Here is a 54,574-nt window from a genome sequence, read left to right as displayed (position 1 = left end):
AAAACCAGCTTTGGATTTTTATACTCTTTCCCTTCTTCCTCAAACTCTTTTTCCCAGACATCTTCTGTGTCGGCAAGAACCACCGACACAAATGAAGCCAATTCCTTTTCCTGATCAGATTCTTCATAGGGGGCAGAAGTGTTTTCTGTACTGGTCGTGCTTACGCTGTTCAGCACATCACTTGGGTTTCCACCAAGCAGCAGGACAACAAGCACAAGAACAATCCCGCCAATTCCGCCGCCAACCAGTGTTTTTCCTCCCATTCCTCGTCTGTCTTCAACATTTGTACTTTGTCTTCTATCTTTCCATTTCATACGCATCCTCCCAGCAGCAAGTTCAGTTACTAGTGAATATACCCCATAAGGAGGGAGTTATCGCCCCAAATTTAAGTTCCTTTCAAATCCCTTCTTCTTAAAAGTTTGTTTTTTTTATCATTTTTTGTAAAATTAGAAACATTTTTGTGGTAATGTAGGTAATAAGTGGTTTAATATACATAATTAACCTATTACTGTTATAAAAAGGGGGTGTGAGAAATCAGAGGAGAAAAAATTAAATATTTTAGAGAAATCAAACAGCTTACTCAAAGAGAGCTCACAGATGGTATATGTTCTATAACCTATTTAAGTAAAGTAGAAAACAACATCATTGACCCTTCTGAACAGATTCTACAATTATTGTGTGCACGCTTGGGTATTGAATACTCAATGTTTGTACAGTCCTCTTCCGATTTGACCTTCAAACAAGAGCTGAAAATGTGGTACGAAGCCATAAAACTTCGAGATCATTCATTATCCGAAAGGTACTACCAAAATATCAAAGACGAGGTTACAGGTATCGATGATATTGATATTTTAGCCTCTTTCCATCTTGTCAGCAGCCGGCATTTCCTGTTATCACATCTGTATAATGATGCAAAATATCATTTAAGCAGAGTCAAACATTACATTAGCTGTCTCTCCAATGAATTATCAGCCTATTATTACTACTTTAACGGCCTTTACGAATACTTGAACGGAAATATACAGCAGGCTTTAAACGATTTTTTCAGAGCAAAACAGACGGTTAAGGAACCTGAATTTTACTATCAGCTTGGCTTGATCTACGGAAAACTTGGCAGAATGACCTTATCTATTGTTAACACAGAAAAAGCATTGGAATCTTTCAATCAACACATGTTGATCTACAAAATGGTTGACTGTTATATCTTATTGGGCATCAACTATAACCGTATCAAAGAACATGAAACAGCAAAATCATATTTTGAAAAAGCCTTAAATGGTGTAAATAGCTTACAAAATTCCCGCCACCTTTTAAGCAAAATCTATCATAATCTTGGGTGTGTCTATCAAAGACAAAAGAATTCAGAAGAAGCCATTCTTTACTTCTTAAAGTCCCTGCAAGAGTGCACCGAGTTAACAGAGAGAAGGCATACGCTATATTTATTAGCAAGAGAACTTTACACATGCAGCAGAATAGATGAAAGCCGCAAATGGCTAAAAAAAGGGCTGGGATTATCTCCATGCGAAAACGATGATACCTATTACCTGTTAAAGACACTTGAATTTCAACTTGAAGAAAAGCATAATGAGCCTGGCTATTTAGAATTTCTCGAGAAAAAGGCGGTCCCTTTCTTTCAATATAAAAATGATGTATTTAATATTGGAAGATGCTATGAACTCTTAGCTCAAAGCTACTATCGTAATAAAAGGTATAAAAAGGCTAGCGATTATTATAGTAAAGCCTATGAATTAAAAATAGAATACAACTAAAGGAGCGAATAAAAAATGAACAAATTTATTAGTTTATTGTATTTTTCGTTTATGCTTATAACTTTTGCGGTCAACCTTGATCTTACTACGTTGGAACCACCACTTTTTGATGAAGAATTTCCTGATATTTAATCTCCAGGATGATGCTAAAAAGACCATTAGGTCTTTTTTTTTGCCTTGATGGGTTGATAAAAAAATTTGTCGAAAGCACAACTGAGTCAGCATAAAGGGGCCTAATTTTTTCAATACCAAAATATTCAATATAATGGTATTTTTTATGTAATAAATATTTCGTTACGGAGGGATCGAGTGATTAAAAAAACGGCCATTGTTTTCATTCTATTTTCTGTGCTATGGGGAGGCCTCTTCACTTCCTCTATTTTATCTGGTTTAGGAACAACTCCCCTTCCCATTAGTAAGGATACAAAAATCCTGTTTGCCTCTATTCTCCCGCAAGGATGGGGATTCTTCAGTAAGAGTCCAAGAGATTCATTGTTGGGAATGCATACTGCCAATGCCGAAAGCCTTGATGTCCTCTTTCCCACCATGCGGATTGAAAACGCATTGGGCCTGTATCGAAAAGGAAGGTCACAAGGTGTTGAGATGGGGGCACTTTCAATGCAAATCTCAAAAAAAGACTGGAAGAAGTGCAAGAATAACAGCCTGGGGGATTGCGAAAATCTTGCAAAGAAGGTCACCTTAACCAATAAGGCCCCAAGCCCCCTGTTGTGTGGCGAATACTTCTTTACAAAAGAAGAGATTGTTCCATGGAGCTATTTTAAATACAGTAATTCCGGAACAGAAATAAAAGAAATCGTAAGGGCGGATGTCAAATGTATCAAAAAATAGAACATCTTATTGCCTCTTGGAAAACTTCCACGCCATGGACAAATGTCTATGGGCTGGCTCGGAGCATTATAGCACTTTCCAGTATGCTTACGTTAATCGTCAATAAACCTGAAATTCTCTTTAAACCCTCTTCTGCTTCCAATGACTTTCCAATATGTGAAACAGGATATAGTGCATTCTGCTTTGCGCAAAATGATTATGGTTCTCTCAATATTATTCGATGGATATTCATCATTCTTCTTTTTATTGTCGCCATTGGCTGGAGACCGCGTATTACCGGGATTCTTCATTGGTATGTGGCCTACAGTATGCAAGCCTCCATGGTCGTAATCGATGGCGGTGAACAAGCTGCAGCTGTCATTTCATTTTTGCTGCTTCCCATTACCCTTACCGACCCAAGAAAATGGCATTGGAGCATCAACGAAAATCGATTCAATCCAGGAATTTATTCAAAAATTATTGCTTATGTATCCTACTTTTTTATCCGGTTGCAAGTTGCAGTTATTTATTTTCATTCAACGGTTGCAAAGCTTAAAAATTCCGAATGGATCGATGGAACTGCTGTTTATTATTACTCTCGAGAAAAGACAGTGGGATTTAATACTTTTTTTGACCAGATCACCCATGGAATCATTGGAAGTCCTTTGGTCGTTATTCCCACATGGGGCACCCTCCTGGTACAAATTGTTATTTTCTGTTCTCTCTTTGCACCAAGAAAACAGTGGAAGACCATTTTTATCATTGCTGTATCAATGCATGAAATATTCGCCCTTATGCTAGGTCTTATCAGTTTCTCCATGGTCATGACCGGTATATTAATCCTGTATTTGGTACCTATTGACTCGGTTTTTGGCAAATTATTTGCTGGAAATAGCAAGACCAAATTTAAAAAGATGGAGGAGGAAGTAGTTTGAAGAAAATCGTTTTATCTCTGCTCACATTGGCCTTGGTTTTTGGGGTCGCATTCTCTCAGGGGTCAGGCAAGACTGTTCAGGCACAAAATCTAAAGTATTCGGGTGAAGAACTTTTCAAAGGTTTTGTATTTGCACAAGGGGATTTAGGTCAAAAGATGGATGAAGTATTTAATAAATCAACCGTTGAGAAGCTAAATTCTAAGGAGTCCAAGAAATTCGCCAATAAAATCATGAAAGAAATTAAAAAAGAGGATCCATCCTACTTTAACAAACTGCAAAAAGCCGTTTACTCCAAAAACCCTGCAAAAGTGGATAAACTGCTAAAAGATGGCGGTAAGATCATCGAGGCCGACATAACTGAACAGCAAAAAAAGATGGCAAAAAGTGATGGTGTCGTAGGCGCGGCTGCCACGGTTTCCGTTGAATGGTACTACTACTATTACTATGCAGCCGCTGCAGCAGCGGGTATCATATTGGTTCTCTTCGCCATTGATATCACTCCAATTGCCAAGAAAGACGATACAAACAGAGAGATGGCAATCCGCTCATTGCTGGAAGAAGTCAACTAATCATAGGATTGAGAACAGGTGCAGAGAGCTTCATCCACTCTTTGCACCTTTCTTGTTTTTGGAAATAATCGGTTTTACCTACAATAATTTCTTTTTTCCTACCTAAGTATCATTGATACATACCTATGAATCATATATAGTAAACGTATGATGACAAGTAAAAATATGGATAAGTGGATCATCCAGTTAAGAAAAGGAACGTTTGAATTAGCTATTCTTTCACTTGTTTCCAGTAGATCCATGTATGGCTATGAGATTTCATCAGCTTTAAAAAAATCACCTATATTTTTCATATCTGAGGGAGCCATTTATCCCATCTTAAAACGAATGACAGAAAAAAATTGGATTGAATTTTACTGGGTGGACTCAATGGAAGGACCAAGAAGAAAGTATTATCAGATCACGGAGGAAGGGAGATTGCTTTTAACGGAGCGCATGGCAAAGTATAAAGAGATATACGATGCACTTACACTTTTGGGAGAGGGTGTGACTGATGAATAAGGTTGAAGAAACCATTGAAACATTTATTGATGAATTAAATGTTCATTTAACTGAGATTCAAAATGTTCACCGTGAAAACTATGTAGCTGAAATAAAAGACCATCTCTATTCCTATGCCAATGATTTAAGTAAGCAAGGTTTATCAGAGAAGGAAATTGAACACAAAATCCGCGAAGAATTTGTATCAATGGGTGAGCTGGCAGAGGGTTTTATTAATAGTACGCCATCCTCTGCTCCTGCTAACCGTCTAAAAAATAATTCCATGATGCTCCCCCCTCTTCTGGTAGGAGCACTGGGGATTTATATTTTTCCCAATCACCAGGAACTACTGGTTGCACTTATGTTATTTATCTATGCTTACCTAGTTCTTGTTAAAAAAGCCATCTGGGGATTTGCCGTGGTCAGGAAAAACCCCAGGGGCATTAAAAACAGAGAAAAGGTAAGTCAATCAGGAAGTGTATATCTTTTCGTTTTAGGATTGTCATTTTTGATTGGGGAATTTGTGAGTGTTCCCAATAAAAACATTATCTTTGCATCTTTCATCGCTCTTTTATCGATTGGCTTCTTCTTTTATGTACAAAAAAAATTAGTTCGTTAGCTAATTCATTATTATTCGGGAGGAAAAAAATGAACATAAATTTATTGATTATCAGCTTGATTTTTTTCGTCGTGGCTTTCCTTGTAGGAGTCAAAAAACAAACCTGGATTCTTTCAGGTTTTAATGAAAAAAGAGTGAGAAATAAGGAAAAACTTGCTAAAATCACAGGTTTTTATTTGTTTTTGCCATTAGGGCTTCTTATTTTGCTCAGTGCATTTATTGACTATCCTCATCAAGCAAAAATATTGCCTGGCGTAAGTATTGCATATGGTGTGCTCATGATTATATATGTCAATGAAAAAATGGTGGAATAGCATGGCTATAAACTTAAAACTTATTGTTTTTTATGATAATTGGTGCCCCATGTGCACGAATATTAAACGAAGGATCAATCGTCTGGATTGGTGCAATCTTATTCAAATGGAAGGAATCCGTGAAAATGGAATTGAGAACAAGATCACTGTTCCTCTTGAAGAGTTAGAGAAAAAAATGTATGCGGTTATAAAGTCAACAGGTAAACAAGTGTCGGGAATTGATGCCCTTACAGCCATTGCAATAAGAATACCTGTGCTTTTTCCGCTTTGGCCATTTTTAAAACTTTCCTCTTCGCTCGGCCTTGGTCAAAAAATTTATCAGTATATTGCTGATAATCGTTCAATAGTACCCATTAATAAGTGTGACAGTTCTTGCCAAATAAAATAGTGCAGGAGGGTTTTTGATGGTCAGCCAAACATCCATTATATTTATGATACTTGCGATCATTGTTTCTATTGCCGTTCCAGTCATCACCCTTATCTATTTTAGAAGGAAGCAGGCTCCATGGAAGCCTGTCTTGATCGGAATATTGATTTTTATTCTATTCAGCCAGGTGCTAGAAAAATTTTTACATGTCTATGTATTAAATACAAATACCCAAGCGGCTGAACTGATGAAAAACTCATACCTGTACGCCTTTTATGGCGGTTTAGCCGCTGGAATTTTCGAGGAATTCGGCCGCTACGTCGGATTCTGCTTCTTACTGAAAAAGTACCGCGAATGGAAAGATGGCATTGCATACGGCATTGGCCATGGCGGTATTGAAGCGATCTTAATCGGAGCCTTTGCCGCCTTCCAAAACATTCTTATGGCGAATTTAATCAATTCAGGTGGTTTTGAAAGACTGGCAGGTGCCCCCGGGCAAGATCCCAATATTCTTATGGGAATAAAAGACCAGTTGGTTAATACCTCGTCCTATATGTTTCTACTGGGTGGGTTTGAACGCATCGCCGCATTCGTGTTACAAATTGCCCTATCGATAATTGTCCTTTACGCGGTAAAATCAAAAAAACCCCTTTACCTCTTATATGCCATACTTATTCATGCTGCTATAGACTTTGTGGCAGTCCTGTCTAAAAGCTTGGAATGGAGTGTTTGGATTCCAGAAGGTATGCTATTGGTGATTGCCCTACTTTCCATTGTCTTTATTAAAAAATCCAAATCCTGGTTTGATCAGAGAGTGGATTACAGACAAGAGTCACCAGAAATGGGTAACTTGATAAATTAGTTCATCTCCTAGTTTCCCTTCCTGCCGAAACCGAGCATGGAACAAAAAAACAAGAAGAGTACGCAGGTACAAAGGAACGCTGTCATCACTTCCATTCAACATGATCCTTCCGTCCTGTTATCCTCTTACCCTTTTATATTCCCTTCTTGTAGGTAATTCCCTTTTTATCTATGATTAGCTCACCAAATTTAAGGGTATTGAGTAACAAAACCATTAAAGGAGGAAGCACTCATGAAACTTGAAGTTCTATGCAATGTGGAAAACTGTAAGTATTGGGCAGAAGGTGACCAGTGTGTTGCAGACTCTATTTATGTCATTGGAATGCACGGGGAAGAAGCCGACAACGTGGCGGAAACAGCTTGTAAAACCTTTGAACACCGTGAATAGTTGAACATAAAAAAACGGCACTCCCCTTGAGTGCCGTTTTTTTATGTTTATCTTGATTTCATTTTTTCGTCCAGTTTAGCAAAAACTTCTTTCAGCCTGTTCTTGGGCACTCTGCTGTACAGATCACCGAGACTTACTTCAAACCGGCTGCCGTTGTCACCATTTTCTCTGACATGCCCGGTGAGGCCGATCCCCGTTTCCTTATAAAGCTGTGCAAATATGGCTTCCATATCTTCCTTACGGGCCTCCATGTGGACATGAAACATATTGGAAACTGGCACCTTCGGAAGGGTGGTAATTCCAGCACACCTGTTGTACAGCTCAGCAAGTTCTTTTGCTTCTTCATAATATTGATCCATTTTATGTACATGCTGATCGAAGTAGTAATCCGCACTCAAAATGTAGGGGTAAAGACTGATCAAATCCCCGCCGTGCCGGCGTTTCCATACCTTTGATTTCTCAGTAAACTCCACACTTCCCGCCAAAACCGCCCCGGCAATTCCACCAATCCCTTTATATACCGAGATATATACGGAATCAAATAAAGCGCAAACTTCCTGTGCTGATTTTTTATAATAGGGAAGCACTTCAAACAGCCGAGCTCCATCAAGATGCAGCAGGATTCCCTTTTCCCTGCAATACTCCGAGATTTCCTCCAGCATACGGTAGTCCGGCAGCTGACCACCGATTTCACGCTGCGGCAACTCAATCAGTATACAGGCAACCTCTTCTTTTATATTTACCACATCATCCAGGGTGATTACCCTGTTCTCATCTGCCAGCAAAATAGGCTTGATATGATGCAATTCCTTCAGCCCGTCTTCTTCATGAATCTCCAGGTGACATAACGGATGATAAGCTACTGTCTTCAGCCCTTTTTCATCACACCAAATCCTCAGAGCAATCTGCTGAGCCATCGTCCCGCTCGGAAAAAACACCGCCGCTTCCTTCCCCAGCACGCCCGCCATCTTTTCCTGAAAATCTTCAATTACTCTTCCCTTGCCATACATATCGCTTTCCGTTTCACCAACCAAATCCTCAATGGCATCCTTCAGCACTTGAAGGTGTCTTGGCCCATGGCCGTTCACATGATAGTCTGCCTGCTTAAAAGCTTTTATAAAAAGATCTTCCACTGAATGAATCCTCCCCTTGACCGGTTAGATTTTCTTCCCTTCTTTCATTTTACTTAAGAAGGTTTTCATTGTACATATGGCGAAATTTTAACGAAGTTTGAAACTATTTGCGGAAAGGGGAGATTCAGGACTGCACGCTGCGTTTTTTTAAACGAAGGTTTATGCAGTTGATTTGGTTCGCCATAAAAAGGGAGGTACGCTATGAAAACTCAAATTGAGCAAAATGGTATTGTAACCCTGTCTGATGATGCAACCAAGAGTGTAAGTGACAGTGAATTATGGAATGATGACCTGCGCCCCACAACGGAAAAGGAACATACCTGGACTGGGTTAAACTTTGCAACGCTGTGGATTGGGATGTGCCTTTGTATTCCCGCCTACACCATGGCCAGCGGAATGATTTCGCTCGGTATGAACTGGTGGCAGGCGATTGGAACCATTTTTCTTGGTAACGTGATCGTACTTATTCCGATTCTATTAAACTCTCATGCCGGCACCAAATTCGGCATTCCGTATCCAGTATTCGCCCGGTTGTGGTTTGGATCAAAGGGGGCTCATATTCCTTCCATGGCCCGAGCTGTTGTTGCCGCTGGCTGGTTTGGAATCAACACATGGATCGGTACGACTGCTATTGATGTTCTGTTATCTGCTTCCTTCCCTGCCTGGAAAAGCCTGGCCGGGCACACGGCTATTATCTTTGCTTTATTTTGGGCTTTAAACGTGGGTGTCGCCTATAAAGGACCTCAGGCGATTAAGGTTCTGAGTTTAATAGCGGCACCCGTGGTCGGGATATCGGCTTTAATTCTTATGATCTGGGCATTTACCAACGCCGGCTGGGGACCTATTTTGTCCACACCGTCCAAGTTCACAACAACCGGTGAGTTCCTTAAAGTATTTTTCCCTACATTGACCGGAGTCATCGCCTTCTGGGCTACATTGGCCTTAAATATTCCTGACTTTTGCCGCTATGCGAAAAGCCAGAGGTCACAAATGATCGCCCAAAGCTTCTCTCTTCCCCTCACCATGAGCATTTTCTCCTTTATCGGCATCGCCGTTACTTCAGCAACTGTTGTTATTTTTGGTACAGCCATTTGGGATCCTGTTCAATTGCTTGCCAAGTTCCCGCCGTTCATCATCTTTTTAGGAACTATCATAATCGCCATGGCTTCTCTTACCATCAATGTTGGTGCAAACATAGTTGCGCCCGCCCGTGCCATTGAGAACTTGTATCCGAAACGCATTACCTTTGGCATCGGTGCTCTGATAACCGGAGTGTTCGCCATTCTCATGCAGCCGTGGTTCATCATGTCCAATTTCGGAAATTACATTTTTGGCTGGCTGGGTACATATGCCGCCCTGCTCGGCCCCATTGATGGAATCGCCATTGCCGACTATTGGCTCGTCCGACGGAGAAAAATGGCCCTGAAAGAACTGTATGAACCAGCCGGAAGGTACAATTATTCCTCTGGATTTAATAAAAATGGCGTATATGCGCTCATTATTGGGGTAGCCGTGCCTGTTCTCGGACTTCTCGTTCCGGGTCTTCGATTCCTATGGGATAACGCCTGGACATTTGGCCTTTTTATTTCCATGTTCGCTTACGCCTATTTAATGAAGAACGATCAAAGCGTACTGAGCCCCGGAGAATACGAAGCCATTACCCAAATTCAGGCTCCCGACCCCATGGAGCGCCTTGCAAAGTAAAAGAAAAAACAGGACGTGTCCACCTGGACAGGTCCTGTTTTCATTTTAATCTGTAGATCAAGAACTTCTCGTACGGATTGCTGTCATAAAGCTCTGGCAACCTTACTTCCTCCTTCAATTCAAAGGCCGTCTGGTCGTCCAAAAAATAAGTATACTCTTCTGTCGCATAATATAAGATTAGTTCCACCTCACGCGGAAAGCATTCCACTGACAGCAAAATATTGTTGATAACCTTCATGAAGATCGGCATCGTAAACGGGTTAAAGAAGTAGAAGCGGTTATCCTTCGGGTGGATGGGATATTCTTGTGCCAGACCGCAATGGAATTGGACACGATCTCTGCTCTTTTGGTGTTTTTTCAAATAAGCATCCAGATTCCTCAGCGCATCCTTATAGAATTCTTCATTTATCTCTACACCAGTCACCGCATTCTGATAGAAATGGTTGATGTAAAAACTGATTCTTCCCTTTCCGCAGCCAAAGTCCACCACCTGGTCCCCCTGCTTCAAGTGGTATTCTAAAAATAAACCTTCCAGCGCTTCATAAGGGGTAGGCTCGTATCGGTGATAGTGAGAAGTGACGCTATACACTTTTTGCTCACCGGTGGTCATAATATTCAGCAATTGATCATAATCGTGTTCGTTCATCTGATGCTCCTATCTGTTTCTGTACATAGAAAAACCTCCGGCTCCTGTTGAAGAGGGAGAATTGACTTCTCAAAAAAAGCGGAACAAAGTCACTTACTGTGCCACTGAATTGCCAAACGTCTTAAACAGGATAAGGTCTCCCAGTATATATTAGCTGCAATGGCAAGGATCAGGCTGATTAGAAAGGGGTCTCCGATGAAAACTTCCATGGCGGCTCCAAGAACAATATAAACCATCACTTCAACCATGACAAACTTTATGAAGGTGCTTTCCCATGATCGACATGTCGGCTCTTTCACGTTTCACCATTTCCTGTTCAAAACGAGTATACTATTAAATAATAATGACATCTCTTGTCATATTTATTATAAGTGAAAAGAGGATAACCAATGCGCGCTGACCGTCTGATTTCCATACTATTATTGCTGCAAAACAGGGGAAAACTGACCACAAAGGAACTCGCATATGAACTTGAAGTCAACCCGCGGACGATTCATCGTGACATGGATGCACTAAGTTCTGCCGGTTTTCCGGTGATCGCTGATCGAGGAACATCGGGCGGCTGGCGGCTGCTCGAATCTTATAAAACCAATCTGACAGGGTTAAAGGGAGAAGAAATCAAATCGTTATTTCTTCTTCCTTCCGTCCAACTGTTGAAAGATTTGGGAATCAGTGAAGACTGGTTTGCAGCCCGTGAGAAACTGCTCGCTTCGCTTCCCGCCTCTTCTCACGGAAAAGCCCAGGATGTCTGGGACCGGATCCATATCGACACAAGTTCATGGCGGCAATCACCTGAGAAGGTTACCGCCTTTACCATTTTGAAAGAATCGCTTTGGCAGAATAAAAAGCTTCACATCCACTATGAACGGGCGGATGGTGAACGGCGGGAACGGACGGTATCTCCTCTCGGTTTGGTTGCCAAAAGCAGTACGTGGTATTTCATCGCAGGCGTCGACCAGGATATTCGAACCTACCGTGCGTCCAGGATCCTTTCTGCCCAACTCACGGAACAAACATTTGAACGGCCGGCAGACTTTAACCTCGCCGCGGTTTGGGAACAATCATCACAGCAATTCATTCAATCCCTGCCTGCTTACCAAGTAGAGGCAGAGCTTTCCTCCTCCATTCTTTCACGGATCAGGTTTACCGGTCGCTTCGTTCAACAAATACAAATAGAGGACCCGCTTCCAAACGGATGGATTCCCGCTTCCTTTTGCTTTGATACCGAAGAAGAAGCCGCTCAGTATATTTTGGGTTTTGGCCGTCAAATCAGAATCGTATCACCAAAACGTCTAAAGGACATTATTTATACAAGCGCAAAGTCTTTGGTCGAAATGCTGGAAAATGATTCATAAAATATGAAAAAATGCTTGGAATCTGCTTCCAAGCGTTTTTCATTCCTATTCCACCGTGACATTGGTAACTAGCTGATCCTCACTCGTTACCTTTATGCCTTGGGGAACCTTCAAAAGGATAAAATCATCACCAAACACTGGATCATCGCCTTCCCATACCGACTCTCTTTTTCCTCCATTAAACTGATGAAACACAAAACCTTCGGAGTACGCTGCCAGATGCAATTTGGTTTTATTAAAGGTAACATCTAGTACCGAATTTTTTAATGCTATCGAAGCCTCCTTTCTTTTCTCTGTCACATCCATATTGCCGATAAAGGTTCTGCTCATGTAATGAGTCACGACCACTTCACCTTGGAATCCAGGATCCCTGTCAACAAAAAGATTGTATGAATCCGGGATAGAGACCGTCAGCTGTTTTCCTTTAAACGGAAACGACTTTTCACTTTTTTTGAAAAGAATGTCATTATTAATTTGGAGTACCCCTTTTTCCCGCGCCCGGTCAAAGAGCCTTATTTGGGCTTTATCCTGTTTTTTCACTTCATGCCTGCTCACTGTTTTTCCGATAACCTGCTTTGTGGATGCCTCGCTATATGAATAAACAGTACCGGCCACCAAAATAACCGCATAGCCAACAATCAGCCATTTAGCCAGTTTCCTGCCGGGATTTTTAAAAGATAATGCCCGATATCCCCAAATGATGAATGCAAATATGCCTGCGAGAATGAGCAGCGGAAGGAGAGACAGCAAAATCATGGCCTCACCTCAACCCGGCGTGAAACAAGTATGGACACACCATACAAAGCACCAGTTGTAAGCAATGTTTTAAATACAAATACTATAAACGACGTTTCCAATCCATAAAAACTTCCCAATGAAATCAGCAGTCTCGGTTCATCCGAAAGATTACCGTCAATGATAAGCGCACCTATGAACAGGGCAGGAAGGACAAACACAAAGAATTTCTGCACCTGTACCAACATTCCCGTTAAGTAACCCAAACTGGTAAAAAGAAAAATATAGAGAACCGATGCTGTAATCCCTTGAGCAAGCTGAATGGGTGTCAGCGTATCTGCCTGCACAACCCTTACCTTCATAAACAGGCTGACGACGCTCAGGAAAAGATGGTACGAAAAGTAGACTGTTATTCCTGCTATAATACTCGCAGAAAACAAGAAAAGAATGTTGGAAAAGTGGCTGGCCGTCCGGTTGGACACAAACGAAGAATCATCGTAGCGATAGGCTTTCGTTGTTATCAGTGTGGCAACCAAAAAAGCCCATCCCATCATAAACGCCAAAATTAAAGTACCTGAATAGATATTCATATTATATTCAAAGGTATCCGAGCTGCCTCCGCTTGAACCTGTGCCATTCAGTGAAAATAGGATTGAAAGTATTTGAATAATGACTAAAGAGGTGAAAACGCCAAAATAGGAATTCAGCTTATAGCGGTACAGTTTTTTCACCATGTCCCACGTGGATACCTCAGTTAAATACACTGTCTATTCCCCCTTGTGACTTACTCGTTACATGCATGCAAAGGTCATCAACAGCTACTGGAGTAAGCTCCAGCCCGAGTTTCCTGGTCTGGTCCAGTGCCTGTTTTGCAGCACCTTCTGTTTTCATGACGGCGTACATCCGGCCGCTTCCCATGTCTTTTTGATGAATGAGGGAATGCTGCTGAGCCAGTTCCTTAATCGCTGATGCGTTTCCGCTCACTCCCACTGCATATTCTCTCAATTCCTCAACAGAAAGATGGAGGTACTTTTCCCCGTCGTTGATCAGCAGAATATCTTCCAGCAAATCTTCAATCTCGGAGACAAGGTGACTGGAAAGAATAATGGTTCGCGGATGATTAAGGTAGTCTTTCAATAGTGCACGGTAAAAGTCTTTCCGAACAGCAGCGTCCATTCCTGAGGTCGGTTCATCAAAGATCGTCAATGGACAGTGTGCGGCAAGACCGATAATCATGTTGAACGTGCTTTTCATTCCTTTGGACAACTGAGCATGATTTTGATCCGGATTTAATGAAAAGTAGTCAAACAAACGCCATGCCAGCTCTGAGTCCCAATTTGCGTAAAAACGGCCGGCGGTTATAAGCAGTTCCTTTAAGGTAAGCAGAGGTGAAAAGCTCATTTGATGGTCGATAAATATCCGGTTCGCCGATACTTGTAAATTATCAAAAGGATCTTTTGAAAAAACCGTGATGTTCCCTGAACTTGGCTTCACATACCCTGCCATCATTTTCAAAAGAGTGGTTTTTCCCGCCCCGTTTCTGCCGATTAAGCCGGTAATCTTGTTTTCAGCCAGAGTAAAAGAGAGTTTTGAAACGGCATTGCTTTTGCCATATTTCTTTGAAACATTCGTAAACTCCACAACATTCATTGGTTTCCCCCCTTTGCCTCGCTGTGCATCTTCCGGATCATAACGATGAGCTCCTCGACCCCTACCCCAAGCTGTACCGCTTCTTTTGTTACATCCTTCACCATGGATTGAAGCTTTTCGTTTTTTCGTTTATTCAGGATTATATGCCGTGCGTCTTTTGAAACAAACATCCCCAACCCCCGTTTTTTGTAAAGAACATTTTGATCAGCCAAAAGGTTCAAGCCCTTAGCTGCGGTTGCCGGATTAATATTGTACATCTCCGCCAGCTGGTACTGAGAATAGATCTTTTCATCGCTATGAATGGCTTCGTTCAGGATTTGGGTTTCCAGCCACTCAGCAATCTGAATATAGATGGGTGTCATACTGTTTGGGTTTACTATCAAAAATCATTACCTCCACCATGCAACCTTAGTGCATTACTCCTGTAATGTACTATGAAATACCAAATCATGTCAATTGCTTTTTCTATAAAAAAACAGCCTCGGAAATCGGCTGCATATTATTTCACATCGACTTCTGTTATTTTTTAAATCATATAATAAAGGTTTTCCATCGTTTTTGTGGAAAGGGATACTGACAAAGTGACAGAAAGTGAGTGACCACAGATGACAGAAAAAACGGCAGTACAGGATGTGTATCCCGATGATTATTCGTGGTGTTATGGGTGCGGAAAACTAAATGATAAGGGCCATCAATTGAAAACAAGATGGCATGGGAATAAGACCGAGACGATCTATAAACCACAGCCGGAACATACCGCTGTTCCCGGGTTTGTGTATGGGGGACTGATTGCTTCATTAATTGATTGCCATGGAACAGGATCTGCTTCGCTCGCCCTGCACCGGAAAAATGGCCATGAACCTGGTGATGGCCATGAACCGCCACGGTTTGTGACAGCCTCGCTGAAGGTAGACTTTATGAAACCAACTCCTCATGGCATTCCTTTGAAAGCTGTGGGGACACTTGAAGAAGTTCATCCAAAAAAGTGGAAGGTCCATACTGAGGTATTTGCCGGCGATACTCTTTGTGTAAAAGGAGAAGTGATGGCAGTCGTAATGCCCGACTCCTTCCTGAAACAAACGAAAACCACCAACCCTTCATAAGGGTGGTGGTTTTATTTATCGGGTTCGGACGTTGGCAACAATGCCTTTCTCGTCATCCAGCACCAATTCCAGTCCGGCTGAAATCGGATCAATATTCATCTGTGTATCCAGATAAAAGCGAAGTGCTTCAATCATGTTGGCTTCAATCAGCACTTGTTTTCTGCCTCCGACATACGCTTCCGCTGAAAACCCATAATCATCATCAAAAAGCAGTTCTACCTCAACGTCCTCTGGCGCTACTTCCTTTTTATTGGCCATGTGCAGACAAAGGGCGTTGATGATGTCCTGCTCAGAGAGCATTATCGTTTCCATCCATTAGACTCCTCACGCTTTCGACGGCTGTTTTTTATGTTTGAGAAGATGCGGGTGATCAGAGAAATAATGACCAGAATGGCAATCACGTTAATAAAGAGGCCAAGCAACGAACCAAGTCCACCCATATTGCCAAGTAATCCTCCAAACAGCATACCGGCAATACCACCGAACATCATGCCTTTTAAGAATCCGCCTTTTTGGGATTTTGCAGCTGTGCTTTTATTTTTGCTGAAAATGCTGTTTTGCTGTTTGTTTTGGGTACTTTTGTTTTGGAAAATTGAATTTCCGCTTCCTTTATTCGAATTGAACGATTTTACCCCCGAACGATAACCTTTCGCACTTACAGTCTGGGCATGATCATGAAAAACAATGTCTTTTACAGGCATAAATACAAACGTCATGACCAAGGTAGCCGCGATAATCTTTTTTAACATGTTCTATATTCCCTCTTCCATTTTATAGTTTAAAAACTTGTCCTCTATCATATACGGTAAGGATAACAAAAAGTTTCATTTTAATCCAAAATTTTAAAATTTCTTTTCTACAAGGATAAAGCCAGGTTATCAGTTATGGATAACCTGGCCTTTAATTTTTTTACGACATATCCACTCCGCCGTTCACCGGGATATAGGCACCGTTGACATGGGTGTTCCAGTTTGCCGCTATGCTCAGGATGGCTCCCGCTACATCCTCAGGGCGGCCAAGCCGCTGAAGCGGAGTGATACTGCGGAGCATCTCATGCATGGCCTCCGGCTGATCTTTTGTTGCATCTGTCAGGATTAAGCCTGGCGAAACTACATTGGTGGTGATGTTTTTCGGACCTAATTCCTGAGCCAAATATTTTGCAAAAGTGGAGATGGCGGCTTTTGCCGAGCCATGTGCAATGAAGCCTTCTGACGGGGTGCGAGACAGACCGCTTGAGACCAGTATGATTTTCCCTCCGCCCTGTTTCTCCATATGCGGCACCACCTGCTGACAAATATGAAAAGCAGAGCTCAATTCATTGTTTAACTTGTAGGAGAACTCCTCCCATGATATTTCCGTAAACCGCTTCATGGCAAACGAAATATTGGCATTGTTGACCAATACATCGACCTTTCCAAATGTTTCAACGGTTTCTTCTACCAACCGTCTCACCTCTTCCGGATTTCTGACATCCGCCTGGATGATCTTTCCTTTTCGCCCCAGCGCCTCTACCTTAGCCAGGACCTCCTGCGCCTCTTTTTCCGAGCTGTAGTAGTTAATCACTACATCGGCGCCTGCTTCCGCAAGCATGACGGCAGTTGCTGCACCTATCCCCCGGCTGCTTCCCGTAACAATGGCTACCTTATCCTTTAATGGTTCCATGGTATGTCCTCCATTCTAAAATGTGATCCATTTAACTATACTATCTAGAAGAGGTTTTTTTCATGGTTTTAAACCTCGGGTTTGAGCCTTTTTTCAAGTGTTTCTAGACCACTCATTTTTTTAATCCTTGGATTATGTATAATGGAGATGAGTTCAACTAACAATGATATTCTGACAACGGGAGAGTTTTTTAATGATTGAAGTTGATGACGCCGGAAACGGGTGTCCGATTCTGGGAGAAGTATTTGCGGCAAGACGGATGGAAACAGGTGAGCATGCAGCCGTTTATATTCCGCTTCCACAGGAAACGACAGACAGAACGTCCAAAGAAGAGCAGATCATGTCTCTATTAGAAAAATTAAACATGCAAAAAGATGAAGAACTTCTCCTGTGCCGCGGAAATACGCTGGACGGATTCAGCCACTTTCTAAAGAAGCGAGGGTACCACGTCCAACGGGGAAAAATCTCTGAAGAAACCGATCAAATTGCTGAAGCCTTTTTTATGGAGTGCCTGTATGAAATCGGCTTTCCAAGGGACCTGTCGCTGTCTGACAGAGCCTACTATGAGTTTTATCAAATGGTAAAAATTTGGTACATCTGTTTTTACACCGGAAAACGAAACCTGTTTAAATCCGAGCGGAAGGGCAATGTTAAACGGCGCGGGTTTATGCATAATCCGGTATACCATTTTCCCCAGGTACTCGGCATGCTGTTTTATCACGACCAATAAAAAAAGAGACACGTTAAAAGAAATTCGTGTCTCTTTTTTTATTCAATATTCAGTTTCTGCTTTACAGGTCGAACATCATTATCGGTCATAAATGTCTTTGAGGTCGTCGGAAACACGATCAGCATTGTAAGCACATACCGTAATGACCTTTACATTTTTGAGCATTTGTTCCACTTCGATTTCAAATTTTTCAAGCGTCTCTTCAAACTCCTCTTGTGAACCCCATTCCACATGGCCCCATGTCCGGACTGACTTATTTTTTTCGACCAATGGGGTTACGATATCAGAGAAATTAGATAAAATGGTTTCCGGATAAAAGTTGCCATTCCAAAAATAAAAATCAAAGTTATTGATGAAATGCACGCTCTCCATCTGTTCTTGGGTAAAGGTTTTTTCCAGCTCTTTTTGAATCAAGGGGAAAATGCGTTCATTTTCCAGAAATAATATGTACTCCTCCTGCTCCATACCCGCCATAATGTACGATACCGCATTTTGAACATAATCCTCCACTTTTTCAGAATAATAAAAGACATGAATGCCTTGACCTTTCACAGGTTCTGGTTGACTGAACTGCGTAAGTTTTTTGTTCAATTATGTATCCCCTTTTCCACTTGACGTAAATGTTAATACGTAATTCTTCACAAATGGAAAAAATATCCTTTATTTTATAAAAAAACAGGAACCGATTTGGCTCCTGTTTTATCTTATTCAAAATCGCACTCTTTAAGAGGAACGACTTTTGTTTTGTGCTTAAACTTATAACCGAGCCACACAGCCAGGAAAATGGGTATACCAATATAGGAAACGAGCGCGCCTTGCCAATCGATCGAATCGCCGGTAAATGCCGAATAATTTTGCCCGAGAATAACGACGAAACAAAGCAGAAAGGCGAAGATCGGTCCAATCGGAAACCATTTTGCCCGGTACGGAAGATCACGAAGATCCCGTCCTTGTGCCACATAGGCTTTTCGGAAACGGTAATGGCTGATCGCAATTCCAAGCCAGGCGATAAAGCCTGACATGCCTGATGCGTTCAGCAGCCAAGTATAAATGGCTCCGTCACCAAATAAGGAAGCAAGAAATGCTACAGCTCCTACGGCGGCCGTTACAATCAGCGCCGGAACGGGAACACCACGTGAATCCAGCTTCGCCAGAAACTTAGGCGCTTTTCCATCACGTGCCAGGTCCCACAGCATACGGGTGGATGCATACATACCGGAGTTACCGGCAGAAAGGACAGCCGTTAAAATGATCGCATTCATGACAGATGCGGCAAAGGCAATTCCCGCTTTATCAAATACCAGGGTAAACGGACTCACGGTGATATCACTTCTTGCCAGCCTGCTATCCGTATAAGGAATGAGTAAGCTGATCACTAGAATCGCAAGGATATAGAACAAAAGAATGCGCCAGAACACACTCTTGACCGCTTTTGGAATGTTCTTCTTCGGGTCTTCAGTCTCCCCTGCTGCCACACCAAGCAACTCCGTTCCCTGAAAGGAAAAGCCTGCTGCCATAAAGACGCCAAGCGTCGTAAAGAATCCGCCATTGAACGGGGCATCACCAATGGTAAAGTTTTTAAAACCAATCGCTTCCCCGCCGAGAATTCCAAAAATCATAAGCGTACCGAGAATTAAAAAGATAATAACCGTAACCACTTTAATAAGAGAAAACCAATATTCTGACTCTCCAAACCCTTTAACGGATAAGTAGTTCAATAAGAACATAATCGCTAAAAACAACGCGCTCCAAATGTAGGAAGGCGTATCAGGAAACCAGAATTTCATGATAAGCGTAACCGCTGCAAGCTCTGCCGCAATGGTGATCGCCCAGTTGTACCAATAATTCCAGCCCAGAGCAAATCCCAAGGAAGGATCCACAAATTTTGTGGCGTAGGTACTGAACGATCCTGCCACTGGCATGTAAGAAGCCATCTCCGCCAGGCTTGTCATCAAGAAGAAAACCATAATGCCGATGACCACGAAGGATAATAGCGTGCCCCCGGGTCCGGCCGTATGAATTGAGCCACCGCTGGCCAAAAACAGTCCGGTTCCGATGGTTCCACCGAGCGAGATCATCGTTAAATGACGGGACTTCAGTTTACGGTGTAACTCCCCTGAAGCCGCTGGTGCTGAATTCTTTGCTGTGTTTTGCATAAAAAAAACTCCTTTTCATTTTGGAAGGAGTGGGAAATAAAAAAAGCCGCCAAAACGCAGTTTGACGGCAGTTCTATTCTACCCGCATCATGCCTTCCGTAAGATAGCGCATCCCACTCACCGGTAATGTGAGCGTGACAGTGCTGTTCCTTTTCGAAAACAGCCCCAATTCATATTTCCAGAGATAAACATGAATTTCGGCAGCTTTTCCTTTCACACGGAGTCTATGATGTCTTTCTGCATCTCGTACGTCCTACTAATAAAAGCCGCGACCTCTACCTCATCGGATTGATGAGGATTTTTTGAAATATCCAGTTAGTTGACGCTAGTTGCTATTATAAAACACGAACATTAACTGTTCAACTGTTTTTTGTTTCCAATGTCTCTTTTGCAGCATTAATGTACGTTTGAACCTTTTCTATAAACGCCTTGGCCGTAAAGCCCAAGAACTTATCCTTTCTATAGATTAGGCAAATCTTCTGACTGGGAACCGGGGCTGTCAATGCCACTGTTTTAATCCTGGAATGCTTAAGGTTCTCCAATAGAAGGGTAGGGAGAATAGCGGCCCCAACTTCTTTTTCCACCATGGCAATCAAAGACGAGAGCGTCGTTGTCTCCATTGACGGTTTTATTTTAAATCCCGCCTCCAGACAGTATCGGTCAATCAGCTTGCGGCATTGATGATAACTTGGAAACATGACCATCTTCATTTTTTGTACATCTTTAAAATAAAGAGACTTCTTATGGGCATAAAGTGAATCCGCATGAACCGCCAGGGAAAACGTCTCTTCAAACAGTGGGATTTCAACAAGCCGCTGATCAGGATCAGGACGAATCGTTATGCCAATATCAATTCCCCCACTAAGGACTTGCTCGGTAACATCCATCGTTTCAATTAGTGAAACCGATGTATCCGGATGAGTTCTGTGAAAATCGAGAAGAAGCGCATCAAATACAAGATCAGCATCCCCAGGCAAAACACCGATTGTCAGAGAACCGCCTTTCCCTACTTTCAACTCTGCAATGCTGTCCTGAGCTTGTTTAATATGAGAAAAAATATGCAGGCACTGCTCATGGAGAATTCCGCCTGCCTCAGTGAGTGAAATCTTTTTGCCTGTTCGATGAAACAAAGGCGTTCCCAGTTCATTCTCAAGCAATTTGATTTGCTGACTAAGATTCGGTTGCGATACCAGGATTTTTTCTGCTGCCCGTGAAAAATGAAGTTCCTCACAAATCACCATAAAATACTCCAGCTGCCTTAATTCCATGTGATGCCCCTCCCTGTTTACATCATAACTGAAACCAATCATGATCATAAGAAACGCGATATTGATAGGACTTTAATGCCTCCCTATACTGAAACTGTAGAAGTTAAGTTTTTCTTAATAAAAAGAAAACGGAGGAATGATACTATGTCTCACACGTTGCTGAAATCGGCAAAATCAGTTAGAAGCATGGTCCTTCAACAAGTCAAAGCGGTCCCCGAAGAATTGTTCGACATTAAACCCGCACCCTTTCATAATACTATCCGCTGGAACGTTGGTCACATCATTTTTGTCCATGATTATTTACTTTCTTTTGCTTTTTCAAAAAGCCCAGCACTTCCCACTCACTATGAGCAATTATTTAACACAGGAACCAATCCGGATCAATGGTCCGTAAATCCTCCCTCCAATGAAGAGCTGCTCTCAAAATTATCCGATCAATTAATTCACCTGGATCACATTTCATCGGATATCTTTGAAAATAGACTAACACCTGCAATGGAATTGGGACCTTTAACGTTTGAAACATCAGGTGAGCTGTTCAATTTTGTAACCATCCATGAGGCTATGCACTTCTCTGCGATTTCCTCGTTATTACAATCCGTCACCAATTCCAGGAAAGCCTGACGAAAGGAAAAAATAGAAGGCTTGGGCATACGTCTTCCCTAAAGAAGGCTTATGCCTCTTTTTGGTAAATACATGCATGGTTGAATAGGACCTCTCCTTCCATAAAGAGGATTTTCAGAGCGCTTGTCAAATAGATAAATGGAGAATCATCGAAAAGGAGCGATTGAAATTGAATCGAATTCTTTCCCCTGTTTCATGTAAAGTAAATAACGTATTCATTCACGTTAAAGATTTAAAAAGGGCTGCAGAATGGTACAGCAGACTGCTTGGGCTGCCAGCGCCGGAGCACGTTGAATCTCCGGTATACAACCTCCCGGTCAGAGGCGACACAGGCTTAACCCTCGACGACCACGCGTTTGATCCGGACTTTACTTTCAGCCCTTCAAAGAACCCGCTGTTTAACTTTTTGGTAACCGATGTAGATGAAGCTTACCGGTTCATGAAAGAGAACGGCATTACCATTGTCAGAGAAATCGAACGTATCGGGGATGTTGCTTTTTTCAATTTTGCAGATGAATACGGCAATGTTCTCATGATCTGTAACTGTTAAAATATAAGGGGGAATTTCCACATGAACCATATCGCTGTATTTTGCGGATCCAGAAGCGGCAAATCAGAAGTATACATAAAGGAAGCCGCAAGACTGGGAAAAGAACTCGCTGAACGCGGCATTGGCCTCGTTTATGGCGGATCAAGTACAGGTGTAATGGGGGCGGTCGCTGATGCCGTTATGGCACACGATGGCCAGGTTACAGGCATTATGCCGGAATTTCTTGAAAAACGTGAAATTGCTCATAAAAACCTGACCGAATTGGTTGTGGTGGATTCCATGCATGAACGCAAGGCCAAAATGGCCGAATTGGCAGATGGCTTTATGGTTCTTCCTGGCGGGGCAGGAACGCTTGAGGAATTTTTTGAGATTTTCACCTGGGCCCAACTGGGACTTCACCAAAAGCCGGTCGGTTTACTTAACACCAGCGGCTATTATGATCCGCTCCTTTCACTGTTCAATCATATGACCAGCGAAAACTTTATGGAGGATAAGCACCGTAAAATGGTGCTTTCATCCGCTGAACCGAAAGATCTTCTCGATCAATTCAGTGCTTATATCCCTCCACGTGTTAAAAACTACCTGACAGAGAATCGTACATAGATTGGTTTGAAGAGACCCGGCGTGTCCGGCCTCTTTTTGGTTTATGGTTGGATGAAAAGGTCGGGAGATGCAACTAAAGGGTAAAAAAGGCAGCTGATCGGTTCAGCTGCCCTCATTTTCAGGCTGATTTCTTTTCAATTGCAGCTTGTTTTCTTCCAAAACCATTGACGACAAGCACTCCCGCAATCGCAACCAATCCCCCTATTAGAGATAAGGTGCTTGGCCACTCGCCTAACCAAATCCAGGCGGTCAGGATAGCCACCCCTGGTTCCAAATAGATCATGCTGGCCACTGCGCTCGCTTTTCCTGCCGATAAAGCAATTGCCCAAGTAACATAAGCAATCGCAGCCGGAAAAATGCCCACATACAGGGTGGAAATATGGGCTTCCCGTGTTGCATGTCCGATGGAATCTAAAAGCCCTGGAGCAAACCAGAAAAACGGCAGTGTTCCCGCCCATGTCACATAGGCGGTAAGCTCAACAGGAGAGTAGCGTCTTAAAAAAGGCTTCTGAAAAACAAAAAAGACGGATGTCGCTACTGCAGCCATTAACACGAGGAGGGCACCGCGTGAAACCGTCAATGACGAGCCGGAGCTTCCCAATGTGATCAGCACGATTCCAGTTAGACCAATAGCTAAACCCGTCCAGCCTGGTATTCCAAGGTGTTCTTTCAATACAATAACAGCAAAAAGGGCTGTAAATATGGGGGCAGCTCCGATCAGCATGCCAGCGGTTCCCGCTGAAATGGTTTGTTCACCAAATGTGACGCCAATATGGTACATGCTGATCCCTATCCATCCAAGCAGAAGCAGCCGCAAAATGTCTTGTTTCTTCGGCACACGAAATCTGACACCCGGCATAATTGCATACAGAATAAATGCAAATGAGGCAATTAAATACCGGACAAGCACCAGATGCCCTGCAGAATAGCCGCCGTGCAGGCTGTATCGGATTGCAGCAAAGGTGGATCCCCAAATAATAATGGTTATAAGTGCCATGCTTAAAGCTTTTGCGTTCATCATTTCACCTTCATTTTTTCAAATCTAAACCTTCTTTCCACTCTATCTATTTCCTTTTCTACGATTACAACTCCTTTTTTCATACGCAAAAAAGCTTCTGAACATTACCTGTATCCCTCGGCATTCGCAGGCTTCCCAGCCGCCTCTACCTCCACCAAATATCTCCAGCAGTCCGGCCGAGAACCATCGACATCCGTAAAATGATAGACTTTCGCCAGTTGGCCACTTGATAGAGACTGACCATTCCAGCAATCGCGCTTGGCATCTCCAGCAAGTGCAGAAACAGCCCTTCCGATGTAACGAGGTGACTCTGAGATGACAAAATGAGGTTCTGTCTTAACGGCATCCCTCCAATTCTCTTCTGTAACCCCAAACACCTCCAACATCAATTCCGAGCGGAGCCAGCCAGGGGTAAGTGCTACAGCCGTACCACCATACGGAGAAAGTTCATGTGCCAGTGCTTTTGCCAATGTGATGACTCCGTTTTTTGCAAAATCATAAAACAAAGAAAGACGGTAATTGTTTTTGTTATAGTCTTCTGTTCCATCCGTCACTTCGACCACCAGGCCCCCCTTGTTTTTAATGAGCAGCGGCAACGCATAATGGTTGGTGATAATATGGGTATCAATCGCCAGCCGAAGCATCCGGAACCCTTTTTCCAAAGAATGTTTCCATACCGGTGTATTCCACTCTGCCAGATGCTCGCTTCCCCATATATCATTAACCAAAATATCCAATCTTCCCTGTTCTTTTTCGATCCGATGAATTAAGGATTCCACCTGATCAGGAACAAGATGGTCGGTTTGCACAGCAATACCCCTTCCTCCTGCTTCATTTACCAGTTCTGCCGTATCTTCGATGGTTTCAGGACGTCCGTACTCAGAAGTTTCGGTTCGTGTGGTACGCCCCGTCACATAGACGGTCGCGCCAGCTGCCCCCAGTTCCACCGCTATTCCCCGTCCTGCTCCCCTCGTACCTCCTGCCACCAGGGCCACTTTTCCCTCTAAAGGTTTCATAGTATCTGCCTCCTTGCGTTTTCCTTCACTCTATCACTTGAGGATGACATCCTCTGTCATATATAAACTGTTTTTCTTTTCACCTTTTTTCCATGTTCGTGTTTTTAAGGCTTGGCCGCTTGAAAATACTTTGTGCATAAAATCGAGGCGGATAAGTGAAACGTTTTTATTCCTTTTGAATATTCGCAAAATATGGTAAAGTTTAAATAACATTTCCTGACAAAGGAGCATGCCAATTGATCGTTGAATGTGATAAATATTATATGCCCCGCAAAAACCGTGTATTGCTGTTGCCTATACAATGGCGAGAAGAATTTAACATCTCAGAAAATGACCTTCTGTCAGTACATAAAGAAAACAACAGGATCATCATTACAAAGAAAAAACCCACTACTGGCTTTGAGCCAAAATTCATCAAGATCAATAAAAAAGGCGTCATCACCATTCCCAAAGCCATCGATGATGAACTGGAATGCCGCTTGCACCAGCTTTACATCAACCAGGACGAGAATTCCTTTTTGGTTGTCCCTGTAACGACAGAAAAGAGCAGCTGATTTAATTAGAGCTGCTCTTTTCTTCATGTTATTTTGACTTGCTACTCAACCTTTGCTCGCCAAACCCCTCCGGCACCATGAGTAAATCCGCAAGCTTCATAAAATGCCCGGTGTTCATTGGCGTAAGTGACGGTGACGATTTCCAGGCCAAAGCGCTCTGATTCATGCAGCAATTCTTTTACGACAGCTGCCCCAAGACCTTGCCCTTGATAGTTTGGATGAATCATAATGTCTTCCATATATCCATGCTCCAAGCCCATTCCGCAAACATAGCCAAAGGCAATAAGCCGGTTTGCCTCATTTCTGGCACCTGCCCAAAAGTTACAGCGTTTTAGCAACACGGGATAGTCTTTATCCCGTCTTGGCCACCCGATGAGCTCCCTCAGATCAGGAACTTCATGGTGATATAAAGGCATGTTAATTACAACATTCATCGTATCCCTCGCTTACGTCAAAGAACTTCCGGACATCCTCCCTAAAGATTTTCAAAGAGAGTCTCTTTCTTCTTCCCTTGCAAAAGGCGAAACGATCAAAACGTCCCAGCTGCCATCCCATTGTATTGTGAACCCTGGATCACTTTATAACTTCGTTGCCTTTGAACCAATTCCTTCATCCATTTAACGCGCTAATTTTACTGGAAAAATTCCTCCCAGAATTAAAGCCTATATAAACCGTTTAAACAGAAAGAGCTTTATAATAAGTAAAGAAAGAATCACGTCATGAAAGGCGGCTAACAAACATGCAGCATCAAAAACGGATACGCGACTATGGAGTTCAAATCGGACGGTTGAAAACAGGACAGCACAATGCGATTTCTGATGTGAAAGGAGTAACAGTGGGTCATGTAACGCTCAGCAAAGGAAGCATGCAGACCGGGGTGACAGCCATTCTTCCGCATCCCGGCAATCTTTTTAGAGAGAAGCTCATTGCATCCTGCCATGTGATCAACGGCTTTGGAAAAACGATGGGCACGATTCAAATGCAGGAATTGGGAGTGATTGAAACTCCGATTGTTTTAACCAATACCCTTAGTATTGGAACGGCTGCTGATGCAGTGATTCAATATACAATGGAGCGTAACCCCGAAATTGGGCGCTCAACGGGCACGGTTAACCCGGTCATTGGGGAATGCAACGATATGCTGTTGAATGACATACGCGCTCAATATGTTACGAAGGAGCACGTGTTTCAAGCGATACATAACGCCTCAACAGAGTTTGAGGAAGGCAGTGTCGGCGCAGGAACCGGTATGCTGTGTTATTCCTTGAAAGGAGGCATCGGCACCTCCTCGCGCACATTTCAGCTGGATCATGGTACGTACACCATTGGTGCACTCGTGTTATCCAACTTTGGGATATTAAGTGATCTTATGATCAACGGACGCATGATTGGCCGGGAATTAAAAGAAGCCTTACTGCAATCATGGGAAGAAAAAGACAAGGGTTCCATCATGATCATTATTGCCACGGATTTGCCTGTTTCAGAGCGTCAGCTTAACCGGATCATTAAGCGATCGGTTGCAGCGCTTTCTAGAACTGGGTCCATTATTACGCATGGCAGCGGGGAAATTGTCATTGGGTTTTCAACCGCTACAAGAATTCCACACACTAAGCCAGATGATTGTTTATCCATTCCCGTGATTCATGAGGAGGATATGGATACCGCCTTCCGTGCAGTTGTGGAGGCAGTGGAAGAAGCGGTGCTGAATTCACTGGTAACGGCTACCCATGTCATGGGCAGAGACGACAACAACCGGCCGGCTTTTAAAGATTTATTGGATCAATTTCATATCGAATTATAATAATCATTTAACTTCCTCATCCCATAAAAAATGAGGAAGTTAAATGGTTTTAGTCCAAATCATATGGTGGTTCCCTTCTCCCCAATAATCCTCCATAAAGTAGCTTGGCTCTCCAAGTTTGTTTCTCCATACGTTTTGAGCCTGTTTGTAGCCGCTATCCAGGCAGTATCGGATAATTCCTTTTTCCCTCATGTCACGAATAAGATGGCTCAGCAAAGCCGACCCCACTCCCTGTTTTTGATAAGCCGGATGAACGAACACCGTTCCAATCTCCAGACAATCTTTTAAAACTCCATTTGTGCCGCTGAGGATCAGTTCATTGGCTGGCCCGCAAGCGATCGTTCCAATAATTTTATTCTTGTCAGCATCAACGGCAATCAAGAAATAATGCGCTATCCCGTTACTGACCAAATCAGTCTCCAGGAACTGTTTCTTCTGTTCTATTTCCTCCTCCATCTCTTCTGTCATATGAGACAATCCTTCCTTTTTAAACGTATGTTTAATGACCGCTATAAAAAGCTCATTCAATTCCTCTTGGTCTGTTTTTGCCGGTCTTCTGATGGTCATTTCATTCACGCTGCATTTTCGCATAGCAAAGGTTGCTCTCCTCTCCATATGAAGTTTTTAGTCCACCGAATTAGGGAAAATGTTAAATAGTAACAGTACGACAAGGAGGCCAAACAGATGACGATTTTTTCAAAAGACGCGCTAAAGGATCAGCACATCATCATAACAGGCGCGACAGGCGGCATCGGCTGGGAAACGGCCATAGCATGTGCAGCAGCGGGCGCCAATATAACCATTACCGGACGTAACGAAGATAAACTCGTTACACTCAAAGGGAAGTGTGAGGAACTGAGTTCTAATATTTCCGTTCATTTGTACAGTGCCGACCTTGATGCAGAAGAAGAACGGGAAAGCTTACTGTCAGGAGCCATTGACGAAATCGGGCCGGTAACAGGGCTCGTAAATGCGGCAGGGATCACCGGTGGAGGAGTCCTGGAAGACCTAAAGGAAGACGATTTAAGAAAAGTTATAGAGCTGAACTTTATTTCAACGGTCCTTTTCACACAACAGGTCTATCGGCACATGCTGGTGACGAAGCCAGAAAAAGGAGCCATCGTAAATGTTTCTTCCCTGTCAGGCCTAAGAGGAACACCCGGCAGCAGTGCATATGCCGGATCCAAGTTTGCTCTCATCGGATTTACCCAGTCATTGGCGGTCGAAGCGGCCGAGCGAGGCATTCAGGTCAATGCCGTATGCCCGGGATACGTCGATACGAAAATGGGCCGTGACAGCATCGCCCGAAAAGGTAAGAAATTCGGCCGAAGCTATGAGGAGCAACTAAAGAAAGCCCAAGCCGGTATTCCTTCCGGACGGATCAGCACCCCTGAAGAGGTGGCGAATACGATTGTCTTTCTGCTCACAGGAGCAGCCGAAAACATTGTCGGGGAATCCGTCAAGATTTCCGGGGGGAACGTGTTATAGGAACAAATTAGAAGGCATGAGCGCTTTTGGGCTCTGCCTTTTTTACCAGAGTCTCCTGCCGCTTGAACGGCCGTTTAACTTGCCTGCTCTGACCATCACGATAAATTTCACTTTTTCCCTATGAAACGCCATGATCTCACGAAAACCGAACTTCTGATACAAACGAATGGCCCGCTGATTGAAGGAAGCCATGGTTAAACGATATGCCCTGTTGCTCAATTGGCCCTCAAGGTATCCCAGAATAAAAGGCAAAAATATAGAACCGTTGCCCTGACCGGTTAATTCTGGGTTCATCCCCAGTCCGATATCAAGCTCATCTTCTTTTTCATAAGCACCAACCCTCTTTCCAGCCGGTACCTGAGCCGACTTGCCGGTACAAAAAAAGCCAACCAGCTTATCTTTTTCATCCAGCACAACCGAATAGTGATTTTCGAGCAGCTCATTCATGGACTCCCTGCGTCCGTCCATATTGTAAAAGTCATAAGGTGCTTCATAACTCCAGTGTGAAATTTCTCGTGCATGTCCCTCATTGGATGGTTTCACTGTTAACTGCATGGCTCGTCTCTTTCAACTCCTATAAAGACCTGTTATTTCACATGCGCATCAGGAGCCTTATCCTCAACCAGATGCAAGGTGACACTATACTCAAGAAATGCCTTTAGTCCGCAAAGCACCATAGTATATCCCCCCATGGAATCCAACGCTGTATTCACCATTTCATCACCGTTCCCTGTAAACCCGGAATGTTGGATAGAGACCATGGTTTCACTTTCCTTCCTGGCTTGAAAGGTCCACTCAATTTCAGTACCATCAGACGATTCAACAAGAATATACTCATTTTCAACTACCCTTTTCACCTGAATTTCATCTGATACACCATACATCTCCCAATCCCAACGAATCGTTCTGCCTTCCACCACAGTATCACTGCTTTTTGTAAACCAAAACTTTGTAGTGATTTCTGGATCGACGAATGCCTGAAATACTTCATTCACCGGTTTTCGAATAAGCATTTCTGTTTTCACAACAGGTGGATGGTTAAGCGTAATGGACATGCTAACATCTCCCTTCCTTTTTCATGGTTTTTCTAATAATTTCGTTGAACCACTCCCAATTTCCTGTTTCAGCAGGAAACACAAGCTAATTTAAGGAATATAGCTATGAGGTTGTATCTATTGTTAAAAGGAGGATAACGATGACTGAACGCCCAAGACCCGATGAATATGCCGAGGACTTTGAATCTTATATCCAGCTGGTGCCAGAAGGAGACATTTCTGAAATGCTACAGCAGCAAATCAAGGAAACTGCTTCTCTGCTAAATTCGTTATCTGAAGAAGATGGTGAATATCGCTATGCGCCGAATAAGTGGAGTATTAAAGAAGTCGTCGGGCACATGGCAGATACCGAATGGATTATGAATTACAGGATGCTCAGTATTGCCAGAGGGGAAACGGCACCCTTGCCGGGGTACAATGATGAGGAGTATGTAAAAGCCGCAGCATTCAACGATCACTCATTAACGGACCTGACCCGGCATTTCACAAGCGTCCGCCAGGCTACTCTCTCTCTATTGAACGGTCTGAGTGACGAAGCGTTAAAACGAAGGGGTGCGGCAAATAATGAGGAAGTGACAGCAAGGGCCCTCGCTTTTATCATTGCCGGCCATGAGCTTCACCACCGTAATCTCATTAAAGAACGTTATCTAAAATGACCAAGGGGAAATTTTCCCTTGGCCATTTTTTTATGCTTTCAATCCCATCATCGCCCCGAAATATTGGGAGGCTGTGGTAAATGCGATAAATGCACACAGTTCACTGATTTCCTCGTCAGAAAAGGTTTCTTTCAACACCTTGAAAATAGAATCAGGAATATCTCCCTTCAATTTTAAAAAGACGTCCGCAAAGCCAACGGCGATTGAGGTTTTTTCATCAAACAGATGGGGTTCAGGCTTTCCTTTCGCCTTGCAGTATTCACAGCCGTTCCCCTGGGCCAGCGTTCTCCGCACCTGCTCTTTAAGACGGGATGAAAGTCTTCCTTCGTCCCCCAGTGTAGTGCCAAGGTCATTCCATCTGTTCATGACCTCCTGATTATGTCCAAGCAGATGCTGAAACGGTGTGGCTCCACGTTCTGATTCTTTTATTCTTGCCATTAAGCATTCCTCCTTGTACCCTTTAATGGTACTAGGGAAGAATAACTTCTGCCATTTATGATTAAACCAATTCTTTCAATTTTCTTTTTAAATTTAATAAGTTAAGGAGAATAACATTAAATATGAAAATCGACAATATCGACAGAAAAATTATTGATGAGCTTCGGGAAAACAGCCGGCTGTCCATGAGCGAACTGGGGAGAAAAATCAATCTTTCGTCTCCCTCTGTCACCGAACGTGTGCGAAGAATGGAATCGTTTGGCGTGATCCGAAAATATACATTGGAAGTGGATTATGAAAAGTTGGGACAGCCGATCCAGTGTATTGTGGAGGCTACGGTAAAGAATGGAGATTACCAAGCTTTCAAGCGTTACATCGAGCGACTGGCCAACGTAGAGTTTTGCTACCGGATTGCGGGCAACGCCTGCTTTATGCTGAAGCTGCAGTTTGCCACCTTTTCTGAAGCGGAAACATTCATTGAGGAAGCAAGTCCCTATGCGCACACTGTAACCCATTTTATTTTTTCACAGGTGAATACAGCGCCGAAACTTAGCCGGTAAAAAAGCAGGAGCTACAACACGGCTCCTGCTTCATGATTATTCCACTCCAAATGTATACGTCGTATGGGCTTGATATTCCTCACCTGCATCCAGAACCACCGATGGAAACTGTGAATGGTGGATGGCATCGGGCACACCTTGTGTTTCCAGGCAGATGCCGAGATGCTTTTTCGATGGCACATCACGGAACTCTCCATCAGAATCCAGCATGTTCCCTGAATAAACGACCACGCATTTTTGATCGGTCTCAACCGTTAAGGTTCTTCCGCTTGTTTCCTCTTTCAGCACGATCTCATTGTTTTGATTCGTGTTCAGCAAGAACGGATGGTCATATCCTCCTCCGGCCAGCATGTTCTGCTCGTAATCTGCCGTTGTTCCTGTTTTCACCTTTTGCCCTTCTCGTAAATCAAACGGTGTACCCTGAACATGCAGCGCCCTGCCGGTGGGGATCAGTTCTTGGTTAAGCTCCAAGAATTGGTCGCTCTTTAGCTGAAGAATGTGATCCTGAATATCATGCTTCAGGTTTCCGCTTAAGTTAAAGTACGAATGATTGGTAAGATTCAGCAGTGTCTTTTTGTCGCTTTGGGCGGAATATGAAATGCTTAACGTGTTTTCATCATTTATAAGATAGGTAACATCAACCTCCACCCTGCCGGGGTATCCTTCTTCTCCATCAGGGCTGACATAGGAAAATTTCACCCCGCATTGCTCTTCCTCTTCAATCACTTCTGCATTCCATACCACCGCGTTAAACCCTTTGTTTCCTCCATGCAGGTGGTTGTTTCCATCATTTTTGGCAAGGGTATATTCCTGTCCGTCCAGTTCAAAGGAGCCGCCCTGAATCCTGCCGGCGACCCGTCCGGCGATGGCTCCAAGGTAATTGGTGTCCTTCAAATAATCCTCCAGAGTATCGTGGCCAAGCACGACATTCTCCAGGTTTCCCTCTTTGTCGGGTGCCATGATGCAGGTAATAATTGCGCCGTAATTAATCGCGGAAACTTCCATTCCTTTGCTGTTGATCATCGTATAGGCCAAAATATCCTGATCTTGTGCGGTGCCAAAGTTCTCTTGAATGACTTTCATCGTCCATCACCTTTCTGTCTGCTAAAGCCTATTGTCATCCCAAAAATTCATGGTAAAGTGCTGTTCTGGATCATAGGCACGAAATTGTACACCATCCTTATTGATCCTATCAATCAGTCTCGACAAAACGGACGCTGTTCCTTTTTTCACGTGAAAAAGAATGACAATCGGTCCTTCTGGAACCGCATCAATGCCTTTGATGGCGTTTTCAATAATCCGTTCCGGAGCGGTTTCGTGATGTTTCCAGTCTACTGTATCCACGTTCCAGTCCCACATCTTCATCATGTACTGAACCAGCCCATGGCGCAAGTTCTCTTTCATATAAGGATGGCTGCCAAAAGGGGGCTCTCGTCAAGTGAGAAGTCACACCTGTTAACTCATACAACGTTTTTTGGGTATGTCTCATTTCTTCTGCAACATTCAGCGGATTCCCTTCATAAAGCATCCTTTTATCATGAGTAACACTATGGAGTGCGGGGTAATGTCCTTCTTCTATTAAACGAAGAACAGCCTGCGGATATTCTCTCATATTAGGTTCTACCAAAAAGAACGTGCTCTTTACTTTTTTGGTTTTTAGGATATCCAGAATGTTGTCCATTTCGTCATTCGGCCCATCATGAGGTCAAATAAATGTCTTGTACCACCTGGATCCCTCAATTCCCTTCTCCATATAATTATTGGGCTACATACCGCGCTTTTTCTGTTTTATGGCTGATCTGCGTTTCATTATCCCTCTCCACGTATGAAAAGTAATCAAAATCCGCATAAAAGTCCCGTCCGCTTAAATCCTGACTGCATAGGCCAATAAAAGCGCCTGTGAATCCTTGATCCAGCAAGGTGCCGCCTTTTTTCAATTCGGCATGGTCATCTGAGATTTTCCCGGCATCCAGAACAGGGCCCACAGCTGTCCAATTTTCCCCGTCGGGAGAATAATAGAATTGGAGAGCATGATACTCAATTTCCGCCTTTAAATACACCTTTTCCCATCCTTCAATAGAGATAGGGGCAGCCAATGGTTCATCATAATCACCCCGGTCATTGCTCATGATATACAGGCACTTTCCTGCTTCCTCATCCTTGCTGATGCAGAGATAATAATAGTTTCGGTTGTTGTAATAATAGATCAGTCCCGCCATGTGCTGAAAGGTCTGTGGACGGCACTCCACCTCTGTTTCTGCCACGATCGAAAACGCCTGCTGTCTTCTGGCGATCAAACTTTGCCTGTGGTTGGAATTCATGGATTCCCTTCCCCTTAGCCTGAGATAACCGGGTCGTTCCTTTACCGATACCCATTCCTCGCTCATCGGTTCGCGCAGGGAATTAAAATGGATGCTAAGCCCTTCTCCATCAAAATCCTCAGTTTCAGGCACGGGTTTAATTGTAAACTCAGGGAGGGATGGTGCTTCCACTCTTTCATGGGGACGGTTACCTCCGTCTTCAAGTCTCAGCCATTGATCATCGGTCCATACCGCTTTCTGGATGGAGGTTTCGCGCCCAAGGTTGCAATTTTCCGAGCCAGGCAGCGGACGACCGGTCAGGTGCACCATATACACCTCATTGTCCTGAGTTTCAACAATGCTCGCATGTCCGGCCTTTTGCAGCGCCAACTCTGGTTTTCCTTTTGAAGTCAGCACCGGTCCTTTGGGATCCACTTCATACGGACCAAAAAGACTCTGTGACCTGGCTACGGTTACTGCATGGTTATACCGCGTTCCTCCCTCGGCAGTGACAAGATAATAATAGCCGTTCTTTTTATAAAGATGAGGCGCCTCAGTAAGCCCTAAGCTTGTTCCCTTAAAAATATTACGGATGGACCCGACAAGCTTTTCTTCCTGGGCGGAGTACTCCTGAAGCAATATACCGCCAAACGAATTTTTATTTTTGCGGTGATCCCAAACTATATTCACCAGCCATTTATTTCCATTATCATCGTGGAACAGGGAAGGATCAAAGCCGCTGCTGTTCAAATAGATCGGTTCAGACCAGGGCCCCCGGATATCTGTCGCCGTTACCAGGTAGTTGTGCGTATCCTTGAACGGGCCTATATGGCTTTTTACATCCGTATAAATGAGATAGAAGGTACCCTCGTGATAACTGAGACAAGGCGCCCAAACACCGCCAGAGCTTGGGTTACCGAGCATATCAAGCTGGCTATGGCGAGTTAATGGATGCGGCAGCAGCTCCCAGTTCCTCAGATCCTTTGAATGATGAATCTGTACTCCCGGAAACCATTCGAAGGTGGACGTTGCGATATAATAATCGTCTTCTACCCTTATTATGGACGGATCAGGATTAAAGCCCCGCAAAATGGGATTGATGATTTCAGACATACTAGGTCCTCCGTTCTTAATAGATTTTTCTGTTTTGTTCATCCTTGATTTCCAATTGTAATCATTTCCGATATTTGAATGCGCCGTGATTCCAGAATGGGTCGTCTGATACAGTGATCCATCTACCACCCGTTTTACCTGGCAATCTCGCAAGTTAGACTAGTTTCTTAATTCCATCAGCTGTTGGTTCATTTCTTTCGTTTGCGAATACACTTGCTGATAGATTCCGAATATTTTTTTATAGCGTTCCACATTTTCGCTGTTTGGCTGATAGGTTTTGGCTGACTCGATAAAGGATTCTGCACATTCCTTTAAAGAGGAGAACCAGCCCGTGCCATACGCTGCGAGCATGGCCGCACCCATCCCCGGTCCTTGTTCACTGGAAAGCTTGACGATCGTGGCATTGAAAATATCCGCCTGCATCTGCAGCCAGGTCTTATTCTTGGCTCCACCGCCAATGGAAATGATCGTATCAATCGTTTTTCCATGGTCCCTGAAAATCTCGATCGATTCATTTAACGAGAAGGTAATTCCTTCAAGCACTGCCCGGATAAAATGCTTTCGCTCATGAGAGGCGTCCACGCCAATAAAGCTTGAACGGATGCTAGAATCGGCGTGCGGGGTACGCTCACCAACCAAATAAGGTGTGAACAGCAGACCGTTGGATCCTGCTGGCACCGTTTCTATGTCCTGTAGAAACGATTCAAACGGTTCATCCGCAGCAAAGCATTCTCTAAACCAGCTCAGGCTGTAACCTGCTGCCAATGTTACTCCCATCGTATAGAAGGCATTTTCCTCGCCATGATTAAAATAGTGGACCTTGCCGTCAAAGTCCTGATCATTTCTTTCTTCATACGACAGCACCACACCGGATGTGCCGATGCTGCACAGCGTTTTGCCTTCAGACAGGATTCCAGCGCCTATTGCACCGCATGCATTGTCAGCACCGCCGGCGTGAACGCCTGTCGAAGGAGCAAGGCCTGTCTCATGAGCGAATTCTTGGGTGATTTTTCCAACGCAATCATGTGATGCCACAAGCGGAGGGCAAAGACTCGCATCAATGCCAAATGTTCTGCACATTTCCTCGCTCCACTTTTTCCCGCTGACATCGAGGAGCAGAGTGCCCGCCGCATCGGAATACTCACTGTTCAAACTGCCGGTCATCCGGTATCTCAAATAATCCTTTGGCAGAAGAAAAACAGCTGCTTTTTCAAAAATTTCTGGCTCGTTCTCCTTCACCCACAGAATTTTTGGCAAGGTAAAGCCCTCCAGCGCCGGGTTTTTCGTTATCATAAGCAACTGCTGTTCGCCAATCGTTTCAACGATTTCCCGGCATTGCGGAGTGGTGCGTGTGTCGTTCCAAAGAATCGCGTTCCGAAGCACCTGATTGGTTTCACCGAGTAAAACGAGCCCGTGCATCTGACCCGAGAAACTGATTCCTTCAATATCTTCAGGATTTCCTTTAAATTCGGCAACCAGTTCCTTCAGGCCTTCGGTCGTTTGCTTTACCCACTGCTCTGGTTCCTGTTCACTGTATCCAAACTTCTCCTGAATCAGAGGATAGGATTTGGAAACCTCCTGGCATACCTCCCCCTTCTGGTTCACGAGCAAAATTTTTACCGCGCTTGTACCTAAATCTACACCGATGACATACTTCATGTTTGATCATTCCTTTTTCTAGTGATAAAAAAGTGCTGGGCAATTTTTGATGTCCAGCACTTTTGGATGGTTAATGATTGGTATTCTTTTCTTACACAGTCACACTGGACAATGTTTCAATGATATAGCGGTTTACCGCTGCTTTCAGGCGCTCCTGGCGGCCAGATTGGTTCTTGATATCACCCAATTGATACGCATAAGCTTCCAGAGCATGGAAGTCTGTTTTCCCTTCAACAATGTCAAGGCCGATTCCTCTTGTATAGCTGCTGTAGCGGTCTTCAATGAAGGCATCCAAAACACGATCTTCAATCAGTTTGCTCGCTACCTTCAAACCGATGGCAAAGCAATCCATACCAGCAATGTGGGCATGGAACAGATCCTCCGGTTCGAATGATCCTCTTCGAACCTTCGCATCAAAGTTCAAGCCGCCGCTGCCCAGGCCATCATTTTTAAGAATTTCATACATGGCCAGTGTAGCAGAATACAGATCTGTCGGGAATTCGTCAGTATCCCAGCCAAGAAGCGTATCTCCCTGGTTCGCATCGACAGATCCAAGCATGCCGTTAATTCGAGCCACTCTCAGTTCATGTTCAAATGTATGGCCCGCAAGCGTCGCATGGTTGGCTTCCACGTTGAATTTGAACGTATCCTCTAGGTCGTACTTTTGCAGGAACGCAAGACCCGTTGCCACGTCAAAGTCATATTGATGCTTCGTTGGCTCCTTCGGCTTCGGCTCAATAAGGAATTGCCCGCTAAATCCGATTTCTTTTGCGTAATCCTTAGCCATATGGAAGAAACGAGCGAGGTTATCCTGCTCCAGCTTCATATCTGTGTTTAAGAGGGTTTCATATCCTTCGCGTCCTCCCCAGAACACATAGTTTTCAGCGCCAAGCCGCTTGGCCACTTCCAGCGCTTTTTTCACTTTCGCCGCAGAATAGGCGAACACATCGGCATTATTAGTGGTGGCAGCTCCATGCACATAACGTGGATGGGTAAACATGTTCGCTGTGTTCCAAAGCAATTTTACTTTGCTTGTTTTCATGTACTCCTGAATCATATTTACGATAACGTCCTGATTTTCATTGGTTTCTTTTAAATTGCTTCCTTCTGGTGCAATGTCCACATCGTGGAAGCAGAAAAACGGAACATCGAGCTTTTCAAACAGTTCAAAGGCAGCGTCCACACGTGCTTTGGCAAGGTCCATCCCTTTAAATTGATCCCATGGACGAATGGCAGTTCCTACTCCGAACGGGTCAGTTCCATCTGCTGTAAAAGTATGCCAGTAAGCGACTGAAAAACGGAGCCATTCTTCCGCTGTTTTTCCATTGATCACTTCAGCGGGATTGTAATAACGAAACGCGAGAGGATTGTTGGAATCCGCTCCTTCAAATTGAACTTGTTTCACGCCTTCAAAATATGCCATGGTATGTACTTCCCCCTTGATTGCTGTTCAGAACCAAAAATGTAGCCGCTTACATTATCGGCTGTATCGGCCAGCAGCTGATTTGTTAAACCGATTATAGCACCTTACAACTTAGTTTGTCTATCAAACAAACTAAATAAATGAAACTATGTTTATAATCGACTAGATTAACGACGTAGGCTAAATTCCTTTTCCTCAGCCTTACGGATAGAAGCCGATGTTTTCTTGAAATTAATGAAAAATAATCACGCCATACACTACGACCAGGCCTATGAGAACACGAGGCGAGTTTCTCTCGCACCATAGTATCCAAAACCTAACTCAGCTCTTATATTTAGTAATTATAATTTTACTAAATACCATTAAAATAATTGAATCAAAGCGAATTTAGTAATAATATATTTACAATAAGCACTTAAAAAGGAGAAGCCTGATGAAGAAAGAACTCGCACAAGAATATATCGCACTAATCCCCAACCTGTTTGGCAGCTTTAGTGAATTAAATAAAAATGCTACAGAACTAAGCCATATGCAGAACCATGTCATTGAGTATCTGTTCATGAACAAGCGGGCGTTTAACCTTAAAGAAATCAGTACCGGCCTGGATATCGCCAAGCAGCAGCTGACCAATGTCGTCAGCGCTCTTGAAGTTCAAGGCTATGTGGTAAAAAAACCTGATCCCAAGGACAAACGGGCTGTGTTGATTGCACTCACTCCAAAAGGTAAAGAGGTTCAAGAAAAGAAATGGGCGGAAATCTACAACCGTTTCAGCCAAAACCTCACGAAATTAAACGAGGAAGAACAACGGGATTTGCAGTTCGCGCTTCATAAAGTAAATGTTTTATTAACCAAAATGGAGGGATAAACATGAATCAAAGGGAACGGGTTACCATCATTACCGCCGGTGTAATAACAGGAGTGGTCATGGGTCTGTTGTTTAAAGATATGTATAAATGCCTGATCACCGGAGTCATCGCAGCCACTGTGATTACCATCTTAATGAGCCGACGTGCGAAGAAGGTATAGAGTAATTACGAATATTTGGATTTATTGACAATTCGGGAGAATGAACCAGAGAAACAGCAGATATGACACTATTTTAGTGGTTAGATATTACTCGGGCTGGGTGTTTAATTTAAGCAATAATTCTAATTTCTGGAGTTGTTATATAACTATGAGTACTACTCTTATTATATTGATTATCACAGTAGTTTTTATTGGGGCGTTGATGAGGGCAACTTTTGGCTTTGGAGAAGCCATAGTGAGTATGCCTTTACTAGCACTATTACCCGTTGACTTGCATACTTCAATTTCATTAATTGGCCTGGCAGGACTTACAGTGGCTTGTCTTAGTGTGGCTGCTGGATGGCGGCACATTGACCGCTCGTCTCTTGTTCTGCTCGCCACATCGGCTTTTCTTGGAATTCCAGTTGGCTTGATTTTGGTCTCTTTTGCCCCGGCAGTTATCATAACTGTTTCGCTTGGAATTTTTCTTATTGTTTATGGCGTTTATTCACTAGTCAAAGCGACGTTAGTTAATCAGGCAAGAAAAACGGTATTACAACGGTCTGTTTGGGCCCTGCCTTTCGGATTCGCTTCCGGTTTACTTGGCAGTGCTTATAACTTTAATGGTGTACCCGTTGTGGTTTACGGAACGATGAAGGGTTGGCAAAGAGATCAGTTTCAAGCAACCTTGCAAGCTCATTTCCTTATTTCTGGTGTACTGGTTGTTTTTGGCCAGGCAATTGGCGGATTATGGACAAAGGATCTGTTTTTCCTTTTTATGCTTTCCCTTCCTATTATAGTTATTGCTACTTTACTTGGCACCTATTTACATAAGCGAATCCCTCCTCATAAATTTGAGCGTTACGTATTTACTCTTATCGTGTTGCTCGGTATTTTATTGTTGATCAAACCCTGAATAAATCAGAAAAAATGGCGTGTAAACTGATATCAGTTCACACGCCATTTTAATCCAATTAGGATTAGGCAGTTTACTTTTTATACTGTTGCAGTTTCCGCTTGATTCAAAGCCGTTCTTCTCGTTTCCTCTAGTCAATTTTGTTTATCCCTTGCTTCACTACCTTATTGAAAATGCCTCCTCCATTGCCATGATATCCAAGGGTAAAGCTTGAAAAAGCTCCCATTGGTGAATGGTGTGCATTAAAAAAGATATTTTTACCCATTTTTGTTTCCCTGCTTTCTTTTTTACTATGTAGTTAAAGATTTACGAGCTGGCGTTTTTGGATCGATTGGTAGCAGGCATCAATGGCCAGCATATTTTTATAGGTTTCTTCAAGCGTATATGACGGCTCTTTCCCATCAAGAATACAGGCGGAAAAGTGTTCGATCTGGCTGCGATACTGGTCACCTGCCACTCTTTCTTCCCGTTGCCCCTCCTTTGTCCGAATCAGGATCAGACCCTCTCCGCCATACACATCGGGGCGGAAAGCCCGATTCACTGTAATCGTTCCTTTTGTCCCGACCACCTCGTACTCTTCCCGGTTGGCCATATCAAAACTGCAATCAAACACGACAGGGCTGCCGTTTTCCAGTTTCATATGAACAACAGAAGAGAGATCCACACCGGTAGAAGGATCAAGATCCGAGAACGCCTGTATCTCGACCGGTTCGGATTGTAAGATCGACCGGGCGGCATGGATGGAATAACAGCCAACATCATAAATGCTTCCACCGCCCTTTTCCTTGCTCAACCGGATATTTTCTTCACGGTTACTGATATAAAAAGAAAAACTTGAGCGCATGAGCTTCACCTCGCCGATCTCCCCGGAGGCGATAATTTCTTTCACACGTTCGTGCTGAGGATGAAACTGATACATAAAGGCTTCCATAAAATAAACACCCTGTTCGCGGCACACCTCCGCCATTCCCTTCGTATCTTCTGCATGAAGAAATGCCGGCTTTTCACACAGAACATGCTTGCCATTGCGGGCTGCTTTTACCGCCCATTCCAGATGCAGGTGATTGGGCAGCGGAATGTAAACGGATTCAATTTCCGGGTCATCCAGCAGCTTTTCATAGCTATCATAGTACCTTGGAATCGACAGTTCTTCAGCCTTTGCCTTCCCTCTGTCTCCCCTGCTAGCCAAGCCAACGAGTTCTGCATTTTCCGATCGCTGTATGGCCGGTATGCCCTGAGTCAAACCAATGGTTGCAGTACTTAATACACCCCAGCGGACTTTTTTCATGTTTTGTCCTCCATTTTAAAAGTGTGATCGTCTGGTTTTACAGCATGGTTAGCTGTTCTGTATTGTTTTATAATTGTAAGTAAATGGATTCACTGTTCTTTCTATTTCTTATCTTAGCATGAATAACTAAGTTTGTATATTGACCAAACTAAGTTTATACTAATATAAACGCTCAAATGTTAGGAGAATTTTATGCAGACCATTACCTGGAACCAGCAAGTTGTAAAAAGAAACAATAAATCGCTCGTATTGCAGACGATCATCGAAAAAGAACCCGTTTCACGCGCCGACATCGCCCAAATTACCGGGCTGAACAAAGCGACCGTCTCCTCTCTTGTGAACGATATTCTGGAAGAGAATTTGATCTTTGAATCCGGCCCGGGGGAATCCAGCGGGGGGCGGCGGCCAGTACTCCTTCACTTCAACAAGACCGCCGGATATGCAATCGGTATTGATATCGGGGTCAATTACGTCTTGAGCATTCTGACGGATTTAAAAGGAAACATCCTTATTGAAAAAAATCAGCCGATAAAGAATGTGGCGTTTGAAGCAGTGACAGACGTGGTCAGTGAAATGATCCGCTCTTTGATCCTTGAAATGCCTGAAAGCTCCTACGGTGCAGTCGGAATTGGAATCGGCGTACCAGGCATTGTGGACAAGCAAGGAACTGTTCTTTTTGCCCCAAACCTGAACTGGAGCAACATTTCGTTAAAACAGCATATTGAAGAAGAGTTCAAGCTGCCGGTCCTTATTGAAAATGAAGCCAATGCAGGCGCATATGGCGAAAAGCAGCTGGGAGCCGGCCAAAGCTTTCAGGACATCATTTATGTCAGTGCCGGAATCGGAATTGGTGCCGGAATTATTCTGAACGGAGAATTATACCAAGGCAAAAACGGATACTCCGGAGAACTCGGACATGTCATCATTCAGGCCAACGGCAAAAAATGCAGCTGCGGGAGCCAGGGCTGCTGGGAGGTTTATGCTTCTGAAAACGCACTGCTCGAAATGGCACCCCAACAAGATGCCACACTCGAATCACTGGTTGCGCTGGCAGAAGAGAACGACTCGGAAGCCATTGCGTTGTTTGAAAAAATTGGAGCCTCCATCGGAATCGGCGTGAACAACATCATTAACGCCTTTAACCCCGAGCAGGTCATTATTGGGAATCGGCTGGTGGTCGCCAAACAATGGCTCGAAAAACCGATACTGGAAACCATCCAAACCCATACCCTTCCGTTTCATCAAAAAGAAGTGCAGCTGCAGTTCTCTCGGCTTTCGGTTCATTCAGCAGCACTTGGCGTTTCCGCTTTTGTTGTTGAAAACTTTATCCGCGATGGCGTCACTGTCCTCTAAACAGCAAAACACCGGTTCAGGGTATTCCTGAAACCGGTGTTTTTTTAACTGATCAGCGCGTTAATAATCAATACACCTGCCAAACCAACAAGCGATGCAATGGTAACCATCACGGACCAGGTTTTGATCGTTTTCCCAATGGAAAGATTAAAGAATTCCTTGTAAATCCAGAACCCTGCATCATTTACATGGGAGAAGGTCATGCTTCCTGCTCCGGTAGCCAGAACCATGAGCTCCGGACTGACATGTGTCGCCGCCACTAATGGGGCGGCAATCCCCGCGGCTGTCATCCCGGCTACTGTTGCTGATCCGAGAACGACCCTAAGGATGGCTGCGATCAGCCAGGCAAGCAGCAAGGGTGACATTGATGAACCTTCCATTAGGTTTGCCACATATTTGTCCACATGGCTGTCGATCAGTACTTGCTTGAAGGCACCCCCACCACCAATGATCAACAGGATCATGGCAATGCTTGCGATGGATTCTGAGACCGAGTTCATCAGTTCAGGCATTTTCTTTCCGCGGTTCAAGCCAAATGTGAAAATGGCGACGATGACCGCGATTAATAGGGCAACTCCCGGATTTCCAAGGAACTGAGCCGTCGGAACCAGTGAAGAATCCGGCGTGGCAATTTCCACAACTGCCTGGAAGGCGATCAAAATAACAGGAATAAGAGCCGTAAAGACACTGATGCCAAAGCCAGGCATCTCATGTTCTTCAAAATGCTTTGGTGTAAACAATCCTTTTGGAATTTCAACTTCCAGATCTTCTTTCTTAAAGAGCCTGGTGTACATCGGCCCGCTCAGAATAACGGCGGGAACTGCGATAATCACTCCGTACAGCAAGGTCAGACCCAGATTGGCATGAAAGATTCCGGCAACCGCCGTTGGCCCCGGATGCGGCGGAACAAATCCGTGCATCGTAATGAGCGCCGCAATGACCGGCATCCCGATATAGAGAATAGGCACACTCGCTTCCGCTGCAATAACAAAGACGAGCGGAATAAGGACAACCACGCCTGTTTCAAAAAATAAAGCGATTCCAACAATGATAGCAGTAAGAACAGCAGCAAACTGAACCCGGTTTCTGCCAAATACCCGGATCAATGTGGTAGCGATTCGCTGTGCACCGCCCGAGTCTGCCATCAATTTACCGAGCATGCCTCCAAACCCGATGACCAGAGCCAGGCTTCCAAGCGTTCCGCCCAAACCGTTCGTTACTGACGTCATAGCTTCCGCCGGGGTCATGCCTTCCATAATCCCGACAAGCACTCCAACAATAATCAATGAGATGAAAGCGTTTAACTTAAAGACCACCATGAGCAGCAACAACAGGGCAATCCCTATGCAAATATATACGATTGGCATGATTTCTACCTCTTTTCTTCTGTAGTCCGGAATGCACCACTCTTCTGCCGTGCATCCCCTCAATTCTTAAGGATGAATAAGCATTTCAGTTACTTCTTTTAAGTCGCTTTTCGTGCCAACATTGCCCGGAAAAATCACATAGGACATTCCAGGATACTTGCTTTCGTCTCCTGTTCGCCAAACCGGGATTCCCGGCCGGACCTGCCCGGCCACCGTTGCCCGTTTAACGCTCAAGCCTTTTGTCCCGACATCACTTGAAGTGATTCCGCCTTTGGCGATAAGGAAATTCGGCTTGACCTGAAGCCTTGTTACAATGCTTGTAACGGCATCGGAAATGGCGACGGATAGTTTCAGTTCCTCTTCTTTTTTGTTCTCGCCGAGATCGAGACGCTCCCTGCTCGTATAGACCGCCACCGTTTTACCCGAACGTACGAGTGATTCTGTGGTTTCAATGACACGGTCGGTTTCCTGCAAAAAGCGTTCCGGCTCCAAAACGAGATGGCTGTTGAATTCAATAAATTCGATTTCCTTTATTTCTTTTAACCGCTCCAGTTGTTCTGTGGTTTTCTTTACGTGGGAGCCGATGATGATGAGTCCGCCATGTCCAGTTTCTTCCTGGATCATTTCGTTTCTTGTAAGCAATGCCTTATCCTGTACACCGCCTATGACTTTTGGCAGCGCTGCTGCACTCCGGAACAAAAAGTTCTTTCCTGCATTGATCGCTTGAATGAGCGCGGCTGTAAAGATTTTTACATCCCCCTCATCCACAGCATTCACGACGACTTTGTTGAAACCTTTAACCTCCATCAACTGGCTGGCAATCCCGTCAACGTCCATGGAACGCAACGTTTCAATCGGAAGATAGAGAGTGTCGGCTGCTTTATATTCTCCGCGGGATTTTTCCTCGATCCATTCACCCAGGTCCGACTTGGTATAGCCAAAGGTACGATCCTTCGCGAACTCGGTTTCGCCTGCCGGCACAAGCTCACTGCCATCCTGAACGTAGTGGATATTATTTACAGTGAAACGTCCACCTTCTTTAAAGAACGGCAGAATCACTTCTCCATCAATCTTTTTTTCGGAAGCGGATTCGATCGTTTCCTTAAGCACAGTCGTTTCCAGCGGATAATGCCCTCTGAGCGTGGAATCGCCACGGCTGATGATCAGGTAATCACGGTTCAGTTTCTTGGATACCGCAAGAATATTTTCAGCGATTTTGATATGCTCCCTCGCTGTTTCTTCTTCGGTGAATCCTCTGGAGTTCGTCAGGATAAAGAACATGGACTGCTCTTCCAAAAAGCCTTTTGTAATGCTCTCAACAGACCAGTCGGTGAATACCGAAATGTCATGCACCGTTTGAACGCCTGTTGGATCATCATCCAGCACGATAACTTTTTTATTGAATGTCCCAAGAGCTTCCTGTATAAGCGCATCTGCTTTATCATTAAGAAGCGTTGGAAGATTTTCGAGAAGATCAGCGGAGACTCTCTGATTTTTCGTCATGGTTAATCCCCCTCTTTACTTCGATCTGTGCAAGTTTTTCATAATACCTCACAATGCTTCCATGGTCGTCATTGATTTTTCCATCCACTTTTAAGGTATGGAAGATTTCAAGAAGCTGGCTGGACAGCGGGAGTGGAACCCCGATATCGTGAGCCGTATCCATCACATTGCCAATATCCTTCATGTTGATGGCAATGCTGCCTCCGGCAACGAAGTTTCGATCAAGAATCATCGGCACTTTCGCATCAAGCACCGCACTTCCCGCAAGTCCTCCCCGGATCGCCTTGTACATTTTCTCCACATCAATTCCTGCTTTAGCAGCCAGCACCAGCGCTTCCGACATAGCCGCAATGTTAAGGTTTACAATAATTTGATTGGCCAGTTTTGCAGTAACCCCGCAGCCATTTCCGCCCACCAGCGTGACGTCTTTACCCATTCCGTATAAAACAGAAAGAACGCTTTCAAAAACGTCCTCTTTCCCGCCAACCATAATGGCAAGCGTTCCGTCGATTGCTTTTGGCTCCCCACCGCTTACAGGCGCATCAAGCATCTCAACGCCTTGCTTTGCTGCCTGCTCTGCCAGCTCGCGGGATACGTCAGGTGTTATGGAACTCATATCGATAATGACGGAGCCTTCTTTGGCCCCCTCCAAAATTCCGTTCTCTCCCAATACGACTTGCTGTACGTGCTTGGATGCCGGAAGCATCGTAATGATGACATCGCTTTGTTCCGCTACTTCCTTTGGAGAGCCGGCAGATGTTGCTCCTGCATCTGCGACAGCGTTTACACTTTCCTGATTCAAATCAAAAACCGTTATTGAAAATCCTGCGTTTATCAAATTTAATGACATGGGCTTACCCATGATTCCCAGTCCAATAAAACCAACCTTGTGTTCCATCGATATTCCTCCTTGAGTTTGGTGAAATCGATCTGCAATCGCTTTCAGTGATGCTTACAGTTGACATTGTACACGGTTTTTTAATTTTTGTATACATTTTTAATAAATTTGTATACGAATATTCGTCTGAACAAGGAACGGTTATATTTTTTTCTCCATGGTTTTGGTAAGATGTAGATAGACTGTTGAAGGAACTTGAGGTGAAAATTGTGTTGGAAAATGATCGTTCACGCTCGGCCACCCATCAATCCTACGCTGTCCTTCGGGACAGGATTTTAAATGGCCAACTCCCAGGGGGCACTAAGATCGTGGAAGAAAAAATAGCCTCCGAACTGGGCTTCAGCCGGACACCTATCAGAGAATCCATTCGGAAGCTGGAATACGAAGGGCTCATTATCAATAAACGGGTCGTCAAACCGACGGAAAAGGATCTGCGGAATAACTTTCAAATGCGGATCCTGCTCGAAGGGTATGCTGCTCAATGTGCAGCCTCCTTTCTCCCTGAACAGGATTTACAGGCACTGTATGAATGTGTGGAGATCGGAAGAAAAGGAACGAATGAAGAAATCATGGACGCCAATGAGCGGTTTCATGAAATTATCGTACGGGCCAGCAATAATGCTGTCATGATTGATACGATTGACCGTATGCAGTCGCTGATTTATCTGTTTCGCAAAACCGTTGTTCTTAATCAGCGCCCTCATCTCATCGATGAACACGAACAAATTTACGAAGCCATTAAAGCACGAAACGGGGAAAAAGCCGCAGATCTGATGAAAAGCCACCTGCAAGCGGACTTGGATTTTTGCCTCCATATCATCGGCTGACGATACTTTAACATCCTTCAGTTATTGAGGGATGTTTTTTTTGGCACAAAAAAAGCACCTGAATCCTCAGATGCTTCACTAAATAACTAAGATTGTTGTACGAGCGGCGGCACGTCCCACTTCAGTGTTGATAGAGAGGCTTCCTGCTCAAAGGCCGCTCCAACTTGATACAGCCGGGCCTCACTAAACGGTTTGCCGATTAACTGCAAGCCGATTGGAAGTGCCCTTTCAGAGAATCCGCAAGGGACAGACAAGCTGGGCAGACCTGTTACACAAGCTGGTTCCGTCAATCGCAAAAGCGCCGAACGGACCTGCTCTGTTTTCCCGCCAACGAAGATTTCCGTTTGTCCGATATCCGGCGGCAAAATGCCAACGGTCGGCGCAGCAATCACATCAACCCGGTCAAACACCGTGTTGAAGGCTTCTCTTGCTTCCTGGCGGATATCCTGAGCTTTTACATATTCAAACCCGAGAGCTTCTGCACTTTGTTTCAGTCGTTCCAGAACCGGTGCCTGGTAATCCTGCGGACGAGAGAGGACAAGTTCTTCATGAAGTGCATAGGCTTCACTTTGCAGGGTTTTGAGTTGAGCATAGGAAACCTTTGATAATACAGGAATCTCCACATCCTGTATGACAGCACCTAAGTCTTCCAACACCTTAATCGCTTTCTTTACCTTGCCCTTCACCTCTTCATCCACCCGGTCAAAATAAAAGCTGGTTGGAATACCAATGACTTTTCCGGATATGGACTCACCGATACAGCGCGTAAAATCTTCGTTCCCAAGATTATGGGAGAATGGATCCTCATGATCAAAACCGGCCAGCACGGAAAGCAGCATAGCATTATCACGGATGCTGCGCGTCATTGGCCCCACATGGTCGAGTGTCCTGCCAAGCGGGTGAACCCCAGCCTTGCTTACCCGTCCGAAGGTTGGTTTCATCCCCACAATCCCTGTAGCTGCAGCGGGAATCCGGATGGATCCCCCCGTATCTGTTCCCAGTGCTCCAAAACACAGGCCAGAAGCCACTGCCGCTCCCGATCCGCTGCTCGAGCCTCCAGTCATTTTTGAAGGATTGTACGGATTTCGTGCCGGGCCAAAGTACGAAGCATCGCCTGTCGGCCCATATGCGAACTCCTGTGTGTTGCATTTGCCGATTAGGACCGCTCCGGCTTTTTTTAGCTTCTGTACAACGGTTGCATCCCGGTCCGGGATATAGTTTTGATAAATTTTAGAGCCCATTGTTGTCCGGATTCCCTTTGTATAAATCAGATCCTTCAGTCCGACCGGGATACCATGAAGCGGTCCCCGGCAGTGTCCCGCCATGATTTCCTCTTCTGCCTGCTTCGCTTCTTTCACCGCCTGCTCTTCAAGGACCGTGATAAAGGCGTTAACCACAGGGTTGATCTCTTGAATTCTCGCCAATAACTCAAGGACGACCTCTACAGGCGAAATCTCTTTCGATTTGATTTCTTCAGAGAGTGCCGAAAGACTTAAATGTAAAACCTTATTGTTATTCATCGATTCCCTCTCCTTCAAACAGACGGCCGGCTGGCTGTTGATGATGGATTAATCTTGCGTTTGGAGGTTCCCGGTTTAACAAAGATCATCGCGACCATACCCACTGCAGAAGCGATGGCAGCCGCGACAAACATGGCTCCGTAGCCGCTCATGGCCACCAAAGCCCCGGTTAAAGTCGGTGCCACAATGGTGGCAATATTGGTGAAGAAATGAGTGACTCCGCCAAACGTACCCGCCTTGGACGGCTCCGTATCAATGATGACGGTCCAATACACAGAGTTAGGCAAAAAGTTAAACGCATTTCCAATTGTCATAAGCGTAAGAACCGCGGTCACACTATTTACAGTTGGAATAAGAATAAAACAGATTGCCGTTAACAGCAGGGACACAACCGCCAGACCTGAGCGCGCAATGCGAAGACTTCCTGTTTTTTTTCGGAGAAAATCGGAAATTCTTCCGCCCAGCAGCACGGTCACACACGCACCTGCCCATGGAATCATTCCCAAATACCAGAGGGAGGCAAGTTTAAAGTCAAACGTATCCTGCAAGTATTTCGGTGTCCAGGTTAAGATCAGGAAATTAACATACTGAAACGCGAAGTATCCGATCGCATTCATAATCAACGTCGGATTACGGAAAAAGTGATGCCATGGTACCTGCTCTTCCTCTTTTTCGTCCACCAGTTTTTCTGAACTTAACAGCTCCTTTTCATTCCGGATTTCAGCCAGTTCCTCCTTGGATACCTTCGGGTTGTCCTCCGGCTGATCGGTAAACACCTTCATCCAAGCAATGATCCAAATCAATCCGATGACACCAAGAATAATAAACATCACTTTCCAGCTGGTAAACGATAATAGCGCAACAGCAATGGGTGCTGTCAGAAGAGCACCAAGTGGCGTTCCCAACAATCCGAGTGAAGCAGCAAATCCTCTTTCTTTCGGTGCTGCCCAGTTCGCCATCGTCCGGTTAATGGTTGAAAAGGTTGGTCCTTCCGCAAAGCCAAAAAGAATCCGGAAAACGGCAAAACCGGCAATGGCCGATCCGCCAAACAAGGCAAGACCGATTTCTCCGGCAAAAGCTGTGCCCATTTCAAAAAGAGACCAGGCAATCCCGACTACGATCCAAACAAACTTCGGTCCTTTTTTGTCCGCCAACATGCCTCCGAACAAGGCACCAAACATGTAACCGTAGCCAAAATACCCTAGAATTTGCCCCCACGTCTTTGGGTTCAATCCGAATTCCCCGATGATCGCCTCTTGGGCATAGGAGATGGCACCCCGGTCGATGTAGTTCACAACGGTCATAAATACAATCATGCCGATGATAAAATACCGGTATTTCCCCTTCACGCTAATTCTCTCCCTTCGTTATGTAAAACACTTAATCTATTCCCTTTCTGTAACAATTCAACCTGTAACAATACACATAATGATAAATTCACAAAGTGAAATAAACACTGAAAAATAGTCCTTTAAAAATAATTTTTTGTGACGGTTTTAAACTGTTCTGAATCGTGCGAATCTTATGATACATCGTTTATTTTTAAATTAAATACAAATGTTGCAAATTGCCACTCATATTTCGGTTTACAAATGAATTACTATTTAGTTAGATAAGGAGTGTGTATAATGTACAAAACATTTAAGATTTTGAAAGTACCACATCAAGAAATGAATAACGTCTCCATTCCAGCTAAAGACGAGCTAACAGATCCTGAATGGCTGAAACTTGTAAAAGAAGCCATGGATTCCAGCATAACAAAAGAGCAATTTACACAGTTTTTAAGTGAGAAAAAGTCGCAGTAATAGTCTAAGCACCCGTTCCTCTATGGTACTTAAACGTACTACTAACAATCACAGCACATACACACCTCTATATACGAAAAAAGGCAGCGGCTCTGGTCCAAACAGAAATGCTGCCTTTTTCCCTTGCTCCCTTACCTGCCGAGCCAGCCTCCATCTACCGCCAGCAAATGGCCATGAATATAGTTTGATGCATCCGATGCAAGAAACACAACAGTCCCCTTAAAATCTTCAGCGGATCCCCATCGTCCTGCCGGTATCCGTTCAAGAATCTGACGGTTTCGCGTTTCATCCGCAATTAACGCAGAGTTCATATCCGTAGCGATGTATCCCGGAACAATGGCATTCACGTTGACATTTTCCTTCGCCCATTCATTGGACAGGGCTTTTGTCAATTGAGCTACGCCGCCTTTTGCTGCGGCATACGCCGGGACGGTCAATCCGCCCTGAAACGATAAGAGGGAAGCCATGTTAATAATTTTTCCCGACTGCTGCGGAACCATGAACTTTCCTGCTTCTTGGCATAACAGCCAAACACACTTTAAATTGACATTGATGACATCATCCCAGTCGGTTTCCGAGAATGATACCGAGGGAGACCGGCGCTGGATGCCGGCATTGTTCACCAGAATATCGATCTTGCCAAGCTCTCTCACCACGGTCGGGATGGCATCCCGAACATGAGTCTGCTCCTCTAGGTTGCAATGTACAATCATCGAACGCTGCCCAAGAGCTTCGATCTCTTTTTTTACAGTCTCATCGGCGGTGTTCCGCTGTAGAAGCGCAACGTCAGCACCAGCTTCCGCCAGGGCAAGTGCCATCTCACGGCCAATTCCCCTGGTTGCACCAGTAATCGCCGCAACCTTACCTTCCAGTGAAAACATAAACAACTCTCCTTCTGTTTATGAGTATGTATTGGCTGAATTGTCTGTCTATAAGTGTAGCGAACCTTTCTTTCTGTGTAAATGGATGGGTTTTGTCAAAGATAAAAAGCACTCGTTGTATGAGTGCTTTTTGATGTCAGCTTTTAAATTTCCAGTTCCCAATGTTCCTTTTCGGAATCCTTCATTTTCTTTTCGGTTTCTTCCGGATAGGCGGTGCGGAATGGGTGGTGCTCCAATGGAATGATTTCCACCATTTTGCGGATCATGTCTTCCGGATCGTACTGATCTTTTAAACTTTCCTCTTGTTTTTTCATATCCTCGATCCGTGTGAAATTCTTTCCTTTTTCAAACCACTTGTACTTCTCCTCTGCACTCCGGTCGTTGAAACCAGTCGCAAATGGGCCAGGGTTGATGGTCGCCACCTGTACACCGAACTCCTCCAATTCCTTCCGCAAGGTCTGTGCGATGCCCTCAATGGCATGTTTTGTTGCCGTATATGGACCAACGTAGGGAGTAGCCGCAATCCCAGCGATGGAACTCATAAATACAATTTTCCCGAACCCTTTTTCCACCAGCTTCGCGGCGGCAAGCTGTACCGTTTCAAGTGTGGCAAATACGTTCACTTCAAACAGCGCTCTAATACGGTCCAAAGGAACTTCCGACAATGGCCCGCCTTCATTGATCGCCGCATTGGCCAAAAAGATATCAAAATCATGCTCCTTAATTTGCCCGCGGTCACGCTCGTTGGTGATATCAAGCTTGAAGACTTCAATATCGAGATTCTTTTCACGCACTTCCTTCATGAGATCACTTTGCTGGGACGTCAGCTCCGTCGTTGCAATTACCTTATGCCCGTTTTGGGCGAGCCCGATGGCTGTCCCTCTCCCCAGTCCACTTCCTGCACCTGTAATAAAAATGGTTTTTGACATATAGTAAAACTCCTCCTGATCATTTACTCTCCCATTTCTTTCTTCCCTTTTCACCGCTGCGCTAAAACTTCATGGAAGATTTGAAAACCATTCCCTTCCTGTTTTATGATAAGAATAGAGTTATCCAGTAAATGAGGAGCCTCTGGCCCTGAAAAAAGAAGGCCCATTGCTTCCAAAAGGACGTTTTATCATGAGAATTCAGTTAGGCGTGATCGGTCCGTCCGATTCAGTAGAATTGGTCAAAAAAGCAGCAGAACATTTCGATAATATTGATGTCCTTCCATTTGTTTATAAAAGGCTCGAGGAAACCGTGACTTTAATCGAGGGAAACAAACACCGGGTGGACCAGTGGTTTTTTTCCGGTCAGGCCCCTTACCATTATGCTCTGGCCAACGGAATCATCGAAGAAAAAGAAGGCAGTTATGCACCCGTAAACGGCATCAGCCTGTATAAAACCTTACTGGAAGCTCAGGTGAAAGAAGACAAAATTTTTTCAACCATGAGCCTCGACAGTATTCAGGATGAGGAACTCAAAGATATTGGCGAAACCATTCCGACTTTTCAACTGTATACTCTTCCGTATACCGGCTACCTTCCTCCAGAGGACCTGATTGATTTTCATGTCCAACTGTACAGAGAGGGAAAAACTGAGGTTGCCATTACGTTTATCCAAGAGGTGTATTTTGAGCTGAAGGCGCTGGGAATCCCTTGTTACCGGGTAACGCCTGGCATCCCGTCCATCCGGCTCATGCTTCAGTATTTAAAAGAGTACAGCCTGTCGCAATGGTACAAGAAAGCCCAGACGGCGATTCTCGGCATCACCGTATTCGATTCTCCGTCCTCTTCCGACGAGTCCTTTTACACGTACAAACGGAGGCAACAGGAGCTTGAGCTGCAACGGATTCTGCTTCATTATGCAGAACTGGTCCATGGTTCATTTCAGCAGATCGGTGACGATCATTTTTACATCTACACCACCCGAGGCGAAATGGACCTCCACTTCGGAGACAATTCGCTGCACCAGCTGATCGAGGATACGAAGCTTCACAGCAACCTGCAAATCAACATCGGGCTCGGCTACGGCCTAACGGCGCTTGAGGCCGAGCAAAACGTGAGACTCGCCTTTCGGTTTGCCCGCCGGTATGACAAGCCGGTGATCATCCAGGTGAATGAGGACAAAACCGTAACCGAAAGCCTGCAGACCAATGAACAGGTCTCCTATAACGGACGGACACTCGGAGACCATTGGAAGGAAACCTTAAAAAACGCCAACCTCAGTCCGGCGGTAGTCGGGAAAATTCAATCGTTCGCCCAGCATTATAAAAAGAATACCGTTACCGCCCTGGAAGTATCGCAATGGCTAAAAGGAACCGAACGAAACGCAAGGCGCATATTAACTGAACTCGAAAAATTAAACCTGGCTGAGGTCACCGGCGAGGAACAGTCCGGATACCGCGGCCGGCCTCGCAAAATTTATGCGCTGAAATTGTAAAAGCCCTCCATAATGGAGGGCTTTTACGTTTGGAAGATAAGCTTTAGCAGGCTACTCACAGAACCACTCATCCTTAAGGTTCTCTCATAAGTTTGACAATACCTGATAGGCTTTATGCTCTTCCTCACTTTTAACAAAAAATTCATAAAAGGTTGATCCATTAAAATCGTTTGAACTGAAGTGAGAGCCAGGCGCCCAGCTTCCGTGGTTCACACGTTTCACTTTGTAACGCAAGCCTTCGCTTTGAAATCGTTGAGCTACCTTAAAATACGTGCCCTGGTCAAATGCGGTATAAACCGGTACATTTTTTGAGAAAAAATTAAATAGTTTCAAAGCCATTCACCTCCATAAAAAAATCCCCATTAAATGAATTCGCTTTCATTTTAAAATCTCCTTTATTATCCTATATTCCATAAATATGTAAGGAATCTTAACATGATTAAAATTTTTATTGTAATAGAAGAAGGATTTTGTCAGACTTTGCTGAATACTTTGTTATCGGAAGATTAACGGACAATTTCCGTTAATAAAAAAACTGCAAAAGAAGGTGATTTTGAAATGGCAGAACTATCAGCCAGTGTTCAAAAAAGAAGTGCAAGGAACATTTCAGGTTTATTAAATACCATTGAACGGCTTGGGAACCGTCTTCCCCACCCTTTT

66 protein-coding genes, 2 pseudogenes and 1 riboswitch (2 of these 69 cut by a window edge) are annotated in these 54,574 nt (G+C 44.2%); of the genes and pseudogenes, 32 read left to right on the top strand and 36 right to left on the bottom strand.

Annotated elements, in window-relative coordinates:
- On the bottom strand, positions 1-314 hold the 5' end (the start) of the coding sequence (gene ypfJ, locus BLT53_RS18270; RefSeq protein WP_090237225.1) for a KPN_02809 family neutral zinc metallopeptidase. Its footprint begins 526 nt before the window's first position; only the first 314 of its 840 coding nucleotides appear in the window; its start codon is at positions 312-314; its stop codon lies off the left edge, out of view.
- Positions 315-533: 219 nt separating this feature from the next.
- On the opposite strand from ypfJ, the pseudogene BLT53_RS25820 reads away from it, so the two are divergent.
- The 11 genes and pseudogenes from BLT53_RS25820 to BLT53_RS18220 all read left to right on the top strand — a co-directional run.
- Positions 534-686: pseudogene (locus tag BLT53_RS25820) on the top strand (helix-turn-helix domain-containing protein); the annotation flags it as partial.
- 66 nt (positions 687-752) lie between these two features.
- The gene (locus BLT53_RS18265) at positions 753-1,769 is read left to right on the top strand and encodes a tetratricopeptide repeat protein (protein ID WP_170834422.1); all 1,017 of its coding nucleotides are present in this window, start codon (positions 753-755) and stop codon (positions 1,767-1,769) included.
- A gap of 309 nt (positions 1,770-2,078) precedes the next feature.
- Positions 2,079-2,618, top strand: coding sequence for an SdpA family antimicrobial peptide system protein (locus BLT53_RS18260; RefSeq protein WP_244520500.1), 540 nt, complete (start codon positions 2,079-2,081; stop codon positions 2,616-2,618).
- Complete coding sequence (locus BLT53_RS18255; RefSeq protein ID WP_090237222.1) at positions 2,603-3,532, top strand: sporulation-delaying protein SdpB family protein; 930 nt, start codon at positions 2,603-2,605, stop codon at positions 3,530-3,532. Before BLT53_RS18260 ends, BLT53_RS18255 begins: the two co-directional genes overlap by 16 nt.
- Positions 3,529-4,101: a sporulation delaying protein family toxin gene (locus BLT53_RS18250; protein ID WP_090237221.1), complete on the top strand. Its 573-nt coding sequence runs from the start codon at positions 3,529-3,531 to the stop codon at positions 4,099-4,101. The genes BLT53_RS18255 and BLT53_RS18250 overlap by 4 nt, the downstream gene beginning before the upstream one ends.
- A 147-nt stretch (positions 4,102-4,248) precedes the next feature.
- The gene (locus BLT53_RS18245) at positions 4,249-4,602 is read left to right on the top strand and encodes a PadR family transcriptional regulator (protein WP_090237219.1); all 354 of its coding nucleotides are present in this window, start codon (positions 4,249-4,251) and stop codon (positions 4,600-4,602) included.
- Entirely contained in the window at positions 4,595-5,200 is a 606-nt protein-coding gene (locus BLT53_RS18240; protein WP_090237217.1) for a DUF3784 domain-containing protein, read from the top strand. Before BLT53_RS18245 ends, BLT53_RS18240 begins: the two co-directional genes overlap by 8 nt.
- A gap of 29 nt (positions 5,201-5,229) precedes the next feature.
- A complete protein-coding gene (locus BLT53_RS18235; protein WP_061974669.1) occupies positions 5,230-5,514 on the top strand; it encodes a DUF3784 domain-containing protein in 285 nt (94 codons plus the stop codon).
- Between the two features lies 1 nt (position 5,515).
- The gene (locus BLT53_RS18230; protein WP_170834421.1) at positions 5,516-5,902 is read left to right on the top strand and encodes a thiol-disulfide oxidoreductase DCC family protein; all 387 of its coding nucleotides are present in this window, start codon (positions 5,516-5,518) and stop codon (positions 5,900-5,902) included.
- A gap of 16 nt (positions 5,903-5,918) precedes the next feature.
- Positions 5,919-6,743, top strand: a complete 825-nt coding sequence (locus BLT53_RS18225) for a YhfC family intramembrane metalloprotease (protein WP_090237214.1) — start codon at positions 5,919-5,921, stop codon at positions 6,741-6,743.
- Between the two features lie 231 nt (positions 6,744-6,974).
- The gene (locus tag BLT53_RS18220; RefSeq protein WP_074440614.1) at positions 6,975-7,130 is read left to right on the top strand and encodes a DUF1540 domain-containing protein; all 156 of its coding nucleotides are present in this window, start codon (positions 6,975-6,977) and stop codon (positions 7,128-7,130) included.
- A 47-nt stretch (positions 7,131-7,177) separates the two neighbouring features.
- Here the strand turns inward: BLT53_RS18220 and BLT53_RS18215 are convergent, their stop codons facing one another.
- Positions 7,178-8,263 (bottom strand): threonine aldolase family protein, encoded by a 1,086-nt coding sequence (locus BLT53_RS18215; protein WP_244520499.1) that lies wholly within the window; start codon positions 8,261-8,263, stop codon positions 7,178-7,180.
- A gap of 201 nt (positions 8,264-8,464) precedes the next feature.
- On the opposite strand from BLT53_RS18215, the gene BLT53_RS18210 reads away from it, so the two are divergent.
- Entirely contained in the window at positions 8,465-9,967 is a 1,503-nt protein-coding gene (locus BLT53_RS18210; RefSeq protein WP_090237213.1) for an NCS1 family nucleobase:cation symporter-1, read from the top strand.
- A 40-nt stretch (positions 9,968-10,007) separates the two neighbouring features.
- Here the strand turns inward: BLT53_RS18210 and BLT53_RS18205 are convergent, their stop codons facing one another.
- Complete coding sequence (locus BLT53_RS18205; protein ID WP_090237212.1) at positions 10,008-10,613, bottom strand: methyltransferase domain-containing protein; 606 nt, start codon at positions 10,611-10,613, stop codon at positions 10,008-10,010.
- A gap of 389 nt (positions 10,614-11,002) precedes the next feature.
- Between BLT53_RS18205 and BLT53_RS18195 the strand changes: the two genes are divergently transcribed.
- Entirely contained in the window at positions 11,003-11,968 is a 966-nt protein-coding gene (locus tag BLT53_RS18195) for a helix-turn-helix transcriptional regulator (RefSeq protein WP_090237210.1), read from the top strand.
- A gap of 45 nt (positions 11,969-12,013) precedes the next feature.
- On the opposite strand, the gene BLT53_RS18190 is transcribed toward BLT53_RS18195, so the two are convergent.
- The 4 genes from BLT53_RS18190 to BLT53_RS18175 are packed head-to-tail and all read right to left on the bottom strand — an operon-like array spanning position 12,014 to position 14,736.
- Entirely contained in the window at positions 12,014-12,724 is a 711-nt protein-coding gene (locus BLT53_RS18190; protein WP_090237208.1) for a hypothetical protein, read from the bottom strand.
- Positions 12,721-13,467 carry a hypothetical protein gene (locus BLT53_RS18185; protein WP_090237207.1) on the bottom strand — a complete coding sequence of 249 codons (747 nt, stop codon included), beginning with the start codon at positions 13,465-13,467 and terminating at the stop codon, positions 12,721-12,723. Before BLT53_RS18185 ends, BLT53_RS18190 begins: the two co-directional genes overlap by 4 nt.
- Positions 13,454-14,353, bottom strand: a complete 900-nt coding sequence (locus BLT53_RS18180) for an ABC transporter ATP-binding protein (RefSeq protein WP_090237205.1) — start codon at positions 14,351-14,353, stop codon at positions 13,454-13,456. Before BLT53_RS18180 ends, BLT53_RS18185 begins: the two co-directional genes overlap by 14 nt.
- Complete coding sequence (locus BLT53_RS18175) at positions 14,350-14,736, bottom strand: GntR family transcriptional regulator (RefSeq protein ID WP_211516927.1); 387 nt, start codon at positions 14,734-14,736, stop codon at positions 14,350-14,352. The genes BLT53_RS18180 and BLT53_RS18175 overlap by 4 nt, the downstream gene beginning before the upstream one ends.
- A 222-nt stretch (positions 14,737-14,958) precedes the next feature.
- Between BLT53_RS18175 and BLT53_RS18170 the strand changes: the two genes are divergently transcribed.
- On the top strand, positions 14,959-15,456 hold the full coding sequence (locus BLT53_RS18170; protein WP_090237202.1) for a PaaI family thioesterase: 498 nt from the start codon (positions 14,959-14,961) through the stop codon (positions 15,454-15,456).
- A gap of 15 nt (positions 15,457-15,471) precedes the next feature.
- On the opposite strand, the gene BLT53_RS18165 is transcribed toward BLT53_RS18170, so the two are convergent.
- From BLT53_RS18165 to BLT53_RS18155, 3 genes are all read right to left on the bottom strand, one after another.
- Positions 15,472-15,768, bottom strand: a complete 297-nt coding sequence (locus BLT53_RS18165) for a YxcD family protein (protein WP_090237201.1) — start codon at positions 15,766-15,768, stop codon at positions 15,472-15,474.
- The gene (locus BLT53_RS18160) at positions 15,756-16,205 is read right to left on the bottom strand and encodes a hypothetical protein (RefSeq protein WP_090237199.1); all 450 of its coding nucleotides are present in this window, start codon (positions 16,203-16,205) and stop codon (positions 15,756-15,758) included. Before BLT53_RS18160 ends, BLT53_RS18165 begins: the two co-directional genes overlap by 13 nt.
- A gap of 160 nt (positions 16,206-16,365) precedes the next feature.
- Positions 16,366-17,118: an SDR family NAD(P)-dependent oxidoreductase gene (locus BLT53_RS18155; RefSeq protein ID WP_090237198.1), complete on the bottom strand. Its 753-nt coding sequence runs from the start codon at positions 17,116-17,118 to the stop codon at positions 16,366-16,368.
- Between the two features lie 193 nt (positions 17,119-17,311).
- Between BLT53_RS18155 and BLT53_RS18150 the strand changes: the two genes are divergently transcribed.
- Positions 17,312-17,848 (top strand): hypothetical protein, encoded by a 537-nt coding sequence (locus tag BLT53_RS18150; RefSeq protein WP_090237196.1) that lies wholly within the window; start codon positions 17,312-17,314, stop codon positions 17,846-17,848.
- A 78-nt stretch (positions 17,849-17,926) separates the two neighbouring features.
- Here BLT53_RS18150 and BLT53_RS18145 read toward each other — a convergent pair whose 3' ends face one another.
- From BLT53_RS18145 to BLT53_RS18135, 3 genes are all read right to left on the bottom strand, one after another.
- Positions 17,927-18,439, bottom strand: a complete 513-nt coding sequence (locus tag BLT53_RS18145) for an MEDS domain-containing protein (protein ID WP_090237195.1) — start codon at positions 18,437-18,439, stop codon at positions 17,927-17,929.
- A gap of 113 nt (positions 18,440-18,552) precedes the next feature.
- Positions 18,553-20,004 carry an amino acid permease gene (locus BLT53_RS18140; RefSeq protein WP_090237194.1) on the bottom strand — a complete coding sequence of 484 codons (1,452 nt, stop codon included), beginning with the start codon at positions 20,002-20,004 and terminating at the stop codon, positions 18,553-18,555.
- Between the two features lie 96 nt (positions 20,005-20,100).
- A riboswitch (Lysine riboswitch) is annotated at positions 20,101-20,290 on the bottom strand.
- A gap of 73 nt (positions 20,291-20,363) precedes the next feature.
- Complete coding sequence (locus BLT53_RS18135) at positions 20,364-21,272, bottom strand: LysR family transcriptional regulator (protein WP_090237192.1); 909 nt, start codon at positions 21,270-21,272, stop codon at positions 20,364-20,366.
- Positions 21,273-21,416: 144 nt separating this feature from the next.
- On the opposite strand from BLT53_RS18135, the gene BLT53_RS18130 reads away from it, so the two are divergent.
- From BLT53_RS18130 to BLT53_RS18120, 3 genes are all read left to right on the top strand, one after another.
- Entirely contained in the window at positions 21,417-21,896 is a 480-nt protein-coding gene (locus tag BLT53_RS18130) for a DinB family protein (RefSeq protein WP_170834420.1), read from the top strand.
- Positions 21,897-22,065: 169 nt separating this feature from the next.
- The gene (locus BLT53_RS18125) at positions 22,066-22,446 is read left to right on the top strand and encodes a VOC family protein (RefSeq protein WP_090237189.1); all 381 of its coding nucleotides are present in this window, start codon (positions 22,066-22,068) and stop codon (positions 22,444-22,446) included.
- Between the two features lie 21 nt (positions 22,447-22,467).
- Positions 22,468-23,049: an LOG family protein gene (locus BLT53_RS18120; RefSeq protein WP_090237188.1), complete on the top strand. Its 582-nt coding sequence runs from the start codon at positions 22,468-22,470 to the stop codon at positions 23,047-23,049.
- 118 nt (positions 23,050-23,167) lie between these two features.
- Here the strand turns inward: BLT53_RS18120 and BLT53_RS18115 are convergent, their stop codons facing one another.
- Both BLT53_RS18115 and BLT53_RS18110 read right to left on the bottom strand, forming a co-directional pair.
- Positions 23,168-24,067, bottom strand: a complete 900-nt coding sequence (locus BLT53_RS18115; protein WP_090237187.1) for a DMT family transporter — start codon at positions 24,065-24,067, stop codon at positions 23,168-23,170.
- A gap of 104 nt (positions 24,068-24,171) precedes the next feature.
- Complete coding sequence (locus BLT53_RS18110) at positions 24,172-25,083, bottom strand: SDR family oxidoreductase (RefSeq protein WP_090237186.1); 912 nt, start codon at positions 25,081-25,083, stop codon at positions 24,172-24,174.
- A 236-nt stretch (positions 25,084-25,319) separates the two neighbouring features.
- On the opposite strand from BLT53_RS18110, the gene BLT53_RS18100 reads away from it, so the two are divergent.
- Positions 25,320-25,637, top strand: a complete 318-nt coding sequence (locus tag BLT53_RS18100) for an AbrB/MazE/SpoVT family DNA-binding domain-containing protein (protein WP_090237183.1) — start codon at positions 25,320-25,322, stop codon at positions 25,635-25,637.
- Positions 25,638-25,678: 41 nt separating this feature from the next.
- Here the strand turns inward: BLT53_RS18100 and BLT53_RS18095 are convergent, their stop codons facing one another.
- Positions 25,679-26,071 carry a GNAT family N-acetyltransferase gene (locus BLT53_RS18095; RefSeq protein WP_090237181.1) on the bottom strand — a complete coding sequence of 131 codons (393 nt, stop codon included), beginning with the start codon at positions 26,069-26,071 and terminating at the stop codon, positions 25,679-25,681.
- Here BLT53_RS18095 and BLT53_RS24780 point away from each other — a divergent pair.
- On the top strand, positions 26,052-26,258 hold the full coding sequence (locus tag BLT53_RS24780) for a hypothetical protein (protein WP_139168435.1): 207 nt from the start codon (positions 26,052-26,054) through the stop codon (positions 26,256-26,258). The genes BLT53_RS18095 and BLT53_RS24780 overlap by 20 nt on opposite strands.
- Positions 26,259-26,376: 118 nt before the next feature.
- Positions 26,377-27,438 (top strand): DmpA family aminopeptidase, encoded by a 1,062-nt coding sequence (locus BLT53_RS18090; RefSeq protein WP_090237179.1) that lies wholly within the window; start codon positions 26,377-26,379, stop codon positions 27,436-27,438.
- Positions 27,439-27,477: 39 nt separating this feature from the next.
- Here the strand turns inward: BLT53_RS18090 and BLT53_RS18085 are convergent, their stop codons facing one another.
- Positions 27,478-28,029, bottom strand: coding sequence for a GNAT family N-acetyltransferase (locus tag BLT53_RS18085; RefSeq protein WP_425284712.1), 552 nt, complete (start codon positions 28,027-28,029; stop codon positions 27,478-27,480).
- Positions 28,030-28,122: 93 nt separating this feature from the next.
- Here BLT53_RS18085 and BLT53_RS18080 point away from each other — a divergent pair, with 93 nt between their 5' ends.
- A complete protein-coding gene (locus tag BLT53_RS18080) occupies positions 28,123-28,926 on the top strand; it encodes an SDR family NAD(P)-dependent oxidoreductase (RefSeq protein WP_090237178.1) in 804 nt (267 codons plus the stop codon).
- A gap of 42 nt (positions 28,927-28,968) precedes the next feature.
- On the opposite strand, the gene BLT53_RS18075 is transcribed toward BLT53_RS18080, so the two are convergent.
- Complete coding sequence (locus BLT53_RS18075) at positions 28,969-29,481, bottom strand: GNAT family N-acetyltransferase (protein WP_090237176.1); 513 nt, start codon at positions 29,479-29,481, stop codon at positions 28,969-28,971.
- 32 nt (positions 29,482-29,513) lie between these two features.
- Positions 29,514-29,981 carry an SRPBCC family protein gene (locus BLT53_RS18070; RefSeq protein WP_090237175.1) on the bottom strand — a complete coding sequence of 156 codons (468 nt, stop codon included), beginning with the start codon at positions 29,979-29,981 and terminating at the stop codon, positions 29,514-29,516.
- 140 nt (positions 29,982-30,121) lie between these two features.
- On the opposite strand from BLT53_RS18070, the gene BLT53_RS18065 reads away from it, so the two are divergent.
- Positions 30,122-30,637 (top strand): DinB family protein, encoded by a 516-nt coding sequence (locus BLT53_RS18065; RefSeq protein WP_090237173.1) that lies wholly within the window; start codon positions 30,122-30,124, stop codon positions 30,635-30,637.
- A gap of 30 nt (positions 30,638-30,667) precedes the next feature.
- Here the strand turns inward: BLT53_RS18065 and BLT53_RS18060 are convergent, their stop codons facing one another.
- Positions 30,668-31,075: a carboxymuconolactone decarboxylase family protein gene (locus tag BLT53_RS18060; RefSeq protein ID WP_090237172.1), complete on the bottom strand. Its 408-nt coding sequence runs from the start codon at positions 31,073-31,075 to the stop codon at positions 30,668-30,670.
- 122 nt (positions 31,076-31,197) lie between these two features.
- Between BLT53_RS18060 and BLT53_RS18055 the strand changes: the two genes are divergently transcribed.
- The gene (locus BLT53_RS18055; RefSeq protein ID WP_090237170.1) at positions 31,198-31,635 is read left to right on the top strand and encodes an Lrp/AsnC family transcriptional regulator; all 438 of its coding nucleotides are present in this window, start codon (positions 31,198-31,200) and stop codon (positions 31,633-31,635) included.
- A gap of 36 nt (positions 31,636-31,671) precedes the next feature.
- Here the strand turns inward: BLT53_RS18055 and BLT53_RS18050 are convergent, their stop codons facing one another.
- The 6 genes and pseudogenes from BLT53_RS18050 to xylA form a co-directional block, all read right to left on the bottom strand.
- Positions 31,672-32,718: an aldose epimerase family protein gene (locus BLT53_RS18050; protein WP_090237168.1), complete on the bottom strand. Its 1,047-nt coding sequence runs from the start codon at positions 32,716-32,718 to the stop codon at positions 31,672-31,674.
- Between the two features lie 21 nt (positions 32,719-32,739).
- Positions 32,740-33,039 (bottom strand): polysaccharide deacetylase family protein, encoded by a 300-nt coding sequence (locus BLT53_RS18045; RefSeq protein WP_170834412.1) that lies wholly within the window; start codon positions 33,037-33,039, stop codon positions 32,740-32,742.
- Positions 32,927-33,322: pseudogene (locus BLT53_RS25815) on the bottom strand (polysaccharide deacetylase family protein); the annotation flags it as partial. The pseudogene BLT53_RS25815 and the gene BLT53_RS18045, both read right to left, overlap by 113 nt.
- Positions 33,323-33,392: 70 nt before the next feature.
- Positions 33,393-35,048: a glycoside hydrolase family 43 protein gene (locus BLT53_RS18035; RefSeq protein ID WP_090237163.1), complete on the bottom strand. Its 1,656-nt coding sequence runs from the start codon at positions 35,046-35,048 to the stop codon at positions 33,393-33,395.
- Positions 35,049-35,207: 159 nt separating this feature from the next.
- A complete protein-coding gene (gene xylB, locus BLT53_RS18030; RefSeq protein WP_090237161.1) occupies positions 35,208-36,707 on the bottom strand; it encodes a xylulokinase in 1,500 nt (499 codons plus the stop codon).
- Positions 36,708-36,798: 91 nt separating this feature from the next.
- Positions 36,799-38,130, bottom strand: a complete 1,332-nt coding sequence (gene xylA / locus BLT53_RS18025; RefSeq protein ID WP_090237160.1) for a xylose isomerase — start codon at positions 38,128-38,130, stop codon at positions 36,799-36,801.
- Between the two features lie 433 nt (positions 38,131-38,563).
- On the opposite strand from xylA, the gene BLT53_RS18020 reads away from it, so the two are divergent.
- The 3 genes from BLT53_RS18020 to BLT53_RS18015 all read left to right on the top strand — a co-directional run bounded on the left by BLT53_RS18020 (position 38,564) and on the right by BLT53_RS18015 (position 40,051).
- Complete coding sequence (locus tag BLT53_RS18020; protein WP_090237158.1) at positions 38,564-38,995, top strand: MarR family winged helix-turn-helix transcriptional regulator; 432 nt, start codon at positions 38,564-38,566, stop codon at positions 38,993-38,995.
- 2 nt (positions 38,996-38,997) lie between these two features.
- Positions 38,998-39,156: a hypothetical protein gene (locus BLT53_RS25160; RefSeq protein WP_170834419.1), complete on the top strand. Its 159-nt coding sequence runs from the start codon at positions 38,998-39,000 to the stop codon at positions 39,154-39,156.
- Positions 39,157-39,304: 148 nt separating this feature from the next.
- A complete protein-coding gene (locus tag BLT53_RS18015; RefSeq protein WP_090237156.1) occupies positions 39,305-40,051 on the top strand; it encodes a sulfite exporter TauE/SafE family protein in 747 nt (248 codons plus the stop codon).
- 130 nt (positions 40,052-40,181) lie between these two features.
- Here BLT53_RS18015 and BLT53_RS25650 read toward each other — a convergent pair whose 3' ends face one another.
- A complete protein-coding gene (locus tag BLT53_RS25650; RefSeq protein ID WP_280138825.1) occupies positions 40,182-40,316 on the bottom strand; it encodes a hypothetical protein in 135 nt (44 codons plus the stop codon).
- 33 nt (positions 40,317-40,349) lie between these two features.
- On the bottom strand, positions 40,350-41,339 hold the full coding sequence (locus BLT53_RS18010; protein ID WP_090237155.1) for a Gfo/Idh/MocA family protein: 990 nt from the start codon (positions 41,337-41,339) through the stop codon (positions 40,350-40,352).
- A 192-nt stretch (positions 41,340-41,531) separates the two neighbouring features.
- Between BLT53_RS18010 and BLT53_RS18005 the strand changes: the two genes are divergently transcribed.
- The gene (locus tag BLT53_RS18005; protein WP_090237153.1) at positions 41,532-42,692 is read left to right on the top strand and encodes an ROK family transcriptional regulator; all 1,161 of its coding nucleotides are present in this window, start codon (positions 41,532-41,534) and stop codon (positions 42,690-42,692) included.
- Between the two features lie 44 nt (positions 42,693-42,736).
- Here BLT53_RS18005 and BLT53_RS18000 read toward each other — a convergent pair whose 3' ends face one another.
- The 3 genes from BLT53_RS18000 to garR all read right to left on the bottom strand — a co-directional run bounded on the left by BLT53_RS18000 (position 42,737) and on the right by garR (position 46,460).
- The gene (locus BLT53_RS18000) at positions 42,737-44,059 is read right to left on the bottom strand and encodes a gluconate:H+ symporter (RefSeq protein WP_090237152.1); all 1,323 of its coding nucleotides are present in this window, start codon (positions 44,057-44,059) and stop codon (positions 42,737-42,739) included.
- A 66-nt stretch (positions 44,060-44,125) separates the two neighbouring features.
- Positions 44,126-45,562, bottom strand: a complete 1,437-nt coding sequence (locus BLT53_RS17995; RefSeq protein WP_090237151.1) for a four-carbon acid sugar kinase family protein — start codon at positions 45,560-45,562, stop codon at positions 44,126-44,128.
- The gene (gene garR / locus BLT53_RS17990) at positions 45,534-46,460 is read right to left on the bottom strand and encodes a 2-hydroxy-3-oxopropionate reductase (RefSeq protein WP_090237149.1); all 927 of its coding nucleotides are present in this window, start codon (positions 46,458-46,460) and stop codon (positions 45,534-45,536) included. Before garR ends, BLT53_RS17995 begins: the two co-directional genes overlap by 29 nt.
- A gap of 209 nt (positions 46,461-46,669) precedes the next feature.
- Between garR and BLT53_RS17985 the strand changes: the two genes are divergently transcribed.
- Positions 46,670-47,287 (top strand): GntR family transcriptional regulator, encoded by a 618-nt coding sequence (locus tag BLT53_RS17985; protein WP_090237540.1) that lies wholly within the window; start codon positions 46,670-46,672, stop codon positions 47,285-47,287.
- Positions 47,288-47,373: 86 nt separating this feature from the next.
- Here BLT53_RS17985 and BLT53_RS17980 read toward each other — a convergent pair whose 3' ends face one another.
- On the bottom strand, positions 47,374-48,807 hold the full coding sequence (locus BLT53_RS17980; protein ID WP_090237148.1) for an amidase: 1,434 nt from the start codon (positions 48,805-48,807) through the stop codon (positions 47,374-47,376).
- Positions 48,808-48,821: 14 nt separating this feature from the next.
- Positions 48,822-50,123, bottom strand: coding sequence for an MFS transporter (locus tag BLT53_RS17975; protein WP_090237538.1), 1,302 nt, complete (start codon positions 50,121-50,123; stop codon positions 48,822-48,824).
- A gap of 312 nt (positions 50,124-50,435) precedes the next feature.
- Here BLT53_RS17975 and BLT53_RS17970 point away from each other — a divergent pair, with 312 nt between their 5' ends.
- Entirely contained in the window at positions 50,436-50,612 is a 177-nt protein-coding gene (locus tag BLT53_RS17970) for an anti-repressor SinI family protein (RefSeq protein ID WP_090237146.1), read from the top strand.
- A gap of 131 nt (positions 50,613-50,743) precedes the next feature.
- On the opposite strand, the gene BLT53_RS17965 is transcribed toward BLT53_RS17970, so the two are convergent.
- Both BLT53_RS17965 and BLT53_RS17960 read right to left on the bottom strand, forming a co-directional pair.
- Entirely contained in the window at positions 50,744-51,493 is a 750-nt protein-coding gene (locus BLT53_RS17965) for an SDR family oxidoreductase (RefSeq protein WP_090237145.1), read from the bottom strand.
- A gap of 143 nt (positions 51,494-51,636) precedes the next feature.
- Positions 51,637-52,422: an SDR family oxidoreductase gene (locus BLT53_RS17960; RefSeq protein WP_090237143.1), complete on the bottom strand. Its 786-nt coding sequence runs from the start codon at positions 52,420-52,422 to the stop codon at positions 51,637-51,639.
- A 190-nt stretch (positions 52,423-52,612) separates the two neighbouring features.
- Here BLT53_RS17960 and BLT53_RS17955 point away from each other — a divergent pair, with 190 nt between their 5' ends.
- Positions 52,613-53,914, top strand: coding sequence for a helix-turn-helix domain-containing protein (locus BLT53_RS17955; RefSeq protein WP_244520498.1), 1,302 nt, complete (start codon positions 52,613-52,615; stop codon positions 53,912-53,914).
- 84 nt (positions 53,915-53,998) lie between these two features.
- Here the strand turns inward: BLT53_RS17955 and BLT53_RS17950 are convergent, their stop codons facing one another.
- Positions 53,999-54,247 (bottom strand): hypothetical protein, encoded by a 249-nt coding sequence (locus BLT53_RS17950; RefSeq protein WP_139168434.1) that lies wholly within the window; start codon positions 54,245-54,247, stop codon positions 53,999-54,001.
- Between the two features lie 225 nt (positions 54,248-54,472).
- On the opposite strand from BLT53_RS17950, the gene BLT53_RS17945 reads away from it, so the two are divergent.
- Positions 54,473-54,574 carry the 5' portion of an AbgT family transporter gene (locus BLT53_RS17945; protein WP_090237140.1) on the top strand. 1,440 nt of this gene lie beyond the right edge of the window, so only the first 102 of its 1,542 coding nucleotides appear in the window; its start codon is at positions 54,473-54,475; its stop codon lies off the right edge, out of view.

The sequence above is a fragment of the Fictibacillus solisalsi genome (assembly GCF_900103485.1).
Lineage (GTDB): Bacteria > Bacillota > Bacilli > Bacillales > Fictibacillaceae > Fictibacillus_C > Fictibacillus_C solisalsi.
The sequence above is the reverse complement of the archived record's forward strand: the minus strand, read 5'-3'. Positions and strand labels throughout refer to the sequence as shown.

What these genes read in the sequence shown, in the direction of transcription:
- BLT53_RS18265 (WP_170834422.1), top strand. Translation starts at nt 753, where the DNA reads ATGTGGTACGAAGCCATAAAACTTCGAGATCATTCATTATCCGAAAGG.
- BLT53_RS18255 (WP_090237222.1), top strand. Translation starts at nt 2,603, where the DNA reads ATGTATCAAAAAATAGAACATCTTATTGCCTCTTGGAAAACTTCCACG.
- BLT53_RS18245 (WP_090237219.1), top strand. Translation starts at nt 4,249, where the DNA reads ATGATGACAAGTAAAAATATGGATAAGTGGATCATCCAGTTAAGAAAA.
- BLT53_RS18240 (WP_090237217.1), top strand. Translation starts at nt 4,595, where the DNA reads ATGAATAAGGTTGAAGAAACCATTGAAACATTTATTGATGAATTAAAT.
- BLT53_RS18235 (WP_061974669.1), top strand. Translation starts at nt 5,230, where the DNA reads ATGAACATAAATTTATTGATTATCAGCTTGATTTTTTTCGTCGTGGCT.
- BLT53_RS18230 (WP_170834421.1), top strand. Translation starts at nt 5,516, where the DNA reads ATGGCTATAAACTTAAAACTTATTGTTTTTTATGATAATTGGTGCCCC.
- BLT53_RS18225 (WP_090237214.1), top strand. Translation starts at nt 5,919, where the DNA reads ATGGTCAGCCAAACATCCATTATATTTATGATACTTGCGATCATTGTT.
- BLT53_RS18220 (WP_074440614.1), top strand. Translation starts at nt 6,975, where the DNA reads ATGAAACTTGAAGTTCTATGCAATGTGGAAAACTGTAAGTATTGGGCA.
- BLT53_RS18210 (WP_090237213.1), top strand. Translation starts at nt 8,465, where the DNA reads ATGAAAACTCAAATTGAGCAAAATGGTATTGTAACCCTGTCTGATGAT.
- BLT53_RS18205 (WP_090237212.1), bottom strand. Translation starts at nt 10,613, where the DNA reads ATGAACGAACACGATTATGATCAATTGCTGAATATTATGACCACCGGT.
- BLT53_RS18195 (WP_090237210.1), top strand. Translation starts at nt 11,003, where the DNA reads ATGCGCGCTGACCGTCTGATTTCCATACTATTATTGCTGCAAAACAGG.
- BLT53_RS18190 (WP_090237208.1), bottom strand. Translation starts at nt 12,724, where the DNA reads ATGATTTTGCTGTCTCTCCTTCCGCTGCTCATTCTCGCAGGCATATTT.
- BLT53_RS18180 (WP_090237205.1), bottom strand. Translation starts at nt 14,353, where the DNA reads ATGAATGTTGTGGAGTTTACGAATGTTTCAAAGAAATATGGCAAAAGC.
- BLT53_RS18170 (WP_090237202.1), top strand. Translation starts at nt 14,959, where the DNA reads ATGACAGAAAAAACGGCAGTACAGGATGTGTATCCCGATGATTATTCG.
- BLT53_RS18165 (WP_090237201.1), bottom strand. Translation starts at nt 15,768, where the DNA reads ATGGAAACGATAATGCTCTCTGAGCAGGACATCATCAACGCCCTTTGT.
- BLT53_RS18160 (WP_090237199.1), bottom strand. Translation starts at nt 16,205, where the DNA reads ATGTTAAAAAAGATTATCGCGGCTACCTTGGTCATGACGTTTGTATTT.
- BLT53_RS18155 (WP_090237198.1), bottom strand. Translation starts at nt 17,118, where the DNA reads ATGGAACCATTAAAGGATAAGGTAGCCATTGTTACGGGAAGCAGCCGG.
- BLT53_RS18150 (WP_090237196.1), top strand. Translation starts at nt 17,312, where the DNA reads ATGATTGAAGTTGATGACGCCGGAAACGGGTGTCCGATTCTGGGAGAA.
- BLT53_RS18140 (WP_090237194.1), bottom strand. Translation starts at nt 20,004, where the DNA reads ATGCAAAACACAGCAAAGAATTCAGCACCAGCGGCTTCAGGGGAGTTA.
- BLT53_RS18135 (WP_090237192.1), bottom strand. Translation starts at nt 21,272, where the DNA reads ATGGAATTAAGGCAGCTGGAGTATTTTATGGTGATTTGTGAGGAACTT.
- BLT53_RS18130 (WP_170834420.1), top strand. Translation starts at nt 21,417, where the DNA reads ATGTCTCACACGTTGCTGAAATCGGCAAAATCAGTTAGAAGCATGGTC.
- BLT53_RS18120 (WP_090237188.1), top strand. Translation starts at nt 22,468, where the DNA reads ATGAACCATATCGCTGTATTTTGCGGATCCAGAAGCGGCAAATCAGAA.
- BLT53_RS18115 (WP_090237187.1), bottom strand. Translation starts at nt 24,067, where the DNA reads ATGAACGCAAAAGCTTTAAGCATGGCACTTATAACCATTATTATTTGG.
- BLT53_RS18110 (WP_090237186.1), bottom strand. Translation starts at nt 25,083, where the DNA reads ATGAAACCTTTAGAGGGAAAAGTGGCCCTGGTGGCAGGAGGTACGAGG.
- BLT53_RS24780 (WP_139168435.1), top strand. Translation starts at nt 26,052, where the DNA reads ATGTTAATTACAACATTCATCGTATCCCTCGCTTACGTCAAAGAACTT.
- BLT53_RS18095 (WP_090237181.1), bottom strand. Translation starts at nt 26,071, where the DNA reads ATGAATGTTGTAATTAACATGCCTTTATATCACCATGAAGTTCCTGAT.
- BLT53_RS18090 (WP_090237179.1), top strand. Translation starts at nt 26,377, where the DNA reads ATGCAGCATCAAAAACGGATACGCGACTATGGAGTTCAAATCGGACGG.
- BLT53_RS18085 (WP_425284712.1), bottom strand. Translation starts at nt 28,029, where the DNA reads ATGCGAAAATGCAGCGTGAATGAAATGACCATCAGAAGACCGGCAAAA.
- BLT53_RS18080 (WP_090237178.1), top strand. Translation starts at nt 28,123, where the DNA reads ATGACGATTTTTTCAAAAGACGCGCTAAAGGATCAGCACATCATCATA.
- BLT53_RS18075 (WP_090237176.1), bottom strand. Translation starts at nt 29,481, where the DNA reads ATGCAGTTAACAGTGAAACCATCCAATGAGGGACATGCACGAGAAATT.
- BLT53_RS18070 (WP_090237175.1), bottom strand. Translation starts at nt 29,981, where the DNA reads ATGTCCATTACGCTTAACCATCCACCTGTTGTGAAAACAGAAATGCTT.
- BLT53_RS18065 (WP_090237173.1), top strand. Translation starts at nt 30,122, where the DNA reads ATGACTGAACGCCCAAGACCCGATGAATATGCCGAGGACTTTGAATCT.
- BLT53_RS18060 (WP_090237172.1), bottom strand. Translation starts at nt 31,075, where the DNA reads ATGGCAAGAATAAAAGAATCAGAACGTGGAGCCACACCGTTTCAGCAT.
- BLT53_RS18055 (WP_090237170.1), top strand. Translation starts at nt 31,198, where the DNA reads ATGAAAATCGACAATATCGACAGAAAAATTATTGATGAGCTTCGGGAA.
- BLT53_RS18050 (WP_090237168.1), bottom strand. Translation starts at nt 32,718, where the DNA reads ATGAAAGTCATTCAAGAGAACTTTGGCACCGCACAAGATCAGGATATT.
- BLT53_RS18045 (WP_170834412.1), bottom strand. Translation starts at nt 33,039, where the DNA reads ATGAAAGAGAACTTGCGCCATGGGCTGGTTCAGTACATGATGAAGATG.
- BLT53_RS18035 (WP_090237163.1), bottom strand. Translation starts at nt 35,048, where the DNA reads ATGTCTGAAATCATCAATCCCATTTTGCGGGGCTTTAATCCTGATCCG.
- xylB (WP_090237161.1), bottom strand. Translation starts at nt 36,707, where the DNA reads ATGAAGTATGTCATCGGTGTAGATTTAGGTACAAGCGCGGTAAAAATT.
- xylA (WP_090237160.1), bottom strand. Translation starts at nt 38,130, where the DNA reads ATGGCATATTTTGAAGGCGTGAAACAAGTTCAATTTGAAGGAGCGGAT.
- BLT53_RS18020 (WP_090237158.1), top strand. Translation starts at nt 38,564, where the DNA reads ATGAAGAAAGAACTCGCACAAGAATATATCGCACTAATCCCCAACCTG.
- BLT53_RS25160 (WP_170834419.1), top strand. Translation starts at nt 38,998, where the DNA reads ATGAATCAAAGGGAACGGGTTACCATCATTACCGCCGGTGTAATAACA.
- BLT53_RS18015 (WP_090237156.1), top strand. Translation starts at nt 39,305, where the DNA reads ATGAGTACTACTCTTATTATATTGATTATCACAGTAGTTTTTATTGGG.
- BLT53_RS25650 (WP_280138825.1), bottom strand. Translation starts at nt 40,316, where the DNA reads ATGGGTAAAAATATCTTTTTTAATGCACACCATTCACCAATGGGAGCT.
- BLT53_RS18010 (WP_090237155.1), bottom strand. Translation starts at nt 41,339, where the DNA reads ATGAAAAAAGTCCGCTGGGGTGTATTAAGTACTGCAACCATTGGTTTG.
- BLT53_RS18005 (WP_090237153.1), top strand. Translation starts at nt 41,532, where the DNA reads ATGCAGACCATTACCTGGAACCAGCAAGTTGTAAAAAGAAACAATAAA.
- BLT53_RS18000 (WP_090237152.1), bottom strand. Translation starts at nt 44,059, where the DNA reads ATGCCAATCGTATATATTTGCATAGGGATTGCCCTGTTGTTGCTGCTC.
- BLT53_RS17995 (WP_090237151.1), bottom strand. Translation starts at nt 45,562, where the DNA reads ATGACGAAAAATCAGAGAGTCTCCGCTGATCTTCTCGAAAATCTTCCA.
- garR (WP_090237149.1), bottom strand. Translation starts at nt 46,460, where the DNA reads ATGGAACACAAGGTTGGTTTTATTGGACTGGGAATCATGGGTAAGCCC.
- BLT53_RS17980 (WP_090237148.1), bottom strand. Translation starts at nt 48,807, where the DNA reads ATGAATAACAATAAGGTTTTACATTTAAGTCTTTCGGCACTCTCTGAA.
- BLT53_RS17975 (WP_090237538.1), bottom strand. Translation starts at nt 50,123, where the DNA reads ATGATTGTATTTATGACCGTTGTGAACTACATCGACCGGGGTGCCATC.
- BLT53_RS17970 (WP_090237146.1), top strand. Translation starts at nt 50,436, where the DNA reads ATGTACAAAACATTTAAGATTTTGAAAGTACCACATCAAGAAATGAAT.
- BLT53_RS17965 (WP_090237145.1), bottom strand. Translation starts at nt 51,493, where the DNA reads ATGTTTTCACTGGAAGGTAAGGTTGCGGCGATTACTGGTGCAACCAGG.
- BLT53_RS17960 (WP_090237143.1), bottom strand. Translation starts at nt 52,422, where the DNA reads ATGTCAAAAACCATTTTTATTACAGGTGCAGGAAGTGGACTGGGGAGA.
- BLT53_RS17955 (WP_244520498.1), top strand. Translation starts at nt 52,613, where the DNA reads ATGAGAATTCAGTTAGGCGTGATCGGTCCGTCCGATTCAGTAGAATTG.